The organism is Pseudomonas sp. URIL14HWK12:I5 (genome assembly GCF_900176445.1).
Classification (GTDB): Bacteria; Pseudomonadota; Gammaproteobacteria; order Pseudomonadales; family Pseudomonadaceae; genus Aquipseudomonas; species Aquipseudomonas monteilii.
In genome coordinates, this window is the sequence record NZ_FWXQ01000013.1 from 1 (window position 1) to 57,671 (window position 57,671).

At 63.8% G+C, this 57,671-nt stretch carries 48 protein-coding genes and 1 pseudogene (1 of these 49 running past the window's edge); 34 read left to right on the top strand and 15 right to left on the bottom strand.

Annotation, left to right across the window (positions count from 1 at the left end; genetic code table 11):
- Window positions 1-240 precede the first annotated feature (240 nt).
- On the bottom strand, window positions 241-1,734 hold the full coding sequence (locus tag B9A31_RS24870) for a CoA-acylating methylmalonate-semialdehyde dehydrogenase (protein ID WP_084297490.1): 1,494 nt from the start codon (window positions 1,732-1,734) through the stop codon (window positions 241-243).
- A 73-nt stretch (window positions 1,735-1,807) separates the two neighbouring features.
- The gene (locus B9A31_RS24875) at window positions 1,808-3,154 is read right to left on the bottom strand and encodes an omega-aminotransferase AptA (protein WP_016715427.1); all 1,347 of its coding nucleotides are present in this window, start codon (window positions 3,152-3,154) and stop codon (window positions 1,808-1,810) included.
- 118 nt (window positions 3,155-3,272) lie between these two features.
- On the opposite strand from B9A31_RS24875, the gene B9A31_RS24880 reads away from it, so the two are divergent.
- The 5 genes from B9A31_RS24880 (at window position 3,273) to B9A31_RS24900 (ending at window position 7,621) form a co-directional block, all read left to right on the top strand.
- A complete protein-coding gene (locus tag B9A31_RS24880) occupies window positions 3,273-4,190 on the top strand; it encodes a LysR family transcriptional regulator (RefSeq protein WP_027609861.1) in 918 nt (305 codons plus the stop codon).
- A 90-nt stretch (window positions 4,191-4,280) separates the two neighbouring features.
- On the top strand, window positions 4,281-4,943 hold the full coding sequence (locus B9A31_RS24885; RefSeq protein ID WP_019099774.1) for a TetR/AcrR family transcriptional regulator: 663 nt from the start codon (window positions 4,281-4,283) through the stop codon (window positions 4,941-4,943).
- 8 nt (window positions 4,944-4,951) lie between these two features.
- Window positions 4,952-5,536: an IMPACT family protein gene (locus B9A31_RS24890; RefSeq protein WP_019099773.1), complete on the top strand. Its 585-nt coding sequence runs from the start codon at window positions 4,952-4,954 to the stop codon at window positions 5,534-5,536.
- Window positions 5,537-5,900: 364 nt separating this feature from the next.
- Window positions 5,901-6,587 (top strand): SDR family oxidoreductase, encoded by a 687-nt coding sequence (locus tag B9A31_RS24895; protein WP_019099772.1) that lies wholly within the window; start codon window positions 5,901-5,903, stop codon window positions 6,585-6,587.
- 86 nt (window positions 6,588-6,673) lie between these two features.
- Entirely contained in the window at window positions 6,674-7,621 is a 948-nt protein-coding gene (locus B9A31_RS24900; protein ID WP_016715423.1) for an adenosine deaminase, read from the top strand.
- A 19-nt stretch (window positions 7,622-7,640) separates the two neighbouring features.
- Here B9A31_RS24900 and B9A31_RS24905 read toward each other — a convergent pair whose 3' ends face one another.
- Window positions 7,641-8,354, bottom strand: coding sequence for an ArsR/SmtB family transcription factor (locus tag B9A31_RS24905; RefSeq protein ID WP_016715422.1), 714 nt, complete (start codon window positions 8,352-8,354; stop codon window positions 7,641-7,643).
- A gap of 458 nt (window positions 8,355-8,812) precedes the next feature.
- On the opposite strand from B9A31_RS24905, the gene B9A31_RS27605 reads away from it, so the two are divergent.
- Entirely contained in the window at window positions 8,813-9,010 is a 198-nt protein-coding gene (locus tag B9A31_RS27605; protein ID WP_080587396.1) for a hypothetical protein, read from the top strand.
- Here B9A31_RS27605 and B9A31_RS24915 read toward each other — a convergent pair.
- Both B9A31_RS24915 and B9A31_RS24920 read right to left on the bottom strand, forming a co-directional pair.
- A complete protein-coding gene (locus tag B9A31_RS24915) occupies window positions 8,961-10,142 on the bottom strand; it encodes a multidrug effflux MFS transporter (RefSeq protein ID WP_016715421.1) in 1,182 nt (393 codons plus the stop codon). The two genes, B9A31_RS27605 and B9A31_RS24915, sit on opposite strands and share 50 nt — an antisense overlap.
- Window positions 10,143-10,263: 121 nt before the next feature.
- Window positions 10,264-10,461: a heavy-metal-associated domain-containing protein gene (locus B9A31_RS24920; RefSeq protein ID WP_019099770.1), complete on the bottom strand. Its 198-nt coding sequence runs from the start codon at window positions 10,459-10,461 to the stop codon at window positions 10,264-10,266.
- 131 nt (window positions 10,462-10,592) lie between these two features.
- On the opposite strand from B9A31_RS24920, the gene B9A31_RS24925 reads away from it, so the two are divergent.
- From B9A31_RS24925 to B9A31_RS27885, 5 genes and pseudogenes are all read left to right on the top strand, one after another.
- On the top strand, window positions 10,593-10,979 hold the full coding sequence (locus B9A31_RS24925; protein ID WP_084297491.1) for a hypothetical protein: 387 nt from the start codon (window positions 10,593-10,595) through the stop codon (window positions 10,977-10,979).
- A gap of 52 nt (window positions 10,980-11,031) precedes the next feature.
- On the top strand, window positions 11,032-13,431 hold the full coding sequence (locus tag B9A31_RS24930; RefSeq protein WP_019099769.1) for a heavy metal translocating P-type ATPase: 2,400 nt from the start codon (window positions 11,032-11,034) through the stop codon (window positions 13,429-13,431).
- On the top strand, window positions 13,428-13,838 hold the full coding sequence (cueR, locus tag B9A31_RS24935; protein WP_019099768.1) for a Cu(I)-responsive transcriptional regulator: 411 nt from the start codon (window positions 13,428-13,430) through the stop codon (window positions 13,836-13,838). Before B9A31_RS24930 ends, cueR begins: the two co-directional genes overlap by 4 nt.
- 365 nt (window positions 13,839-14,203) lie before the next feature.
- Window positions 14,204-15,091: pseudogene (locus tag B9A31_RS27880) on the top strand (cache domain-containing protein); the annotation flags it as partial.
- Between the two features lie 129 nt (window positions 15,092-15,220).
- The gene (locus tag B9A31_RS27885; RefSeq protein ID WP_371257973.1) at window positions 15,221-15,949 is read left to right on the top strand and encodes a methyl-accepting chemotaxis protein; all 729 of its coding nucleotides are present in this window, start codon (window positions 15,221-15,223) and stop codon (window positions 15,947-15,949) included.
- 65 nt (window positions 15,950-16,014) lie between these two features.
- On the opposite strand, the gene B9A31_RS24945 is transcribed toward B9A31_RS27885, so the two are convergent.
- Window positions 16,015-16,794 carry an AraC family transcriptional regulator gene (locus B9A31_RS24945; RefSeq protein WP_019099766.1) on the bottom strand — a complete coding sequence of 260 codons (780 nt, stop codon included), beginning with the start codon at window positions 16,792-16,794 and terminating at the stop codon, window positions 16,015-16,017.
- Window positions 16,795-16,848: 54 nt separating this feature from the next.
- On the bottom strand, window positions 16,849-18,129 hold the full coding sequence (locus B9A31_RS24950; protein WP_084297492.1) for an acetyl-CoA C-acetyltransferase: 1,281 nt from the start codon (window positions 18,127-18,129) through the stop codon (window positions 16,849-16,851).
- Between the two features lie 118 nt (window positions 18,130-18,247).
- On the opposite strand from B9A31_RS24950, the gene B9A31_RS24955 reads away from it, so the two are divergent.
- From B9A31_RS24955 to B9A31_RS24990, 8 genes are all read left to right on the top strand, one after another.
- On the top strand, window positions 18,248-19,600 hold the full coding sequence (locus B9A31_RS24955; protein WP_027615803.1) for a 3-oxoacyl-ACP reductase: 1,353 nt from the start codon (window positions 18,248-18,250) through the stop codon (window positions 19,598-19,600).
- A 2-nt stretch (window positions 19,601-19,602) separates the two neighbouring features.
- On the top strand, window positions 19,603-20,454 hold the full coding sequence (locus B9A31_RS24960; protein WP_025754645.1) for a MaoC family dehydratase: 852 nt from the start codon (window positions 19,603-19,605) through the stop codon (window positions 20,452-20,454).
- Window positions 20,455-20,509: 55 nt separating this feature from the next.
- Complete coding sequence (locus tag B9A31_RS24965) at window positions 20,510-20,815, top strand: MazG-like family protein (protein WP_009685784.1); 306 nt, start codon at window positions 20,510-20,512, stop codon at window positions 20,813-20,815.
- Entirely contained in the window at window positions 20,812-21,561 is a 750-nt protein-coding gene (locus B9A31_RS24970) for a methyltransferase domain-containing protein (protein ID WP_016715412.1), read from the top strand. Before B9A31_RS24965 ends, B9A31_RS24970 begins: the two co-directional genes overlap by 4 nt.
- 21 nt (window positions 21,562-21,582) lie before the next feature.
- On the top strand, window positions 21,583-22,218 hold the full coding sequence (locus tag B9A31_RS24975) for a DUF4136 domain-containing protein (protein WP_027609858.1): 636 nt from the start codon (window positions 21,583-21,585) through the stop codon (window positions 22,216-22,218).
- Window positions 22,219-22,237: 19 nt separating this feature from the next.
- The gene (locus B9A31_RS24980) at window positions 22,238-22,807 is read left to right on the top strand and encodes a DUF4136 domain-containing protein (protein ID WP_016715410.1); all 570 of its coding nucleotides are present in this window, start codon (window positions 22,238-22,240) and stop codon (window positions 22,805-22,807) included.
- A gap of 204 nt (window positions 22,808-23,011) precedes the next feature.
- On the top strand, window positions 23,012-23,482 hold the full coding sequence (locus B9A31_RS24985; RefSeq protein ID WP_016715409.1) for an A24 family peptidase: 471 nt from the start codon (window positions 23,012-23,014) through the stop codon (window positions 23,480-23,482).
- Between the two features lie 119 nt (window positions 23,483-23,601).
- A complete protein-coding gene (locus B9A31_RS24990; protein WP_019098619.1) occupies window positions 23,602-24,375 on the top strand; it encodes a response regulator transcription factor in 774 nt (257 codons plus the stop codon).
- A gap of 68 nt (window positions 24,376-24,443) precedes the next feature.
- On the opposite strand, the gene B9A31_RS24995 is transcribed toward B9A31_RS24990, so the two are convergent.
- Together B9A31_RS24995 and pbpC are read right to left on the bottom strand one after the other, a co-directional pair.
- Entirely contained in the window at window positions 24,444-26,099 is a 1,656-nt protein-coding gene (locus tag B9A31_RS24995; RefSeq protein WP_019098618.1) for a ShlB/FhaC/HecB family hemolysin secretion/activation protein, read from the bottom strand.
- A 92-nt stretch (window positions 26,100-26,191) separates the two neighbouring features.
- Complete coding sequence (gene pbpC, locus B9A31_RS25000) at window positions 26,192-28,546, bottom strand: peptidoglycan glycosyltransferase PbpC (protein WP_084297493.1); 2,355 nt, start codon at window positions 28,544-28,546, stop codon at window positions 26,192-26,194.
- Window positions 28,547-28,623: 77 nt separating this feature from the next.
- On the opposite strand from pbpC, the gene B9A31_RS25005 reads away from it, so the two are divergent.
- Window positions 28,624-28,917 carry a hypothetical protein gene (locus B9A31_RS25005; protein WP_016715405.1) on the top strand — a complete coding sequence of 98 codons (294 nt, stop codon included), beginning with the start codon at window positions 28,624-28,626 and terminating at the stop codon, window positions 28,915-28,917.
- 46 nt (window positions 28,918-28,963) lie between these two features.
- On the opposite strand, the gene B9A31_RS25010 is transcribed toward B9A31_RS25005, so the two are convergent.
- Window positions 28,964-33,865 (bottom strand): alpha-2-macroglobulin family protein, encoded by a 4,902-nt coding sequence (locus B9A31_RS25010; RefSeq protein WP_084297494.1) that lies wholly within the window; start codon window positions 33,863-33,865, stop codon window positions 28,964-28,966.
- Between the two features lie 181 nt (window positions 33,866-34,046).
- Between B9A31_RS25010 and B9A31_RS25015 the strand changes: the two genes are divergently transcribed.
- The gene (locus tag B9A31_RS25015; protein WP_084297495.1) at window positions 34,047-35,384 is read left to right on the top strand and encodes an MATE family efflux transporter; all 1,338 of its coding nucleotides are present in this window, start codon (window positions 34,047-34,049) and stop codon (window positions 35,382-35,384) included.
- An 87-nt stretch (window positions 35,385-35,471) separates the two neighbouring features.
- Here B9A31_RS25015 and speA read toward each other — a convergent pair whose 3' ends face one another.
- The 4 genes from speA to B9A31_RS25035 form a co-directional block, all read right to left on the bottom strand.
- Window positions 35,472-37,385, bottom strand: a complete 1,914-nt coding sequence (speA, locus tag B9A31_RS25020; RefSeq protein ID WP_019097111.1) for an arginine decarboxylase — start codon at window positions 37,383-37,385, stop codon at window positions 35,472-35,474.
- A 151-nt stretch (window positions 37,386-37,536) separates the two neighbouring features.
- Window positions 37,537-37,908: a translation initiation factor Sui1 gene (locus B9A31_RS25025; protein ID WP_025754639.1), complete on the bottom strand. Its 372-nt coding sequence runs from the start codon at window positions 37,906-37,908 to the stop codon at window positions 37,537-37,539.
- A gap of 295 nt (window positions 37,909-38,203) precedes the next feature.
- The gene (locus B9A31_RS25030) at window positions 38,204-38,740 is read right to left on the bottom strand and encodes an NUDIX hydrolase (protein ID WP_019097109.1); all 537 of its coding nucleotides are present in this window, start codon (window positions 38,738-38,740) and stop codon (window positions 38,204-38,206) included.
- A gap of 2 nt (window positions 38,741-38,742) precedes the next feature.
- Window positions 38,743-39,810 (bottom strand): DUF2333 family protein, encoded by a 1,068-nt coding sequence (locus tag B9A31_RS25035; protein WP_019097108.1) that lies wholly within the window; start codon window positions 39,808-39,810, stop codon window positions 38,743-38,745.
- A 248-nt stretch (window positions 39,811-40,058) separates the two neighbouring features.
- Between B9A31_RS25035 and B9A31_RS25040 the strand changes: the two genes are divergently transcribed.
- The 6 genes from B9A31_RS25040 to accC all read left to right on the top strand — a co-directional run bounded on the left by B9A31_RS25040 (window position 40,059) and on the right by accC (window position 48,017).
- Window positions 40,059-41,417 carry a diguanylate cyclase gene (locus B9A31_RS25040; RefSeq protein ID WP_025754637.1) on the top strand — a complete coding sequence of 453 codons (1,359 nt, stop codon included), beginning with the start codon at window positions 40,059-40,061 and terminating at the stop codon, window positions 41,415-41,417.
- 1,312 nt (window positions 41,418-42,729) lie between these two features.
- Complete coding sequence (locus B9A31_RS27890; protein WP_371053098.1) at window positions 42,730-43,509, top strand: methyl-accepting chemotaxis protein; 780 nt, start codon at window positions 42,730-42,732, stop codon at window positions 43,507-43,509.
- Window positions 43,510-43,672: 163 nt separating this feature from the next.
- A complete protein-coding gene (locus tag B9A31_RS25050) occupies window positions 43,673-45,445 on the top strand; it encodes a protein-disulfide reductase DsbD (protein ID WP_084297496.1) in 1,773 nt (590 codons plus the stop codon).
- 179 nt (window positions 45,446-45,624) lie between these two features.
- A complete protein-coding gene (gene aroQ, locus B9A31_RS25055; protein WP_003255330.1) occupies window positions 45,625-46,080 on the top strand; it encodes a type II 3-dehydroquinate dehydratase in 456 nt (151 codons plus the stop codon).
- 99 nt (window positions 46,081-46,179) lie between these two features.
- On the top strand, window positions 46,180-46,644 hold the full coding sequence (gene accB, locus B9A31_RS25060; protein WP_016715395.1) for an acetyl-CoA carboxylase biotin carboxyl carrier protein: 465 nt from the start codon (window positions 46,180-46,182) through the stop codon (window positions 46,642-46,644).
- Between the two features lie 17 nt (window positions 46,645-46,661).
- Complete coding sequence (gene accC, locus B9A31_RS25065; protein WP_016715394.1) at window positions 46,662-48,017, top strand: acetyl-CoA carboxylase biotin carboxylase subunit; 1,356 nt, start codon at window positions 46,662-46,664, stop codon at window positions 48,015-48,017.
- A 72-nt stretch (window positions 48,018-48,089) separates the two neighbouring features.
- Here the strand turns inward: accC and B9A31_RS25070 are convergent, their stop codons facing one another.
- Window positions 48,090-49,943 carry a sigma-54-dependent Fis family transcriptional regulator gene (locus B9A31_RS25070; RefSeq protein ID WP_019098112.1) on the bottom strand — a complete coding sequence of 618 codons (1,854 nt, stop codon included), beginning with the start codon at window positions 49,941-49,943 and terminating at the stop codon, window positions 48,090-48,092.
- 283 nt (window positions 49,944-50,226) lie between these two features.
- Between B9A31_RS25070 and B9A31_RS25075 the strand changes: the two genes are divergently transcribed.
- From B9A31_RS25075 to B9A31_RS25105, 7 genes are all read left to right on the top strand, one after another.
- On the top strand, window positions 50,227-51,282 hold the full coding sequence (locus B9A31_RS25075; protein WP_084297497.1) for an ATP-NAD kinase family protein: 1,056 nt from the start codon (window positions 50,227-50,229) through the stop codon (window positions 51,280-51,282).
- Window positions 51,283-51,304: 22 nt separating this feature from the next.
- Complete coding sequence (locus tag B9A31_RS25080; RefSeq protein ID WP_019097910.1) at window positions 51,305-52,282, top strand: thiamine pyrophosphate-dependent dehydrogenase E1 component subunit alpha; 978 nt, start codon at window positions 51,305-51,307, stop codon at window positions 52,280-52,282.
- Window positions 52,283-52,315: 33 nt separating this feature from the next.
- Window positions 52,316-53,338: an alpha-ketoacid dehydrogenase subunit beta gene (locus tag B9A31_RS25085; RefSeq protein WP_013970705.1), complete on the top strand. Its 1,023-nt coding sequence runs from the start codon at window positions 52,316-52,318 to the stop codon at window positions 53,336-53,338.
- The gene (locus B9A31_RS25090; RefSeq protein WP_019097909.1) at window positions 53,335-54,441 is read left to right on the top strand and encodes an acetoin dehydrogenase dihydrolipoyllysine-residue acetyltransferase subunit; all 1,107 of its coding nucleotides are present in this window, start codon (window positions 53,335-53,337) and stop codon (window positions 54,439-54,441) included. The genes B9A31_RS25085 and B9A31_RS25090 overlap by 4 nt, the downstream gene beginning before the upstream one ends.
- Window positions 54,442-54,494: 53 nt before the next feature.
- Window positions 54,495-55,559, top strand: coding sequence for a 2,3-butanediol dehydrogenase (locus tag B9A31_RS25095; protein WP_256576303.1), 1,065 nt, complete (start codon window positions 54,495-54,497; stop codon window positions 55,557-55,559).
- A 229-nt stretch (window positions 55,560-55,788) separates the two neighbouring features.
- On the top strand, window positions 55,789-57,522 hold the full coding sequence (locus B9A31_RS25100) for a C13 family peptidase (RefSeq protein WP_016715386.1): 1,734 nt from the start codon (window positions 55,789-55,791) through the stop codon (window positions 57,520-57,522).
- Between the two features lie 27 nt (window positions 57,523-57,549).
- Window positions 57,550-57,671 carry the 5' portion of an oxidoreductase gene (locus B9A31_RS25105; protein WP_016715385.1) on the top strand. 523 nt of this gene lie beyond the right edge of the window, so 122 of the gene's 645 nt are visible here — the first part of the coding sequence; the start codon lies at window positions 57,550-57,552; its stop codon lies off the right edge, out of view.

Below are 57,671 nucleotides of genomic sequence, written 5' to 3' on the forward strand. Positions count from 1 at the left end.
TTAAAACCGCTGTCAACCACCATTTCAACCGCTTGCGATCATTCGATCGTAGCCCTTTCAACGCCACCTTAACTATTTAACTCATTGAATATCAAGGAGTTTTTCGTTCCGATGTCGCTGGAAGTGGGGCGCATTATAAGGGGATTCGAAACCGCGTCAACCCTTAATTTCAAGAAACCTTAATATTGCGGAAAAACAAAGCGGGGAGGCCTGCCGGCCTCCCCGCTTCAATTACCTGCCTTAAAGGCTAGGGAATGCGAATTGCGATGCCTCATGGCTGGCACGCTGCGGCCAACGCTGGGTAATTGCCTTGCGACGGGTATAGAAGCGAACACCGTCCGGGCCATAGGCATGCAGGTCACCGAACAGCGAACGCTTCCAGCCACCAAAGCTGTGGTAAGCCACCGGCACCGGCAGCGGTACGTTTACCCCCACCATGCCCACTTCAATCTCGTCGCAGAACAGGCGCGCCGCTTCACCGTCACGGGTAAAGATGCAGGTACCGTTGCCATACTCGTGATCGTTGATCAGCTGCATGGCCTGCTCCAGGCTGTTCACGCGCACCACGCACAGCACCGGGCCGAAGATCTCTTCTTTATAGATGCGCATCTCTGGGGTCACCTTGTCGAACAGGGTGCCGCCCACGAAGTAACCATCTTCATTACCGGTCACACGGAAGCCGCGCCCGTCCACCACCAGCTTGGCGCCGGCAGCAACACCGTCATCGATGTAACCCACCACCTTGTCACGTGCAGCCGCAGTCACCAGAGGGCCCATGTCCAGACCGCACGAGGTGCCTGCACCAATCTTCAGCGCTTTGATCTGTGGTTCCAGCTTGGCAATCAGCGCATCAGCCACTTGGTCGCCCACGCACACAGCCACCGAAATGGCCATGCAACGCTCGCCGCACGAACCGTAAGCCGCGCCCATCAGTGCGCTGACGGCGTTATCCAGGTCGGCATCCGGCATCAGCACCGCGTGGTTCTTGGCACCACCCAGGGCCTGTACACGCTTGCCGCGCTTGGTACCTTCTGCATAGATGTATTCGGCGATCGGGGTCGAACCCACAAAGCTCAGTGCTTTCACTTCTGGCGCTTCGATCAGCGCATCCACTGCTTCCTTGTCACCGTGCACCACGTTCAGGATGCCCTTTGGCAGGCCGGCTTCCAGCAGCAGTTGGGCAATGAACAGCGTGGAGCTCGGGTCACGCTCGGAAGGTTTGAGGATGAAGGCGTTACCGCAGGCGATGGCCAGCGGGTACATCCACAGCGGCACCATGGCCGGGAAGTTGAACGGGGTAATGCCCGCAACCACGCCCAGTGGCTGGAAGTCGGACCAGGCGTCGATGTTCGGGCCGACGTTGCGGCTGTACTCGCCTTTCAGCACTTCTGGCGCCGCGCAGGCGAACTCGACGTTCTCGATGCCGCGCTTCAGCTCACCGGCTGCGTCTTCCAGGGTCTTGCCGTGCTCTTCGCTGATCATCTGCGAGATTTTGGCTTCGTTCTGCTCCAGCAGTTGCTTGAAGCGGAACATCACCTGGGCGCGTTTGGCCGGCGGGGTGTTGCGCCAGGTCGGGAAGGCTGCCTTGGCGGAGTCGATCGCTTCCTGCACGGTCGCGCGGCTGGCCAGCTCGACCTTGCGTACAGCCTGGCCGGTGGACGGGTTGAAGACATCGGCGGTGCGCTCACCCTTGGTAACCAGCTCGCCGTGGATCAGGTGCTGAACAATGCTCATGCAAAACTCCAGATAAAGAAGGTAGAAGCAGGCGCGTGATGCGTTCACGCGCCGGGCATCAAAATCGGATAGATCAGTCGATCAGGTTCAGGGTTTCGCCGACTGCGTCGAACAGGCGGTCCAGTTCCTGCGGCGTGGTGTTGAAGGTTGGGCCGAACTGCAGGGTGTCGCCACCGAAGCGCACGTAGAAGCCCGCCTTCCACAGTTTCATCGCCGCTTCGTACGGGCGGACGATGGCATCACCGTCGCGAGCGGCGATCTGGATGGCACCGGCCAGGCCGTAGTTACGGATATCGACGATGTTCTTGGTGCCCTTCACGCCGTGCAGCAGCTTCTCGAAGTGCGGCGACAGCTCGGCGGCGGACTGCACCAGGCTTTCCTTCTGCAGCAGGTCCAGCGCAGCGATACCGGCGGCACAGGCTACCGGGTGGGCCGAATAGGTGTAGCCGTGCGGGAATTCCACGGCGTACTCCGGGGTCGGCTGGTTCATGAACGTCTGGTAGATCTCGCTGCTGGCAATCACCGCACCCATCGGGATGGCGCCGTTGGTGACCTGCTTGGCGATGCACATCAGGTCCGGGGTCACGCCGAAGGCTTCAGCGCCGGTCATCGCCCCCATGCGGCCGAAGCCGGTGATCACTTCGTCGAAGATCAGCAGGATGTTGTGCTGGGTGCAGATTTCACGCAGGCGCTTCAGGTAACCCTTCGGCGGCGGCAGTACGCCGGCCGAACCGGCCAGCGGCTCGACGATCACCGCGGCGATGTTGGAAGCATCGTGCAGCTCGATCAGCTTGAGCATTTCGTCAGCCAGGGCAATACCGCCCTCTTCCGGCATGCCCTTGGAGAAGGCGTTCACTGGCAGCACGGTGTGAGGCAGGTGGTCGACATCCAGCAGCTGACCGAACAGCTTGCGGTTGCCGTTGACGCCACCCAGGCTGGTACCGGCAATGTTCACGCCGTGGTAGCCACGGGCACGGCCGATGATCTTGGTCTTGGTGGCCTGGCCTTTCAGGCGCCAGTAGGCACGCACCATTTTCAGCGCGGTGTCGGCGCACTCGGAACCGGAGTTGGTATAGAAGACGTGATTCAGGTCTCCCGGGGTCAGCGCGGTGATCTTCTCGGCCAGCTGGAACGACAGCGGGTGGCCGAACTGGAAGGCCGGTGAGTAATCGAGGGTGCCGATCTGGCGGGCCACTGCCTCGGTGATTTCCTTGCGGGTGTGCCCGGCACCGCAAGTCCACAGGCCAGACAAGGCATCGAAAATCTTGCGCCCTTGGTCATCGACCAGGTAGTTGCCTTCGGCCGCCACGATCAGCCGTGGGTCGCGCTGGAAGTTACGGTTGGCGGTGTAGGGCATCCAGTGGGCATCCAGCTTGAGCTGGCTGGCGATACCGGCGGGAGCGGTTTCGGGCATGTTCATCGGCGGTTCCTCGGAAGACGATTAGGCAACGATGGATGTTGTTGCAGCTAAGTTGGCACGCGGATAAAGTCTGAAAAAGCCTACATTTCTAATCTTCAGACAGGCCAAGACTAAACTAATGAGCCGACGCCCCGATCCACTCGCCCAGGTCAGCGACTTCGACATCCGCTTGCTGAAGATCTACCGCAGCGTAGTCGAGTGCGGCGGCTTCTCGGCCGCCGAGAACGTGCTGGGCATTGGCCGCTCGGCCATCAGCCAGCAGATGAACGACCTGGAGCAACGCCTTGGCCTGCGCCTGTGCCAACGTGGCCGCGCCGGTTTTTCGCTGACCGAGGAAGGCCGTGAGGTCTACCATTCGGCCCTGCAACTGCTCAGCGCACTGGAGAGCTTTCGCACCGAGGTCAATGGCCTGCACCAGCATTTGCGTGGCGAGCTGAACATTGGCCTGACCGACAACCTGGTCACCCTGCCGCACATGCGCATCACCCACGCCCTGGCCGAACTCAAGGACCGAGGCCCCGATGTGCGCATCCAGATCCGCATGATTGCCCCCAGCCAGGTTGAACACGGTGTGCTCGACGGCAGCCTGCATGTGGGCGTAGTCCCCCAGACCAGCCCGCTGTCGGGCCTTGAGTACCAGCCGTTGTACAGCGAACGTTCGCTGCTTTACTGCGCCGTTGGCCACCCGCTGTTCTATGCCGATGACCAGCAGATCGACGACGCACGCCTGAACAGCCAGGAAGCCATTACCCCGACGTTCCGTCTGCCGGCCGACATCCAGGCGCACTACCAGGCGCTGAACTGCACGGCCAGTGCTTCGGACCGCGAAGGGATGGCGTTCCTTATCCTCACCGGGCGCTACATCGGCTACCTGCCCGATCATTACGCCACCTTCTGGGTGCAGCAGGGCCGCTTGCGTGCCCTCAAGCCTCAACAGCGCTTCTATGACCTGAGCCTGAGCTGGGTAACGCGTAAGGGCCGGCGGCCGAACCTGGTGCTGGAAAGCTTTCTCGACAGCCTGGCTGCGACACGTTGATGCCAGTCTCTGCCGCAAACGCTTGTCACTTCGGCACAGGCAGGTAATCTTGTCCGACAGCCGCAGCCCCTGACCCGTACGGAATCGTCCATGACCCTAGAAGTCCCTGCGCATCGCCTCTCTGCCTCGGGCAAGCCCGCGGGCCGCATCCGCCAGAAGAACGAACAGGCCATTATCCAGGCCGCCGAAGACGAGTTCGCCCGCCATGGTTTCAAGGGCACCAGCATGAACACCATCGCCCTCAAGGCGGGCTTGCCCAAGGCCAACCTGCATTACTACTTCACCAACAAGCTGGGCCTGTACATTGCCGTGCTCAGCAACATCATCGAGTTGTGGGACAGCACCTTCAACGCCTTGAGCGTCGATGACGACCCCGGCGAGGCCTTGAGCCAGTACATCCGTACCAAGATGGAGTTTTCCAGGCGCAACCCGCAAGCTTCGCGGATTTTCGCCATGGAAGTGATCAGCGGCGGCACCTGCCTGACCGAGTATTTCAGTGCCGACTACCGTGAGTGGTTCCGCGGCCGAGCCGCCGTGTTCCAGGCCTGGATCGCAGCCGGCAAGATGGACCCGGTCGACCCGGTGCACTTGATCTTCCTGCTGTGGGGCAGCACCCAGCATTATGCCGACTTCGCCACCCAGATCTGCCAGGTGACCGGCCGCAGCCGCCTGACAAAGCAGGACATGGAAGACGCGAGCAACAACCTTATCCACATCATTCTGAAGGGCTGCGGCATCAAGCCGGCTGCCTGAACGTCATTATGCCTTCTACCCTGCTCGACCTCTGCGAGTACCGCGAGGAAATCCGCAAAAGCCGCTTCATCACCCTGGCCGGGCCGATCAGCAGTGCTGCGGACGCGATGAGTTTCATCGAACGCCACAGCGACCTGGCCGCCACCCACAACTGCTGGGCCTGGAAGCTTGGTGCCCAGTACCGCAGCAGCGATGACGGTGAACCCGGCGGCACTGCCGGGCGGCCGATTTTGGCAGCCATCGAAGCACAAGACTGCGACCAGGTCGTGGTACTGGTGATCCGCTGGTATGGCGGCATACAACTGGGTACCGGCGGCCTGGCCAGGGCCTATGGCGGCGGCGCCAACAAATGCCTGCAACAGGCGCCCAAACGGCTGCTGGTGCAGCGCAGCGAATTCACTTGCAGCTGCAGTTTCAGCGAACTGGCGCTGGTGAAACTGCGTCTGGCAGAGGTTGATGGCCTCGTCCTGGATGAGCAATTCACCGCCAACGGCGTGGACCTGCTAATTGCGCTGGGTGACGCCCACCTGCCCCCCCTGCAGCAGCAACTGGCCGACTTGAGCCGCGGTCGCATCTTGCTCGAAGCCCGCTGAACATTGCCCACAGCAACTGTGGGCCGGCCTGTGGATAAGCTTGGGGCATTCGCTTGCAGCCCAATACATTCAGGGCCTGCATAGCTTTGATCATATTTTGATCACTGCTTGATGACAGCCGCAAATGGCTGAAAGCGTGAAAGTTATCCCCAGTACAGGGCTCGACGAGCCTACCCACCTCCAGAGCTTGCACACAATAACTGTGGACCAGCCTGTGGATAACCCGTGCGCCAACAGGCGAAGCGCCCGGCTACAAGCACTCTGGCAACCTTGATCAATTTTTAGCCGTTTATCCGGTGAGCGCACACGCCTTCCGTAACGTATGCTCAATTCCTTTTTCCTACACCGATAAAGGAATGTTCCTATGGCTAATTCAAGAACTGCCCTCATCATCGGCGCCTCGCGCGGGCTTGGCCTGGGCCTGGTGCAACGCCTGCACGAAGATGGCTGGAACATCACTGCTACTGTCCGCAACCCACAGCAGCCCGGCGCCCTGGCGGACGTGCCCGGCGTGCACATCGAGCAGCTGGAGATGAACGACACCGCCCAGCTCGACGGCCTGAAGCAACGCCTGCAGGGCCAGGTGTTCGACCTGGTATTCGTCAACGCCGGTGTCATGGGCCCCCTGCCACAAGACCTGGAGACCGTACAAAACAAAGACGTCGGCGACCTGTTCATGACCAACGCCGTCGCACCGATCCGCGTGGCCCGGCGCCTCGTCGGCCAGGTACGCGAGGGCAGCGGCGTACTGGCCTTCATGAGCTCGATCCTGGGGAGCGTGACCATCCCCGACGGCGGTGAAATTTGCCTGTACAAGGCCAGCAAGGCGGCGTTGAACTCGATGATCAACAGCTTTGTCGTCGAGCAGCAGCGCCCCGACCTGTGCGTGCTGGCCATGCACCCAGGCTGGGTAAAAACCGACATGGGTGGCGAAAACGCCGAGATCGACGTACTCACCAGCACCCGCGGCATGCTCGACCAGATCAAGGCGCAAAGCGGCAAGGGTGGCCTGCGTTTCATCAACTACAAGGGCGAACCCTTGGTCTGGTGATTCACCGGGTCGCAGCCTGGCCGGGCGCAATGCCCGGCCAGCCCCTGTAGAATGGCGGCAACCGTACCTGATTGAGACCCCCCTATATGTATGACTGGTTGAACGCCCTGCCCAAGGCCGAGCTGCACTTGCACCTGGAAGGCTCGCTGGAGCCCGAGCTGCTGTTCGCCCTGGCCGAGCGCAACAAGATCGCCTTGCCCTGGGCCGATGTAGAGACCTTGCGGGGCGCCTACGCCTTCAACAACCTGCAGGAGTTCCTCGACCTGTATTACCAGGGCGCCGATGTGCTGCGTACCGAGCAGGACTTCTACGACCTGACCTGGGCCTACCTGCAACGCTGCAAGGCGCAGAACGTGATACACACCGAACCGTTCTTCGACCCGCAAACCCACACCGACCGTGGCATCCCCTTTGAAGTGGTGCTAAACGGTATCAACCAGGCACTGAAGGACGGCCGTCAGCAACTGGGCATCAGCAGTGGCCTGATCCTCAGCTTCCTGCGCCACCTGAGCGAAGATGAAGCGCAAAAAACCCTCGACCAGGCCCTGCCGTTCCGCGATGCATTCATCGCCGTTGGCCTGGACAGCTCGGAAATGGGCCACCCGCCGAGCAAGTTCCAGCGTGTGTTCGACCGCGCCCGCAGCGAAGGCTTCGTTGCCGTCGCCCATGCCGGCGAAGAAGGCCCGCCCGAGTACATCTGGGAAGCGCTGGACCTGCTGCAAATCAAGCGTATCGACCATGGCGTGCGCGCCATCGAGGACGAGCGCCTGATGCAGCGCATCATCGATGAGCAGATCCCGCTCACGGTGTGCCCGCTGTCCAACACCAAACTGTGCGTGTTCGACCACATGAGCCAGCACAACATCCTCGACATGCTCGAGCGTGGCGTGAAAGTGACGGTCAACTCGGACGACCCGGCCTACTTCGGCGGCTACGTCACGGAAAACTTCCACGCCCTGCACACCCACCTGGGCATGACCGAAGACCAGGCCCGTCGCCTGGCACAGAACAGCCTGGATGCCCGGCTGGTCTGATTGAACGACGACGTTGCGTTCAACCGACCTGCAATGTCTCCACGCGGGCGATGCGATTGATCTGCTGGATACCCAGCGCAGAGATATGCAACGCCCGCGTGTCTTCGGCCTCACGCATCCAGCCAGATTGCAGGAATAGCCTGAACAAAGCCTGGCCCAGCACGCCGCCCAGATGCGGGGCCTGGTCATTCCACTCGGTGCAGCGGCAAATCACGCAACCGCGTTGCTCGTGGGGTGCCAGGGCATCGATGTACACCCCGACCGAGGCCAACTGCGCCCTCCCCTCGTCACTGACCATCAACTGCCTTCCGCTGCCTTCCAGCCAGCCGGCCACCACCAGGCGGTGATACAGCTCACTGGCTAACTCCCCGCCCAGGTGATCGCCACAACGGCGTGCCCGGCGCATCGACATGGGCAGCGGTGATACCGGTGCCTTGGCCTGCTCTCCCCTGGTGCTTTCCAGCTGTACGCTGGCCAAGGCCTCGACCGCCGCCCCGACCTGTGGGGTTGCCAGGCGGAAGTAGCGTTTTCGCCCCCTGGCTTCATGCCGGAGCAAACCGGCCGATGACAGCAACGAAAGGTGCGCGCAAGCCGACGAGGACGTCAGGCCGGTCATTATCGCAAGTTCATTGGCTAGCCGTGGCGTACCGTCGATCAATGCCCACAACATGGCACTGCGTTTGGGGTCGGCCATCAAGCTGGCGATCTGGCTGATGCTGCTGGCTGCGTTCATGTCCCTGTAACTCCCTGCAAGTTCACTGAGTGGATGCGATGGCCAACCCTGGCAGGGAAGCACCTCTCGCTGGCACTGGCCTGGCTCGCCAGTATAAGCCGCAGAAAATCGCAGTCAGACGGCCTTGCGCAGACACATCGGCGACGAAAAACCACTGGGTATGCCTACCCATGGCAACCAGTGAACCGGCGCCAGAAAGCGACCCGCAAGCCGGTCAGCCAAAGCGCCGATACCCACAGACAGAGGCCCCGAAATATCTAGATAGAAAAAGACTTGCAGCAATTTCAGATACGGCCCACAGCGACCTTCCACAAATAGCGCGCGAGCTAGCGAAGGTTTCGCAGGTTTGCAGGCATTGCGCCCTTCGACCGTCAGTCAGAACACTGACGCAACGCATGGCAGGCAGGAGGGCCAGCGCTACACTTGAGCGGCTCTTCCCATTCTGGAGGTATGCCGCGATGAAAATTATCGTCAGTGCATCGAGCCGAAACCCCGCCTGTCCTTGGCAGGTCCAGCTCGATCAACACGTGGTCAGTTTCCGCAGCGAGGCCGAGGCGCGAGCCTTCGTCGCCACGCTGGAAACCCGCCTTCATGCACCTCACCCGCTCATGCGGGAGCCTTGGCCTGCAAGCGCCGGGTCAGCAGCGCGACACTGACCGCCAATGCCCCGCACAAGCTGATCACCAGCGCCATAGGTACCGCGCTGCCATCGTGCAGTAGCCCGACCAGCGCAGCGGCACCCGCAGCAACGCTGAACTGCACGCACCCCATCAATGCCGAAGCACTGCCGGCACGCGCGCCCTGCCCGCTCATGGCACACGCCGATGCATTGGGGATGATGCAGCCCAGGCTGGCAATGCAGATGAACAACGGCACCAGCAGCGGCCACAGCTGCGCGGGTCGCAAAGCCGCCACGCCCAACAGCACCAGGCCCGCGACCAGGTACAGCCACACGGCGCGCGCCAGCAGGAAAGCAGGCCCGCGCTTGGCCAGCAATCGGGCATTCACCTGCGCCACGAGTATGAAGCCGGCAGCATTGGTGCCGAATAGCCAGCCGTAATGTTCGGCCGGTACGCCATAGAGCTTGATGAACACGAATGGCGAACCGGCGATGTAGGCAAACATGCCGGCAATGGCGATACCACCCGTCAAGGCATGGCCAAGGAACACCCGGTCAGCGAGCAGGCGCAAATACTGGCGCAATGCGCCAGACAGCGGCTGTCGCGGAATATGCGCAGGCAGGCTTTCCGGCAGGCCCAGGCTGACCGCCAGCAGGCAACCGGCGCTGAACAGGCTCAACGCCAGGAAGATCGACTGCCAGCCCGCCAGGTTCACCAACACCCCGCCCAGCATCGGTGCCAGGATTGGCGCCAGGCCCATGACCAGCATCAGTTGCGAGAACACCTTGGCCGAGGCCACCGGGTCGCACTTGTCGCTGACGATGGCCCGCGACAGCACCATGCCTGCGCAACCGCCCAGCGCCTGGACAAAGCGCGCTACCACCAGGGTGTCGAGGTTGGGGGCATAGGCACAGGCCAGTGACGCCAGGGTGAACAGGGTCACGCCGAACATCAGCGGTTTGCGACGGCCAAAGCGGTCGGCAACCGGCCCGTAAGCCAGCTGGCCGATGGACAGGCCAAGGAAGTAAGCGGCCAAGGTGGCCTGGACGTGTTTTTCGTCGGTGGCGAACGCCTGCGCCATGGCCGGGAAGGCGGGCAGGTAAAAGTCGATCGCCAAGGGCCCGAACGCACTGAGTGCGCCCAGGATGAGCACCATTCGCAGGTTCATCAGGAATCCATAGCAGGCTAAGCAAGTGGATGATTCTACCTGCTGTGGACCCTATGAATGTGAAAACATTTGCAACAAACCCACGGGCTTCGCGGGCACGCCCGCTTCCACAGGTTGGTAATCAGGCGAGTTCAGCCTGATACCCTTCATCCCTGATCGCAGTAAGAATCTGTTCCGGCGCCAGCTCACTCTGCACCCGCACCTGTCTGGCCGCCAGGTCGATCTCGATTTTGGCCGCTGCATCCTGCTCCTGCACTGCCCGGGTCACCGCTTTCACACAATGGCCACAGGTCATGCCTTGTACATTGAACACTTGCATGGGGGTCTCTCCTTCAGGTTTTCAACGAGTCTCAAGCTTGCCATCGGGGCAAGGTCAACAGCCGGGGTGGAAATCTACGCCCGTGTCGGCCAAGCTGCGCCTTTGACGATCAGGCAAGCAGGAGATTATTCATGTTCAGGGCAGCATTGGGCGTCGTCGGGCTATTGAGCGCGCTGGCTGCGGTGCCACCGGCCACCGCCGAGGGCAACTCGGACTACAGCGTACTGATCATCTCCCGGGAACGCCTGGAAGTGGCCACCGGTTGCGAAATTGGCGTTTACCTCAACGACCAGCTCTCCGGGCGCGTGTTCCAGGAACAATCCACCTCGTTCAACCTTCCACCCGGTCCGGTAGACGTACGCCTGCGCCTGCTGCCAGGGCAGGTGCAAGGCTGCGCGCCGGGCATCGAGGACCAGCGCAGTACACGCTTGAACTTGCAGGCGGGCCAGATCAACAAATACCGCATCGCCATGGGGCAATATGGCCTGGAGTTGAAGCGAGCCGGCCTGGGCTATTGACCTTACCTGCATGGCAAGGTTGATGCTGGAGGCCTGTCCAAGGAGGAGAGCCATGCCCGCATCCACCACTTACGACCTGCCGATCTCCGGCATGACCTGCGCCAGCTGTGCCGGCAGGGTCGAGCGCGCCCTGCGCAAGGTCACCGGCGCTGAACAGGTCAGCGTCAACCTCGCCACCGAACAGGCTCGGGTCCAGGCCCCGGCCAACAGCCTGCCCGCCCTGGTCGACGCCGTGCGCGAAGCCGGCTACGGCGTGCCCACCCGCACTGTCGAACTGCAGATTGGCGGCATGACCTGCGCCAGTTGCGCCGGCCGCGTTGAGCGTGCCCTTGGCAAGCTGCCTGGGGTCGAGCACGTCAGCGTCAACCTGGCCAGCGAACGCGCGCACCTCGAAGTGCTCGCAGCCCTCGATGACAACCTGCTGATCGACGCCGTGCACAAGGCCGGCTACAGCGCCAGCCTGCCGCAATCGGCCAAGGACGACCAAAGCGCTGCCCAGCGCCGCCTGCGCAATGAGCGTCTGGCGGTCGGCGCAGCCTTGCTGTTGGCCCTGCCGCTGGTACTGCCAATGCTGGTGCAGCCCTTCGGCCTGCACTGGATGCTGCCAGCATGGGCACAGTTCCTGCTGGCCACGCCGGTGCAATTCATTCTCGGCGCACGCTTCTACGTAGCCGCCTGGAAGGCCGTACGCGCCGGTGCCGGCAACATGGACCTGCTGGTGGCCCTGGGCACCAGCGCCGGCTATGGCCTGAGCCTTTACCAGTGGGCACATGCCCCCGCCGGCATGGCCCCGCACTTGTACTTCGAAGCCTCGGCCGTGGTCATTGCCCTGGTATTGCTGGGCAAGTACCTGGAAAGCCGTGCCAAGCGCCAGACCGCCAGCGCCATCCGCGCCCTTGAGGCACTGCGTCCGGAACGTGCCGTGCGTGTCGTCGAGGGCCAGGAAGAAGACGTGCCCATTGCCCAGCTGCGCCTGGGCGACCTGGTACTGGTCAAGCCCGGCGAGCGCTTCCCGGTCGATGGTGTAGTCGAGGACGGCAGCAGCCATGCCGACGAAGCCCTGATCAGCGGCGAAAGCCTGCCAGTACCCAAGCAGCCGGGCGACAGCGTCACGGGCGGTGCCATCAATGGCGAAGGCCGGTTGCTGGTGCGCACCCAGGCGCTGGGGACCGAAACCGTGCTGGCACGTATCATCCGCCTGGTCGAAGACGCCCAGGCCGCCAAGGCGCCGATCCAGAAGCTGGTCGATCGGGTCAGCCAGGTGTTCGTCCCCGCCGTGCTGGTGCTGGCCCTGATCACCCTGGTCGGCTGGTGGCTGGCCGGCGCACCGCTGGAAACCGCGCTGATCAACGCCGTCGCCGTGCTGGTCATCGCCTGCCCCTGCGCCCTCGGCCTGGCCACCCCTGCGGCAATCATGGCCGGCACCGGGGTCGCTGCCCGCCACGGTATCCTGATCAAGGACGCCGAAGCCTTGGAGCGTGCCCATGCGGTCAACCGCGTGGTCTTCGACAAAACCGGCACCCTCACCTCCGGCAGCCCTCGGGTGGTCCACAGCCAGGCGCAGGCTGGCAGCAGTGCCGACCTCCACCGCCTGGCCGGCGCCCTGCAACGTGGCAGCGAACACCCACTGGCCAAAGCAGTGCTGGATGCCTGTGCCGAACAGGGGCTGGACGTGCCGGTGGTTACCGACAGTCAGTCGCTGACCGGGCGCGGTATCGCAGGAAGTGTGGAAGGCCGTGAGCTGGCCCTGGGTAACCGCCGCCTGCTGGACGAAAGCGGGCTGCAGCCCGGCGACCTGGCTGCGAAGGCCCAGGCCTGGGAAGCCGAGGGGCGCACCTTGTCGTGGCTGATCGAACGTGGCGCGCAACCCCGCGTGCTGGGCCTGTTCGCCTTTGGTGACAGCCTCAAGCCCGGCGCCGCGCAGGCCATCGACACCCTGCATGCCCAACACATCAGCAGCCACCTGCTGACCGGCGACAACCGCGGCAGCGCCAAAGTGGTTGCAGACGCCCTGGGCATCGACGATGTGCATGCCGAAGTATTGCCAGCCGACAAGGCTGCGACCGTGGCCGCGCTCAAGCAGGACGGGGTGGTCGCCATGGTGGGCGATGGCATCAACGATGCCCCGGCACTGGCCGCCGCCGACATCGGCATTGCCATGGGTGGCGGTACCGACGTGGCCATGCAGGCCGCGGGCATCACCCTGATGCGCGGTGACCCTCGCCTGGTGCCTGCGGCCCTGGAGATCAGCCGCAAGACCTATGCGAAGATTCGCCAGAACCTGTTCTGGGCATTCATCTACAACCTGATCGGCATCCCGCTGGCCGCGCTGGGTTATCTCAACCCGGTACTGGCCGGCGCCGCCATGGCCCTGTCCAGCGTGAGCGTGGTCAGCAACGCGCTGTGGCTCAAGGCGTGGAAACCCACCAGCACCACCCAGGAGGCGCCATGAATATCGGCCAAGCCGCCCGCCGCAGCGGGCTTAGCACCAAGATGATCCGTTATTACGAATCCATCGGCCTGCTCAAACCGGCCACACGCAGCGACAGCGGCTACCGCCTGTACCAGGCGGAAGACTTGCACAGCCTGGCCTTCATCAAGCGCTCCCGCGACCTGGGGTTTTCCCTGGAAGAGGTCGGCAAGCTGCTGACCTTGTGGCAGGACCGCCAACGTGCCAGCGCCGATGTGAAAGCGCTGGCCATGCAGCACATCGACGAGCTGAACCGGCGCATCGAGGAGCTGGTGAGCCTGCGCGACACCCTTGGCGAGCTGGTTTCGCACTGCCAAGGGGACGACCGCCCGGACTGCCCGATCCTCAAAGACCTGGCCAACGGCGCCGCCGGCAACTGCTGCCACTGAACGGTCACACGCGTTTGGTATGCCAAAAGCGTCCAAACGCGACCGAATAGTCACCAACTACGACTTTATCCAATAAATACGGGCGTTATCGCTACATAAAACCCGGATGCTGCCGATGCACTGGCTACCTGCCTCGTGTGTCGACAATAAAAATTCCGGGAGCGTCGATGAGCATCAAACAGAAACTGACCTGGGCATTCGCGGTCATCGCCGGCTTGCCCATCGTCCTCGTGGCCACCTTGGTGGTCCTCAACCTGCGTGGCGAAGCCCGCGACGGATTCCTCGACAGCAGCAGCCGGGAAATCCGTCAGGTCAGCAACGCGATGAACATCTTCTTCCAGGGCATCAACCAGAACGTCGAGTACATGGCTTCGCAGCCAATGGTCGCCGCCACGGGCAGCGAGCTGAACAAGTACATGAGTGCCTCGCCGTCCTACGAACTGGGCGAGCAGGCCAGCAAGCTCCTTGACTTCATGACCCGCCTGGCCAACTCACACCCTGCGTATGCCTACTTGTCCTACGGGGTGAACGACGGTGGCTACACAGGCTGGCCGGCAGGGCAGAAGTTCGTCAATTACGACCCACGCACTCGCCCCTGGTACCAACTGGCCATGGCCAACCCGGGGAAAACCGTTCGTACCGGCGCCTACTACTGGGCTGCAGACGATGCGGTATTGGTCAGCACCGTGCGCGCCGTGGCCAACCAGCTGGGCAACCCCGGTGGCGTGGTCAACATCGACGTGTCGCTCAAGGGCCTGACCGAGATCATCAAGCAGATCAAGCTGGGCGAAAGCGGCTACCTGATGCTGGTGGAAAGCAACGGTAACGTAATGGTCGACCCACGCGACGCCGGGCACAACTTCAAGCAACTGGCGAGCGTTGGCGGTGGTTATGCCGAGTTGGCCAAGGCGGGCAAAGGCCTGGTCGAAGTCGAGCTCAATGGCGTGCACTACATGGCCAACGTCTACCCCGACGAGCAACTAGGCTGGACCTTCATCGGCCTGATCGAACACAGCGAAGTGATGCAGACCACCACCCGGCTAACCTGGCTGATCGGGGTCATCGCCGTGGTGCTGGCGGCATTGTTCGCCGTGGTGGGTGCAGCGTTCGCCAAGCTGATCGTGCGCCCGATCAACAGCGTTACCAACGGCCTGGAAGACATTGCCCAAGGTGAAGGTGACCTGACCCGTAACCTGGAAATCCGCGGCCGCGACGAAACCGCGCAACTGGCCAGCTGGTTCAACCAGTTCCTGAGTGCCATCCGCAGCCTGATCCAGCACATTGGCGCTGCCGCCGGCAAAATCCTCAGCACCTCCAGCAGCTCGACCCGCGTCTCCAGCGACATGGCCGAGGCCGCAGGCCGCCAGCGCGAAGCCGTGGACATGGTTTCCACTGCGTTCCACGAAATGGTCGCCACCGCCAACGAAGTGGCGCGCTCCTGCAGCCAGGCAGCGCAGTCGGCCGACAGCGGTCAGCAGCAGGCCCGCGAAGGCCAGCAGCAGATCGATGCGGCGGTACACAGCGTTGACCGCCTGAGCCAGGAAATCGAGCAGTCGGCGCAGTCGATCCAGCAGCTGGAGCGGGACAGCAATGCCATCCAGTCGATCCTCGGCACCATCCGCTCGATCGCCGAGCAGACCAACCTGCTGGCCCTCAACGCTGCCATCGAAGCCGCCCGCGCGGGTGAGCAAGGCCGTGGCTTTGCCGTGGTGGCCGATGAAGTACGGGCCCTGGCCAAACGCACTGCCGACTCCACTGCCGAAATCGATGGCCTGCTGGGCAACCTGGCCAACCGCACTGCCGAAGTGGCCGCGCAGATGCATGCCAGCCTGGAGGTATCGCAGCAATCGGTGAGCCGCATTGGCCTGGCACGCGACAGCTTCGGGCAAATCCGGGAATCGGTGGATGTGATCCGCGACATGAATACGCAGATCGCCACAGCCGCCGAGGAACAGCATCAGGTGGCCGAGGACATCAACCGTCACATCAGCCAGATTCACGGTGATGCCCAGCTGGTGGCCGAACTGGCCCAGGCGGCGCGGGTGGACTCGGAGAGCCTGGCAGGGCTGTCCAATGAGCTGGATGCGCTGGTGCGCAGGTTCCGCACCTGATGCGTTACCTGTACCGGCCTCTTCGCGACTAACGCCGCGAAGAGGCCGGTACAGGCAACCGAGGACTAAAGCTTCAACTCCCCAGGCGTCGCCCCGAACAACTGCTTGAACGCCGCAATGTAAGCCGAAGTCGAGTCATACCCACATCCCAGCGCCGCCTCGGTCACATTCTCCCCCGCCTCCAGCAACGCCAGCGACGACAACAGCCGCATGCGCTGCCGCCAGTTTCGAAAGCTCAACCCTGTCTCCCGCTGGAACAGCCGCATCAGCGTCTTCTCCGAGCAACCCAGCTCCCGCGCCCATTGCTGCAATGTCTGCGGCTGGTCCGGTGCAGCAATCAAACCGTTGCACAGCGCCAGCAACCCAGGGTGCCGTGGCAACGGCAGCGAAAACCCGACCTCGGGCAACGTGCGCAACTGGTCGAGCAGCACCGCCACCAAGCGTGCTTCGGCGCTGTCATCTTCGGGGTAATCCGCCGGGAACAGGCAAAACTGCTTGATCAGCTCGCGTGCCAGCGGGGTTACTTCCAGCACCCGGCATTGCTCTGGCGCCCACGGGCAGGCATCACGCCGTACATACAGGCTGCGCATTTCGGCCTGCATCGAGGTCACCACTTCGTGCTCGGCATCAGCAGGAATCCACACCCCCCACTGGGGCGGCGCGAAGTAACTGCCGTCGCGGGTGTACACACCAAGTACGCCGCTGATGGCGTAGGAAAACTGCACCCAGTCGTGCTGGTGGCGGGTGGTCCAGGAGCCGGCGCCGAGGCTTTCGGCACGGGCGTAAAGAGGCCTGGGCAGGTGGTCCAGCGCCGGGATGGCGCGGGGATGTCCGATGATCGGCATGGCGGCTTCTTGTAGTTCTGATGGGACAAGCCTAACAGCTGACGCAGGCGCACGTCAGGTGCGCTCGACAATCACCGTCACCCCCTGCCCACCTGCCGCACAAATCGATATCAACCCCCGCCCCTTCCCCGCCGTGGCCAACAGCTTGGCCAGGTTGGCCAATATGCGCCCTCCGGTGGCCGCAAACGGGTGCCCCGCCGCCAGCGAGCTGCCTTTTACATTGAGCTTGCTGCGGTCAATCGCCCCAAGCGACGCCTCCAGCCCCAACCGTTCACGGCAATAATCGGCATCTTCCCAGGCCTTGAGCGTACACAGCACCTGGGCAGCGAAGGCTTCGTGAATTTCGTAGTAGTCAAAGTCTTGCAAGGTCAGGCCATTGCGCGCCAGCAAGCGTGGCACGGCATACACCGGCGCCATCAAGAGCCCTTCGCGACCGGTCACAAAGTCCACCGCAGCGGTTTCGCCATCGACCAGGTAAGCCAGCACCTCCAGCCCCTGCTGCGCGGCCCATTCCTCGCTGCCCAGCAACACCATAGAGGCGCCGTCCGTCAGCGGTGTGGCGTTACCGGCCGTCAGCGTGCCCTGCCCGCTGCGGTCAAAGGCGGGTTGCAGCTTGGCCAACTGCTCAAGGGTCAGGTCGGGGCGCAGGTTATTGTCGCGGGTCAACGTAAGAAACGGCGTCAGCAAATCATCCTGCCAACCCTCGGCATACGCGGCAGCCAGTTTCTGGTGGCTGAGCAGCGCCAACGCGTCCTGTTCGGCACGGCCAATGCGCCAGGCCTGGGCCATACGCTCGCAATGCTCGCCCATTGACAGCCCGGTGCGTGGTTCGCCATTGCGTGGTAGTTCGGGTTTGAGGTGGTGAGGCCTGAGCTTGAGAAAGGGCTTGAGCCTCTCGCTCAGGCTTTTGCCACGGTTGGCTTGCAGGAGGATGTGGCGCAGGCCTTCGTTGACGGCAATCGGTGCGTCGGAGGTGGTATCCACGCCGCCGGCAATACCACTGTCGATCTGCCCCAGGGCGATCTTGTTGGCCACCAGCAACGCCGCTTCGAGCCCGGTACCGCAGGCTTGCTGGAGGTCATAGGCCGGGGTCTGCGGTGAAAGGCGCGAACCCAGCACACATTCGCGGGTGAGGTTCATGTCGCGCGAGTGCTTGAGCACCGCGCCAGCCACTACCTCCCCCAGCCGCAGCCCATGCAGGCGATAGCGTTCGATCAATCCTTCAAGGGCAACAGTGAGCATCGCCTGGTTGCTGGCCGTGGCGTAAGCGCCGTTGGAGCGGGCGAAGGGAATTCGGTTGCCGCCCAGGATCGCGACCCGGCGAAGTGAACGCATGCGCTTTTTCCTCCTGAAACAATTTGATCCGTACAGCCTAGGTGTTTTTACCGTGGGCGAACGACCTTGCCACAAAGTTGGTCCACACTTTCAAGCTTGCCTTTGCGGAGACCCACCCATGAGCGATCGCTACCTCGGCTTTGCCAACTCCAACCTCGGCCGCCGCCTCGTGGATGCCCTTGGCCTGCCACGCCCGGCCCCGCTGGAGCGCTGGCAGGCCGGCCGCCTACGCCCGGTGGAAGGGGCGCTGGTGCTGGGCGGCGGGCCAATGGCGAAACAGATCGAAGCCATCGCCCCATGCCTGACTGACGAGGTTTACAGCTTCAATGCCGACGACCTGCAGGCTGAAGCCTGGGTGGCCGGCCTGGGGCCGAAAATCAAGGCCGTGGTATTCGATGCCCGTCATCTGTCCGACAGCGATGCCTTGAAGCAGTTGCGCGAATTTTTCCAGCCCCTGCTGCGTAGCCTGGCGCCTTGCGCGCATATCGTGGTGCTGGGGCGCGCACCGGAAAGCCTCGACAACCTGTTGGCCAGCGTTGCCCAACGGGCACTGGAAGGCTTCAGCCGTTCGCTGGCCAAGGAACTGCGCAACGGCGCGACTGCCCAGCTGCTGTATGTCGCTTCCGGTGCCGATGACCAGCTGGAAGGCGCCCTGCGCTTTTTCCTCTCGCCCAAGAGTGCCTTCATTTCTGGCCAGGTGCTGCGCCTGGAAGCCTGTATCAGCCAGGTGGAGGACTGGACCCGCCCACTGGCCGGCCGTCGTGCCCTGGTCACTGGCGCAGCGCGCGGCATCGGCGCCGCTATCGCCGAAACCCTGGCACGGGACGGCGCCGACGTGCTGCTGCTGGATGTGCCGCAGGCCAGCCAGGACCTCGACGCCCTGGCTGCACGCCTGGGTGGCAAGGCGCTGCCGCTGGACATCTGCGCCAGCGACGCGGCAACGCAACTGCTGGCGGCCTTGCCCGACGGCATCGACATCGTGGTGCACAACGCGGGTATCACGCGTGACAAGACCCTGGTCAACATGACCCCGGATTACTGGGACGCGGTGCTGGCTGTCAACCTCAAGGCCCCACAGGTACTGACCCAGGCGCTGTATGACAGTGGCGCACTGGGGGAAAACGCACGTATCACCCTGCTGGCCTCGGTCAGCGGCATTGCCGGCAACCGTGGGCAGGCCAACTACGCCGCCAGCAAGGCCGGGCTGATCGGTCTGGCCCAGGCCTGGGCGCCCCGGCTCGCCGAACATGGCGGCAGCATCAATGCCGTGGCGCCCGGCTTTATCGAAACCCACATGACCGCAGCCATGCCCATGGGCCTGCGCGAGGCCGGCCGGCGCCTGAGCTCGTTGGGCCAGGGCGGGCGCCCGCAGGACGTCGCCGAAGCCATTGCCTGGCTCAGCCAACCGGGCTCCGGGGCAGTCAACGGCCAGGTGCTGCGGGTGTGCGGCCAGGCATTGATGGGAGCCTGAGCATGAGCCGACACTGGCATGACCTGCACAGCCCGGCTTCGCGCGCCAGCCTGTACCTGCGCGCAGCCAGCAAACGCACCATCAGCGGCGACCACCTGCCGGACGATGGCCTACGCTGCTTCATCCCGGTTCAGCCGGGCAACCTGAGCACCTACCGCAAGCTCTGCCACTTTCCCGACGATGGCCGCCTGCCGGCGACATATCCACATGCAATGGCATTCAACCTGCAGTTGCAGTTGATGACCGCTCCAGACTTCCCCTTCCCACTGCTCGGCCTGGTGCATCTGTACAACCGCATCGAAGTGCTGCGCTCGCTTGGCGGTATCGAGGGGCTGCGCTTTGCGGTGTATGCGCACAACCTGCAACCGCATGCAAAGGGCGGCACCTTCGATTTGATCACCGAGGCCGAAGACGGCATAGGCCTACTCTGGCGCGAGACCAGCCGCATGCTGGTACGTGGGTTGAAGCTGGAAGGCGAGGCAAGTGAACGACCCGAAGCTGAGCCAGATGCATTACCCGAGGCCAGCCGCTGGTACGCCGACAGTGACATCGGCCGGCGGTATGCCAAGGTCTGCGGGGACTACAACCCTATCCACCTCAGTGCTGTCAGTGCCCGGTTGTTCGGCTTTCCTACAGCCATTGCCCATGGCATGTGGAGCATGGCCATGGCCCTGGCGGCATTGCGTGGGCACCTGCCGCACAGTGGGTATGCCTTTGAAGTGGACTTCCGCAAACCGGTACGGTTGCCGTCGGAGGTGGTGCTCAGTGCCAGTGAGGCGGGCACTGCAGGTCAACTACGGCTGGATGGGCATGGGGGGGTATTGCATATGGTCGGGCGGTGGGATCGGCTGTAGGCCACTTGCTTTGCATCGGGCCTGGGCAGAAGCTATGCAGCATTAGGAGACCCCGATGAATCTGCAAGAACTCACCCAACGCCTGCACCAGATCCGCGACAACAACGACTGGCGCGGCTTCCACAGCCCGAAGAACCTGGCGATGGCCGCCAGCGTCGAAATGGCCGAGCTGGTAGAAATTTTCCAGTGGCTGAGCGAAGACGAATCGCGCCAGCTGCCTGCCGACAAACTGGCCCACGCCGGCCAGGAGGTCGGTGATGTGGTGCTCTATCTGTTGCTGCTGTGCAGCGAGCTGGGCCTGGACATGGACCAGGTGGTGCGGGCCAAGCTGGCCGACAGCGAAAGGCGCTTCGCCCGATGAATGACCGTCACTTCGATGAGCTGGCCACTCGCTTTGCCGAGAAGATCTACGGCGGTGCCAAGGGCGCAATCCGCCTGGCCGTGCTGCAGGCTGACCTGGCCGAGGCACTGCCCGATCGTCCGCTGCGCATTCTCGATATCGGTGCCGGGCTGGGCCACATGGCCTTGTGGCTGGCCCAGCGTGGTCATCATCTGACCTTGGCCGAGCCCGCCGCCCCCATGCTCGATGGCGCCCGCGCGCGCTTTGCCGAGGCTGGCCAGACTGCCACGTTCATCCAGGCCCCCTGGCAAGACCTGCTTGGCCAGCTCACCGAACCTTACGACCTGGTGCTGTGCCATGCCGTACTCGAATGGCTGGCAGAGCCTGAGAGCATCCTGCCCGTGCTGCACCAGCTCACAGCCCCTTCCGGGTGGCTGTCACTGGCCTTCTACAACCGCGACGCCCTGGTCTACCGCAACCTGCTCAAAGGCCATTTCCGCAAGTTGCGCAGCAACCGGCTGGAAGGTGAAAAGCAGAGCCTGACCCCACAGAAACCGCTTGATCCACGCGCGCTCAAGGCGCAACTTGATCCTATGTGGCAAGTTGAAAGCGAAAGCGGTGTGCGGGTGTTCCACGACTACATGCCCAAGGAGTTCCAGGGCAAGGCCGAGCTGCTCGACCTGCTGGAAATGGAACTGGCCCACCGCCGCCACCCCGCCTTCGCCGGGCTTGGCCGCTACCTGCACTGGGTGTGCCGCCCCCGCTAACCCACCCTGCCGGAGGAGTTCATGCCGTACCGTCTGTTGTGCCTGGCCCTGCTGCCATTCGCCCTGGCTGGATGCCAGGGCAGCAACCCGTATGTGGCCAGCAGCCGCCCGCTGCCTCCGGCCCCCGCCCAGGCGGCCACCACCTTCGACGCCAGTGCCTACCCGGCACCCGCCCGCGATTATGGGCACTACCGCAGTTGGAGCTGGCGCAACGGCGAACTGCCCAGTGGCTCGGCCAATGCCGATCCTGCGCAACTGGCCGATGCTGTCAGCGGGGCACTCGACCAGCATGGCCTGCGCCCCGCCCGAGGTGCCACCGGCGACCTGCTGGTGAGCGCAGACATGCGCCTGGAAAAACGCTTGCGCCAGGTGCGTGACTACGACACCTACGACCCGTACTACGGCCCCTACCCCTACGGTGGCGTGGGCTATGGTGGCTATCGCCATGGCTACGGGGGTTATGCCAGCGTGCCCATCGTACGCACCTACGAAGTGGACGTGATGGTAGTGCGCATCGACCTGTACGACGCTCGCAGCGGTCAGCCGGTATGGAGTGCCAGCGCCGAAAGCGGCAGCGACAAGGACTCGCCGCGTGAACGCGAAAGCGCCCTGCGAGACTCTGTGCACAAGGCGCTCAGCGGCTATCCTCCCAGTTAATCGCTAACGGAGAACCATCATGTTGCGCCGTCTCGTTTTACTGTCATTCGTGTTACTGCTTGCAGCCTGCTCCAGCAACAACGTCCAGCAGGATTTCGATGCCAGCCGTGACTTTGCCGCTTACCGCAGCTGGGCGTGGCAGGAACCGGGCCTGCAGTACCGCCCGGACGACCCCCGCATCAAGAGCGACCTTACCGAGCAGCGCATCCGCCAGGCGGTAGCCGACCAGCTCGACCAACGTGGGCTGCGCCCGGTCCAGGGTGGCGCACGGCCTGACCTGACGGTCCGCACCTACCTGATCGTCGAGCAGCGCCAGCAGCAGATCACCACCAACTATGGCGGTGGCTGGGGTGGCTATTGGGGCGGTTACTGGGGTGGCCCGATGTACAACGAAACCCGCAGTGTCGACTACAAGGTCGCGACCATTCAGGTGGACATGTTCGATGGGCGTGACGGCAAGCTGGTGTGGCGCGGCAGTGCCGAGCAAATCATGAACAACTACCCGCCAAGCCCGGAAGAACGCAACAGCGCCATCCGCAATACTGTGAACAAGGTATTGGCCAACTACCCGCCGGGTAGCAAGAAATAAGCCTCAGCCCTTAATAGTGGGAGCACCTTTTCGCGCCCCAAGGTCGCTCCCCCACTTAAACGGTGTCAAGAACGACAAAATCCATTTCGACCACGCCTTTTTCCCGTTCCCGCCCACTCCCTCGCAGGTTCCCGTCTATCTTCACTTAAGGAAACCTGACTGACCGGGTAGAAGTGTTCAACTTTTGGGAAAGGCGACCTGCCAATGCAAAGCATTGTTCTCCTGCTGTGGCTTGCCTTGTGCTCCGAACAGGATGTGCGTCAACGCCAGATCTCCAACCTGCTGACCTTGGGCGTGGCAACGGGCGCTCTGGTCTGGCTGTTCGCCACCGGTCGCAGCTGGATAGGCGCCGAGGCCGCCGATGCCGGCTGGGCGCTGGCCATCGTCATGCTGCTGACCTTGCCGGGGTACATGCTCGGCCGCTTCGGTGCCGACGACGTCAAGCTGATGGGCGCACTGGCCCTCGCCACCAGCCCGCAATACGTGCTCGGCACCTTCATCGGCGCCGGCGTCAGTGTGCTGGTGTGGCTGCTCACCCGCCGGCGCCTGTGGACCCTGCTCAACCCCAAAGTGAAGAAGCGGTTGCAAACCCTGACTGAAGAAATGGGCGACAAACAGGCCTTCGTACCCTATGTGTTAGCAGGTTTTCTTCTAACGGCGGTATGGATCCAATAAAGCAACCTATGGTCCGATACCTTGTACATGCCTTGTACAAAATCGCAACGTAGGGCTATTTTTAAGCTGCCAGAGCGTCTGGCCCGGGAGCAGGGCCGCATACGAACAGGGAGTTGATCGTGTCCAGACCTTTCAGTGATGTGAAGATTTTGGTGGTCGATGACCAGCCAGTCATCGTCGAACAGCTATGTGAGTTTCTTGAAACCCGGGGTTACCACTGCCTGCCGGCCCATTCCACCGACGAAGCCCTCGAGCGCTACCTGGCCGACGAGGCCATTGGCCTGATCATCTGCGACCTGCACATGCCCGACCGTGATGGTATCGAACTGGTTCGCGCGCTCAAGCAAATCACCGGGCAGCGCATGTTCGAAGCCATCATGCTGACCGGGCGCGCGGAAAAACAGGATGTGATCCGTGCCCTGCGTGAAGGCTTTGCCGATTACTACCAGAAGCCCACGGACCTCGATGAACTGCTCGAGGGCGTGCGCCGCCAGGAAGAGGCCCTACTGGAGCGCCAGCGCAACTTCCGCGCCTTGGGCGGGTTGAACCAGCGGTTGCAGAATCTGGCCGACTCGGTGGACGAATTGTACCAGGACCTGGAAAAGGCCCGCGGCCAAGGCACCCACCGACGCGCCAGCGATGTGGAAGACAGTGAGAGCGAGCTACCGGCAGCGTTCGAGAAGCTATCGCCGCGCCAACTTGAAGTGGCACGGCTGGTGAGCAAGGGCAAGACCAACTACCAGATTGCCTGTGAGCTGGGCATTACCGAAAACACGGTGAAGTTGTATGTGTCGCAGGTACTGCGCCTGACCCACATGCACAACCGCACCCAGTTGGCACTGGCACTGACGCCCAGTTCGTCACCGGTTCACCAGCGGTTTACTACCCACTAAGTGACTGCTTCAAAATTGCCGGGGCTGCTTTGCAGCCCATCGCGACACAAGGCGCGCAAAGCGCCCCCCTACAGTTGAAGGCCAATACTCAAGGTCAAGCGGGGGGCACGGTCCAGACTGTCCAACGCCACATCCGCCAGCGGTTTTGCCACCTCCAACGCAACATTGAAAAGCCGCCCATCCCCCAACCGTACACCCAGTGCCGCCGAAGCCAGGTGGGCATCCTCCACCGATCCCCGGTTATGCCAGGTCTGCGCCGCATCCACTGCCAAATAGGGCTGAACCAGCGCCAACCTGCTACCCCGCATGCTGTAGCTCACCTCGTAAGCCACACCCCACCCCTTGTCTCCGTCGGCCTGATCACGGGGATAGCCACGCCCGAAGCTCTGCCCACCAAACCCCACCCGTTCGCTATCAGGTAGCCGGTCATCACTCCAGTACAACGCGCCAGACACTACACCCTGCCAACTCGCTGACAGCGGGTCACTTTGCAGGGCCGACAACCTGAACCGCAAAAAGTCCATGTCGTAGTCGGCATCGCTGCGGGCGCCCAGGTAATCCAGGCCTTGGTAGACCCCGGCACTGACCATGCGCAGGCGACTACCTTCCACTTTGCGCCAGTCGCCCTCGAATGACAGCGCGCGCACAGAAGTGTCGTAGTCCCGTGACGAAGACTGCCGCTCTTCGACATGTTCGCTGACCGCATACACGTGTCCCTGCACGGCCAGCCATTCATTCGGCCTGACAATCACGGGTTGGCGCAGGCCTATCGCATAGCGTTGGCTGTCACGCTCACGGGTGATGTCGCGGCCATCGTCCAGGCGGATTCGCGTGTCCGGCTCACTGCGGTAGCGCGAAGCCGACAACAACAGTTGGCTGCCGGCCTCGTCCAGGTGCTGGCTGTAATCCAGCCGTTGGTAATGCACCTGGTCATCGCCCGGGGGCAGTAGCAGGCTGGCCTGGAACTGTTCGGCAAAGCGGGTCTGGGCATTGCTGGTGGCCGTCAGCAGCGCCTGTGCATCATCGCGACTGGAGTCTGCCAAAGTAACAGCGGCGCTGAACGGTTTGTGCCGCGCATGCACGGTCAAAAGGGCCGCACCGTCACCGGTTCGTGCCATCGCCAGCTCAGCCTCTATCGACACGCCGGGCAAGCGCCCTGCCAGCCCCAGGTAGCGTTCGAGCGTTTCGCGGGTCAGCGGGCGCTCAGCCTCAAGGCGTGCCAATAGCTGCCGGAGATAGTCGCTGGCCGGGCCGATATCACCGTCGATGTGGTAATCGCGGATGTAACCCTCGACCAGCACCACATTCACCCGACCCTCGGCCACATCCTGCGGTGGCAGGTAGGCATAGGAAAGCAGGTAGCCCTCCTGCCGATAGCGCTGGGTTAGCTGCCGGGTGTACTGCTGCAACTCGCCCAACGTGGTCTGGCGCCCGACCAGCGGCTGGTAGTGCTCGCGCAGATCACTCAAGGGGAACACCGTGCCCCCCTCGAAACGCACTTTATGCACAACGACGGGCGTGTCCGCAGGTGCCCAGTCAAGTCTTTCGCCAACCGGCCCGGCCAACCTCAGGTTCGGGCTGATGGGGCGGTAGGCCTCTATCGGCAGGTTGGCAGCAGGCAGGCGCCGTTCGTATTCATGGCTGTCGAGAAAACCCGGCAACGGCTCTGCGTGGGCAGCAAGCGCCCAAGGCAACAACAGCAGGGGCACGGCCAGAGGACGCATAGGGCGCTCCATGTTCCCTTGGTTTGCGGGGCGCCAGCCGGTCACACCCGTTATCTGCAAGCGTAGGTGCTGGCCCGAATGCCGTCGAACGCCTACTCGCTGACCTGGAACGCCACCCGCGCCGTCTCGCCGCTTTCATCCAGCGCGCTGAGCTCGGCCTGTCCGACCTGCGGCAAGCGAACCAGCAGGCTGTCCTGCCCCTGGGTTTCGCCCAAGGGCTGGCCATTGAGGAACCACCAGCGCCGCCCGCCCCCGCCCAAGGCCGATACATAGAGTTGCAACGGCTCGCTGCTGGTGGCCGGGCGGCGCAGGTTGTCGCCGGGGCGCACGCCGACGATCGACAGCGGCGGTGCGCTGGCCGGCACCTGCGGCGGGCAGGCCGGGTCGATGGCCGGCAGGCGCGCCGCGCGCCGCTCGACACGGGGTAGCCAGGGCTCCAGCGGGGCCGGCCACAACGCAATGTCACGGGCCTTGGCGCTTGGGCAGCTACCATCCACGCGCAGCCCCTGCTCGTTGACCCACACGCGCTCACGCAGGCCCAGGCCCAGCGGCTGATCGGCAGCTTGCAGGGTTGGCGGCGTGGTGCCATCCAGGGTCCAGGCAAAACGCTGACGCCGGCAGTTGGGGTCCTGCTTGCTCATCGGCTGGCCCAGAGGCCAACAGATCGCCGCCACCCCGATATTCGCCGGCACCCGCTCCACCGGCACGCTGATGCCGCGCTGGCTGTCGCGGTTGCTCAGCAGGTCATGCACCTGCAGCATCAGTGGCGCCGCCGAGGCCAGGCCAAACTGGCCGGGTACCGGCGTGCCATCGGGGCGGCCGATCCACACGCCGATCAGGTAGCGCGGGCCCACACCAATCGACCAGGCATCGCGAAAGCCATAACTGGTTCCTGTTTTCCAGGCCAGTTGCGGGCGCTGCACCAGCTCGGCGTGCGGGTCGCGGTCGGGGCGCGCCTGGCCACTGAGAATGCGCCGGATGATCCACGCCGCCCCCGGTGACAGCAAGCGCCGCTCTACCAGCGGCTCCTGAGGTTGCAAGCGCACCCTCGCGCTGTTGCCACCGCGCGCGAAGGCTGCATAACCACCCACCAAGTCTTCCAGACGGCTACCGGCGCCACCGAGGATCAACGACAGGTTGGGCTCGGCCAGCGGCGGTAGTATCAGCGGCATACCCGCCATGCGCAGTTGCGCGGCAAAGCGTTTCGGGCCGTAGGCCTCCAGCAATTGCACCGCCGGCAAGTTGAGTGACAGGGCCAGCGCCGAACTGGCCGACACCGGCCCGCTGAAGCCCATGGAGAAGTTACCGGGCCGGTAGTCGCCATAGCGGCGTGGCACGTCCTGCAGTAGCGATTCGGAATGGATCAGGCCATCATCCAGCGCCATGCCGTACAGGAACGGCTTGAGCGTAGAACCGGGTGAACGTAGCGAACGCACCATGTCGACATGCCCGAAGCGGCGCTCATCGGCCAGATCAATCGAGCCCAGGTAGGCACGCACCGCCATGGTCTGCGCCTCGACTACCAGGATGGCTGCCGAGGTACGCTCCGGCAGGCGCGCACGCCAGCCCAACAGCAGGTCTTCCAGGCGCCGCTGCAGTGCCGCATCGAGGGTGGTGCGGATCAGCGGTGGGCTGTCGGCGCTGTTCAGCCGTCTGGCGAGCAAGGGCGCCAAGGCGGGCTCCTGACGTGGCGCCAGCACCAGCGGCTCCTCGGCTGCCTCGCGGATTTGCTGCGCAGGCCATACCTGGTATTCGGCCAGGCGCTGCAGCACCTTGTCGCGGGCACGCTGGGCACGCGCAGGATGGCGGTCCGGCCTTAGCCGGCTGGGCGCCTGTGGCAGTACCGCCAGCAGCGCTGCTTCGGCCGGGGTCAGGTGCAAGGGTGATTTGCCCAGGTACGCCCAGCTGGCTGCGGCAACCCCCTGCAAGGTGCCGCCAAAGGGTGCGCGGTCAAGGTAGATCTGCAGGATTTCGCGCTTGGACAGATGCCACTCCAGCTGCGCCGTACGCCACAGTTGGCGCAGTTTACCGGCCAGGGTACGTTCATGCGGGTCGAGCAGCCGTGCCACCTGCATCGACAGCGTGCTGCCGCCCGACACCACGCGTCCGCCGCGCAGGTTCAGCCAGGCGGCTCGGGCCAAGGCCAGCGGGTTGACCCCGGGATGGCGGTAGAACCAGCGGTCCTCGTAAGTCAGCAAGGCCTGCAGGTACAACGGCGAAACTTCGTCAGGGCTGACCGGGTAGCGCCAGACACCCTCGGCATCGGCAAAGCGCCACAACGGCGCGCCGTCTTCGGCCACCACCACCCGGGCCAGGTCGTCGCCCGGCATGGGCAGCGGCCAGATCCGGTCAGCCAGCCACACCAGGCCACACAGCACTAGCAAGCCGATTACCGTGGCACGCAACCACTTGCCCGCACGCGTGCATGGCCGCGCTAAGCTTGGCATCGGGAACCGACCTGGCCAGGTGATGGCCAAAGGCTTGGGAACGGCAACCTCGCCGAATCGTTCATCAGGAAACAACTATGCATGTAGAAGGTTTTTTCGAGTGGCTGGGCCAGGCACTGGGGTCGTTGATCCGCTTCATCGTCGACGCATTGAGCGGGCTGTTCAACCTGCTGGCCAATGCTGGCGGCAATTTCATCGACGGCCTGGCGCGCACACTGGGCATGGACACCTCGCTGCTCAGCATCCTGGCCCTGATCGTCGGCCTGATGCTGCTGTACTCGGCCATCCGCGCGTTCATGCGCGCCTCGATCATCCTCGGGATCATCTGGCTGGTGCTGGGGCTGTGGGTGATGAGCTGGGTGATTCACTGATGGTAGAGCTGCCCTGCGCGACCCAGTGGATGCGCAGGGCAGATTCTTACCGGGCTTTTACGGTCATCTCCCCTTGCCCATCCCCCACGGCCTGCAGGTTCGGCCGGTACATCGACTCAACCTGCGGCGGCGGCACACGGTAGGTGCCCGGGGTCACCGCCCGCGCCAGGTACAACAGGTGGGTGGTGCCGTAGCCGTCGAGCTTGAGCGCGGCAACATAACGGTCATCACGGTACTCCTGGTGCACCACGCTGGCGTTCTGCATCGACTCGCGCCATTCCTTCACCGCGGTGCTGGCGTTGTCCAGGCTGGCGGCACTCTGCGCCAGGTTCTGGTTTTCCAGCTCCAGGCCTGCGGGCAGCAAGTCCACCACCAAGGCATCCGGCACGCGGTCTTCAGCCTTGAGCGCAAGGTGCACCAGCACCAGGTCGCCGCTGCGCAGGTTATGCAGGTCCAATGGCTGGCCATTCATGCCCAGGTACTCACGGCGAATCTGCATACCATTGCCGCCGGCCGCAGGCGCCTGACGGGGGTAACCAGACAAAGTGAGTTGCTGGTACAGCGTCTCGCTGCCTTCGTTCTGCACGCTCAGCGGCGAAGCCAGCAACGGGCCTTCCAGCTTCATGCCGGCTTCGGCATTGTTGAACTCGCGCACCTCGCCAGCGCTGTCCAGGCGTGCCTGCCACTTGCCTTCCGGCTTGCCCAACAGGCCACGGCCGGCAAGGAACAGTGCATTGCGCTCCTGGGTCGACAACCAGCGGTTGGCCCCCAGTTCGTCCGACAAGGCGAACAGCCGCTGGTCGACCTGACTGCTGGCAAGGTTGCTCTCCTGCAACAAGGCCAGGATCAACGCCTGATCACGCAGTGCGCTGCCGTAGTCCGCCATCCAGCCTTTGCCACGGCTGATGCCCAGGCCCGCCTGCAAAGCCTGCTCGGCTCGCGGCTTGTCGCCCATCTTGTCCAGTGCCACTGCCAGTTGTACCAGCGGCAAGCCGGAACGCGCATCGGCACGGCGCTCGAACAGGCCACGCAAGGCACCCAACGGCGCCTGCTGACTGCGCGACAGCACCAGCGCTGCATAGGCCTGCACGGCGAAGCGGGTGTGGTCGGCGTTTTCGCTGTAGTCCACTTCGATCAGGTTGCGCTCTTGCAGGTAGCGCAGCAGGCGCTCGCTGGCCTTCTTCAGCGCCTCGGCCGGCACGCCGTAACCCTGGTCACGGGCACGCAGCAGGAAGTCGGTGACATAGGCAGTCAGCCAGTACTCTTCTTCGCTGTCCGAACTCCACAGGCCAAAGCTGCCGTTGTAGCGCTGCATGCCCAACAGGTGCTCGATGCCCATCTCGATCTTGCGCTTGCGCACGTCCGCCGGCTCGCCCTTGATGCCCAGGCGCTTGAGGCTGTCGGCATCGGCGTACAACGACGGGTAAAGGCCACTGGTGGTCTGCTCAAGGCAACCGTAGGGGTAGGCTTCCAGGGCGCGAATCTGCTCGGCCAGGTTCAGCGGTGGCCGGCTCGACAAGGCCAGGCTGGCTTCCAGGCCGGCAGGCTCGAAGGCCGCCAGGTCTGCTTCAGGCAAGGTCCAGGGCTGGTCTTTCAAGGCCACGCGGTAGTGTTTGAGCATCGCCGGGTAGGCCGGGCGCACGCCCAACGTCCACTCCCGTTCGAACGCGGTGGTCGGCTCGTTTGGTAGTTGCAGGCCTGTGACCCGCACATGCACCTTGCCTTGCCCCAGGCCGCCCTGGGCCTGCACCGGGATCATCAGTGTCGAACGCTGGCCTTCAGTCAGGGCTACGTTCTGTACGGCACTGGCCACGAGGCTAAGCTGCCCCTCGGTGGTGATTTCAACATTCAGTTGTTGAGCGCGGCCCGACAGGTTGGCCAAATCCAGCGCCAGACTGGTGCGGTCGCCTCCGGCCAGGAAGCGCGGGGCCGAAAGCTCGGCAATCAGTGGCGCGGCCACCACGGTCTTGCCTTCGGCCATGCCGAAGTGTTCTTCGGTCCAGGCCTGGGCCATCAGCCGCAGCTCGCCGTTGAAGTCCGGGATGTCGACCGTAGCTTCGCCCTCACCCTTGTCATCCAAAGTCACCGGCAGGCTCTGCTGGGCGACGATAGTCACCGTGGTATTAGGGCGCTTGCCCCCTTTGGCCATGGCCGCGTCACCACCGAACGCCAGGCTGGCCAGGCGGCCCTGCCCGGCTTCGATCAGCTGGCCGTAGATGTCCAGTTGGTCGGCGCCATAGGCCTTGCGCCCGAACAGGCTGGCGAACGGGTCGGGGGTTTTGAAGTCGGTGATGTTGAGGATGCCCACATCAACCGCCGACAGCAGCACATGCACTTGCTTGGGCACGCTGCCATCCGCATTGGCGGCCTTCACCTTCACGGTCAGCGGCTGTTTCGGGCGCATCTTGTCTGGTGCCTGCAGGCTCACCGCCAACTTGCGCTCAGCGCGGTCCAGCGGCAGGTGCAGCACACCCACCGAACGCTTGGGCGTGGCGTTGGCCTTGCGCTCACCCGGGCGGATCACCAGCGCGCTGATGTACAGGTCGTGGCGGGCCCAGGCTTTGTCCAGTTGCACATCGAAGGTCTTGCCCTCGGCGGGCACGTCGATTTCCTGCCACCACAGCGGGCCATCGCTGGACTCGATCATCAGGTAGCCGCTACCTGCGGCAGGCGGGGTGACGGTGACCTTGGCCGTGGCACCGTCGGCGTAGGAAGGTTTGTCCAACGCCAGCTTGACCTGGTCGGGGCGCACGGCACCGCCTTCAGCGTTGTCCTGGGCGCGGTAGCCGGCCCAGAAGCGTTCGCTGGAAACCAAGCCAGTTAGCGGGTCTTCCACCTCGACGCGGTAAGGGCCCCATTCAACCTGGAAGCTCAGCTTGGCAGTGGAGCCGGCCTTGACGCTGACCGTCTCTTCGCTCTGAGTGAGGAATTTTTCGTTGTAGGCGTAGCTCCAGCCGTCGCTCTGCGAGTAGTTCCAGTAGTAGTCGCGGCGCTCACGAATCAACCGCACCTTGAGGTCATCGGCCGCCAGCTTGTTGCCATCGCGATCGGCCACCAGGAACTCGAATTCCACTGGCCCGTCACTGTCGGTTTCCTCGCCATCGAACAGGCCACGCAGGCCCGGCAAGCGCTCGGCTGGCCAGATCGGCTGCTCCAGGCGCCGGGTGATCGGACGGCCACCCGACTCCTGCAAGCTGGCTTGCACGGTCAGTTGCAGCGGCGAGCGGGCTTCGGCCCAGCGGCTTTCGATATCGACAACCGCCTTGCCAGCCTGGTCGAGGGTGACTTCGTCCAGCTCCAGATCCTGGTTCAGCTCGGTTTCGGTGACCGAGCCGAACTGGTAGCCCGGCAGAGCGGGCACCGCCTCGCGCAGGGGGCGCACATAGGCCTGGCCACTCAGGCGATTACCGGCAGCAGGGGCGCCATAGAGGTAACGGCCATTGACCTGGATGCGCGCATCCTCATCCGGCGACAGTGGCGTGCTGCTGCCCTTCAGCTCCAGCGCCAGGCGCTCAGGCAGGAAGTCTTCGACGAGGAACTCATACACCTGCTTGCGCCCGCCGCCCAGGTCGAGCAGCAACTGCCAGCGCCCGGTCGGGGCTTCGGTGGCCAGTTGCAGCTGGTATTGGTACAAGCCATTGCTGTCGGCTTCCCAGACGAACTTGCGGCTGACCTGCTCATCCGGGCGGCGCACTTCCACGCTGACGGGTTGGGCTTTGACGGGTTTGCCGTCCTGGTCGCGCAGCAGGCCGTTGAGCAGCACGGTTTCGCCTGGGCGATACAGGTCACGCGGGCCGAAGATGAAAAACTGCAGCGGGTTGGCCTGGGGGCCGGTGATGTCGAATTCGGCCAGGTCCAGCGCGGCGGTGTTCAGGCGCAGCAGGGTGGTGTGCACACCTTGGGTGGCGATCAGGGTATCGGCCTTCGGGGTGATCGGCAGTTGGGCGTGGCCTTTGCCATCGGTGCTGGCCTGGGCCAGCAACTTGCCCTTCTCGTCATGGATTTCGAGGTTGACGCCGCTCAACGCCTTGCCGCCTTCCAGCGCCTGCGCGAACACGTCCAGGCGGTCGCGGTAACGGTGTGCCGACACGCCGATGTCACTGAGGGTGAACAGGGTCGCCGGCTGCGAGTAGTCGTAGGTGCCCGAGGCGCGCATCACTGCCAGGTACACGCCCGGATCCTGCAGTGGCTTGATGCCGGCGATGGGCAGTAGCACGGTTTCGCGGGTGTTACGGGCAGGGTTGAGGTCGAAGCGGCCGCTGTAGACCAGCTCGGCCATGTCCAGGGTTTCCTTGGACTGGTAGTAGTACAGGCTGCTGTTGCGCCCCCAGCTGGCCAGGAAGGTCGAGAGCATTTCCGGCTTCACCCGGAAGAACTCGACATCGACCTTGTCGACGTTGAGGGCAATCACCGGCAGCCCTTCGGCCAGGCGTGTGGGCAGCAGCGATCCACGGCTGGCAAAGCCGATGGTCGGCTGCATGTCGCGGGTTTCCAGCCGGGTGACCGACTCGCTGTCCAGTTGCTTGCCGTTGACCGCGAGCAGGCCCTTGTCCACGGTCAGCACCAGCTTGCGCTGTGGTTCCAGGTGCCGCAGGCGCAGTTCCATCTGATTGTCAGAAAGTTCCCAGGCGCCGTCGAGCTTGCCTTTGACGGTGTCGACCAGGTGTACCTTGGTGGCGAAGTCCTGCTTGGCATCCAGCGGTGCGGAGAAGCTGATCGACAGTGTGGCCGCACCATCGAGCTGCACTTCGGATACGTCCAGCACCGTGAGTTCGCGGCCCTCGTAGCGCTTGGCGAGCACAGCGGGGTCTTCGCGTTTGGGGGCAGCGGCTTCGGCGGGCGTTGTAGCGACAGGCTTCTGCGCCGGCGCAGGTTTGTCTGGCGTGGAAGAGTCACAGGCACTGAGCAAGGCCAGCGCGCAGGCCAGCAACAATCCTTTGTTGAACATGGAGTAGGAACTCTTCGGCAGCGTGTACGTGAGGGCAACAACTATAGCGCAAGGTCGGGTGCAACACCCGGCGTTGCGCGCGAGGTGAGACCATGGTCGCGCTAAATGGTTGCCTGGTCGTTACACTGTGACACTCGTTGAAGTAGGGCCGCTTCGCGCCCCCGACTTACCAAGGACTGCAATGTCGCAACTGACCACCGACTGGCGCCACCGCCTCACTCACCGAAAGGTCTGGGCATTGGCCGCGCCGATGATCCTGTCCAACATCTCCGTGCCGCTGGTAGCCCTGGTCGACAGCACGGTCATCGGCCACCTCCCCCACGCCCACCAGCTGGGCGCCGTGGCCGTGGGCGCCACGCTGTTCACCTTCATGGTCGGCCTGATGGGCTTCCTGCGCATGGGCTCCACCGGTTTCGCCGCACAGGCCGCTGGTCGAGGTGACGGTGCAGCGCTGCGCCAGGTACTGGTGCAAGGGTTGCTGCTGGCGGTCGGCTTCGCCCTGCTGATTGGCCTGCTGGCCCTGCCGTTCAGCCAGCTGGCACTGCAGGCGATGCAACCCAGCGCCGCCCTTCAGCAATCCACTGAAGACTTCTTTCATACCCGCCTGCTTGGCCTGCCCGCAGCACTGGCCAGCTACGCGCTGGTCGGCTGGTTCCTGGGCACCCAGAACGCCCGGGCACCGCTGGCCATCCTGCTGACCACCAACCTGCTGAACATCATCCTGAACCTGTGGTTCGTCCTGGGGCTGGACTGGGGGGTGCTGGGTTCGGCGCGGGCCTCGGTGATTGCAGAATGGAGTGCTGCCCTGCTCGGCCTGTCCCTAACCCGCCCGGCGCTGCGGGCTTACCCAGGGCAGATCGTGTGGGCAGCGCTCAAACGCTGGCAGGCCTGGCGACCGCTGCTGTCGGTCAACCGCGACATCTTCCTGCGCAGCCTGGCGCTGCAACTGGTGTTCCTGCTGATTACCGTACAAGGCGCACGCCTGGGCGAGGCCACCGTGGCGGCCAACGCCCTGCTGCTTAACGGCCTGCTGTTGACCGCCTACGCGCTCGACGGCCTGGCGCATGCCGTCGAAGCCCTGTGCGGCCACGCCATCGGCGCCCGCGACCGGGATACCCTGCGCCGCTCGCTGGTGGTGGCCTGTGGCTGGTCGCTGATTACCAGCCTTGGGTTTGCCGGGTTGTTCTTGCTGGGTGGGCACCTGTTTATTGACTTACAGACCGATATCGAGAGCGTGCGGGCGGCGGCTTACCCGTACCTGCCGTACCTGGCATTGCTGCCGTTGATTGCGGTGTGGAGTTATTTGCTGGACGGTTTGTTCATCGGTGCGACCCGGGCGCGGGAGATGCGCAATGCGATGTTGGTGTCGGTGCTGATTGCACTGCCGGTGGCGGTGGGCATGAGCGGGTTTGGCAACCACGGGTTGTGGTTGGCGTTTCTCGGGTTCATGGCGTTGCGGGCGGTGACGTTGGGGTGGGTGGGGTGGCGGTTAGAGCAGAAAGGTAAGTGGTTTGAGTGATGCGGGAAGGGTATGTCGTGGGAGTTGCGGCGCCTTTGAGATCGAGCGCCGCCCGGGCGGCGCTCGATTGACTAGGCGCTACAACACTCAAGACGACAGGTACGAAGACCGGGTCAACCCAAGACGCAACGCATCCAGGAACTGGGTCCGCTCCCGCGCAGTGATCTTGGCACTGGCCACCTTGTCGCGGTAGTGGGTCATCAACTCCTCCGGCGACAAGTGCACATAGCGCAGCATGTCTTCGATGGTGTCGTGGGTTTCAATACCGGCGTGATACACGCTGCCATCGGCATTCTGGTAGATGTTCACCGAGTCGGTATCACCGAACAGGTTGTGCATGTCCCCCAGGATTTCCTGGTAGGCACCCACCAGGAACACGCCCAGCAAGTAGTCCTCGCCCTCTTTCACCGCATGCACCGGCATGCTGGTCTCGATGCTCTGCTCGTCGACGTACTGGTTGATCTTGCCGTCGGAGTCGCAGGTCAGGTCCTGCAGCACCGCGCGGCGCATCGGCTCTTCGTCCAGGCGGTGCAGCGGGATGATCGGCAGCACCTGGCCGATGGCCCAGGTGTCCGGCAGGCTCTGGAACACCGAGAAGTTGCAGATGTACTTGTCGGCGAGCTTGTCGTTCAGCTCGTCCAGTACCTGGCGGTGCGAGCGCTGGCGGGCCTTGAGCGAGTTGTGCAGGCGGCGGCACACGGCAAAGTAGCACTGCTCGGCCAGGGCTTTCTCGCTCAGGGTGATCTTGCCATCAGCATACTGCGCCGCCACGTCACCCATGTAGTGGGTGGCGCGCCAGTAAGTCTCGGTCACCATCTCGATGTCGGTCGGGCCCAGCAGGTCGACCAGCCACTGCACGGTCTCGGGCAGGGCTTCCTTGTTCTCGATGGTCGGCACGTCGTCGTTGTGTTTCTCGACGTCGGTGACCTGAATCACCAACATGGCGTGGTGCGCGGTCAACGAACGGCCACTCTCGGAGAAGATGTGCGGGTGCGGCAGGCCCTGCGCGTCGCAGAACTCCTTGAGCATGCCCACTACCACGCCGGCATAGTCGTCCATGTCGTAGTTGATGGAACTGGCATTGCGCGAGTGGGTACCGTCGTAGTCCACGCCCAGGCCACCGCCAACGTCGATGTGGTCCACCGGCAGGCCCAGCGCACGCAGCTCGCCGTAGTAACGGATGGCTTCCTTGAAGCCGTGCTGGTAGTCAGCCAGGTTGGCGATCTGCGAGCCCATGTGGAAGTGCAGCAGGCGGATGCCCTGGTCCAGGCCAGCATCGCGGAAGCGCTGTACCACGGAGAGCAACTGCGCGGCAGACAAACCGAACTTGGACTTTTCACCACCGGTGTCGGCCCACTTGCTCGAAGCCAGCGACGACAGGCGCACGCGCAGGCCGACCTGGGGTTTCACCTTGAGCTCGGCGGCTTCTTCGATTACCAGAGCCACTTCCGACTCTTTCTCGATGACGATGAACACGTTGTGGCCCAGCTTCTGGCCCATCAGGGCCAGGCGGATGAACTCGCGGTCCTTGTAGCCGTTGCAGACGATGGTGCCGCCCTTTGGCGCCAGTGCCAGCACGGCCAGCAGCTCGGGCTTGGAGCCGGCTTCCAGGCCAATCGAAACGTTCTGCGTGGCGATGATGTTTTCCACCACCGCTTCTTGCTGGTTGACCTTGATCGGGTACAGCGCGGTGTACTTGCTCTGGTATTCCAGGCGCGCGATGTTGGCGTCGAACGCGCCGGTCAGCTGGCGAACGCGGTCCTGCAGAATGTCGGGGAAGCGTACCAACAGGGGCAGCGACAGGCCGCTCTGGCGCAGTTCGTCGACCTGCTCGAACAGGTCGATCGGCGCGCTCTTGGGGCCGTTGGGGCGCACTTCGACGCGCCCGGCTTCATTGATGGCGAAATAACCAGCGCCCCAATGGCGGATGCCATAAACACTGCGGCTGTCGGCCACGGTCCATTGGCTACCATCGTCTTTGCGTGTGCGTCGTACGGACATTCAAGTCCCCTATAGATAAGTCGAAGACACTGCCCCGCAGGCAGCGGAGCGAGTGTAAAAGCTGAAAATGACGATTCATCCGTGCTCAGGCATAGACCTTGACCACGGGAACGAGTTTAGAAAGCGCTGGGCAAAAAATCGCGCGATGGCCTCAGCCGCCGGACTTTTTCGCCTTGAAACCCTGTTTGGTCAGCTCGCCGATCAACAGCTCGACATGGTCGCCCTGGATCTCGATCACCCCATCCTTCAGGGCACCACCGGTACCACAGCGACGCTTGAGCGTGGTCGCCAGCTCCTTGAGCTGGTCGAGCGGCAGCGGCACGCCGGTGACGGTGGTCACGGTCTTGCCGCCACGGCCTTTGCTCTCACGGCGCACACGGGCAATGCCATCGCCTTCGGGGATGATTTGTTGCTTGCAAATGCAGGCGTCCACCGGCTGGCCACAGTCGGGGCAGTGTCGACCGGCATCGGTGGAGTACACGAGACCGCCAAGGGCGGAAAAGGAAGAAGCTTTCTTGGCCACTTTTGTTCCTCTGTGCTGAGGACAAAAACTGGTCGTGCCTTGGGGTAGAGGCCGACCGCGAAGCCCCACTCTGGCAGGGGCGGCGCTACTGCCGCAAGATCCTGCGACAGCCCGAAAAGGGCGCGCAGTGTAACGATAAAAAAGGCGATTGCTAAGTACTGGATTGCGGCATTTTACGAATGTTTTGCGACTATTCGCGGGCACGCCCGCTCCTAGAGGTTCGGCACCGCTCTGAACACTGCACAATCCTGTGGGAGCGGGCGTGCCCGCGAAAGGGCCGGCACAACCAAATCAGCTATCCCAGGCTGGCCTTATAGCGCTGCAACGCCGCCAAAGAGTCCGGGCAATATAGCTTGGTCAGGCTTTCCTCTTCAGCCAGCTCAAGGCTGACAAAGCGCGCCTCGATCACTTCCTCCGGCTGCAAGCGCAACGGCGCATCCGACACCGCCGAATACACCGCACACCACAACCGGTTGTCGGGCTGGTCAAAATAGAACCGCTCGTGAAACCGCAGCTCCACCCCTTCAATTCCCAACTCCTCGGCCAGCTCACGCGCCGCCGATTCGGCATAACCCTCACCGGCTGTCACCATGCCGCCCGCCGCCACATCCCAGTACCCCGGGTACAGCGCTTTGCTCAAGGTCCGCCGGTGCACGCACAACTCACCGGCGCTATTGAACAGCAGAATAAACGTGCAACGCCCGATCAAACCCCGCTCGCGCAGTTCGGCGCGGGGCAACGCTCCAAGCACCTGGTCGGCTTCGTCCACCCAGGTGACCTGTTCGCGGTCGGAAGCCGCCCGGTGGGCGGCCTCGTTTGGGCTGATGGCCATTATCAACCCTGCGACAGCAGCTGACGCAGGTCGATGACCGCAGCGTTAGCCCGGGAAATGTAGTTGGCCATGACCAGCGAGTGGTTGGCCCACATGCCGAAACCACTGCCATTGAGCACCATCGGGCTCCACAGCGGCTCTTGCGAGGCTTCCAGCTCACGAATGATCTGACGCACGCTGACCGTGGCGTTCTTCTTCGCCAGCACGTCGGCAAAGTCCACCTCGATGGCGCGCAGCAGGTGCGACAGCGCCCAGGCCTGGCCACGGGCTTCGTAGAACACGTTGTCGATCTGCAGCCATGGGGTTTCCACCAGCTCTTCGTCCACCTGCGGCGCCTGGCCGGCAACCACCGACTCGGTCTTCAGCGTGGTGTTCAGCTTCACCCGGCCAACGCTGGCCGAAAGGCGCTGCGACAGCGACCCCAGACGGGTAGCCACGTCACCCAGCCAGTTGTTCAGGTTGTCGGCACGGGTGTAGAAGATCGCGCCCTTGTCGCCGGCAGCCAGACGGGTCTGGTAGCGGGTCAGCGACTTGATGCCCTCTTCGAACTCCGACTCGCTCGATGGCAAGATCCAGCTCTTGTTGTCGAAGTTGAAGCGCGGCTCGGCCTTGGCCAGGTCGGCGTCCTCGGTGGACTGCGACTGCGAACGGGCAAAGTCCTTGCGCAGGGCGCGGGACAGGTCGCGGACCTGGACCAGCACGCCGTATTCCCAGCTCGGCATGTTGTCCATCCACAGCCCGGGCGGGAAGCGGTCGTTGGAAATGTAGCCGCCCGGCTTGTTCAGCAAGGTGCCGGCCACGGTCTTGAGGGTTTCGAGGGTGGTATAACCCACCACCATCTGCTGGCCGGTGCGCTCGGCAGCGGCTTGGGCATTCTGCTGCACCGGGAACAGCGCAGGCTCCTGGCTCCAGTACCAGCCCAGGCCGATACACACCAGCAGGTACAACCCGATCAGGGTCCCCAGGGCACGGCTCCAAAGGCCGCCAAGGTAGCTACGGGCAGCAGCGCCGCGGCCATCGACACGCTCGCGGGGCTCGGCTTTGGCCTCGCGGTTTTTCCAGTCCAGCATGGCTTTGTCCTTAATCAGTCACGACGGTTCAGGGGCTTGGACCACAGGCCTGCGCCAGGGTGCCACGGCAAGCCCGTGTGGCAGCACTATAAAGCAGACACCACCGTACGCATAAGCGACCAATCGGTCAGCAACTGAATATTCGTTCTGGCCGCTTTGTTGATGCAGGGCACTCACGTATTCGGAAAGAGCTGCTAGCATAGAGCCATCATTGCCCCTGCACATCCCAACCTATAAGTAGCCAGGACATGAGCAAAGCAGTCGAGCCGAGCCCGCAGTGCCCCGCCCAACAGGCGACGCGTAGCGGCCTGCGCAAGGATGACCCGCTCGACCAGGTGCTGCTGCCGCCCCTGCGAAAACCGGTGTACATCCTGCTGCAGGACCACGAGCGTGCCCAGCGCCTGGCCCAGCAGTTGGAATTCTTCGGCCTGGTGGTGCAAGCGCTGCCCAGCGCTGCGGCGCTCTGCGCTTCGATCAGCGAGTACCCACCCTCGGCCATCATCATGGACGTCGACTTCACCGGGGCTGGCCAAGGCTTGCTGCTGGCCGCCCAGGTGCAGCAGGCGCTGGCGCAACCTGTTCCGCTGCTGTTCTTCAGCCACCACGAAGCCGATACCCCGACCCGCCTGGCCGCCGTGCGCGCGGGTGGCCAGGACTTTCTCACCGGCAGCCTGGAGGCTTCCAGCCTGCTGGAAAAAGTCGAACTGCTGACCCACATCACCCAGCAAGACCCGCTGCGCGTGCTGATCATCGACGACTCACGCACCCAGGCCCTGTACACCGAGCGCGTGCTGGCCGGTGCCGGTATGGTAACCCGCAGCCTGACCGATCCGATCCTTACCATGGCGGAGCTTGCCGACTTCCAGCCCGACCTGATCATTCTCGACCTGTACATGCCAGCCTGTACCGGCCCGGAGCTGGCCAAGGTGATTCGCCACAGCGACCGCTACGTGAGCGTGCCGATTATCTACCTGTCAGCCGAAGACGACCTGGACAAACAGCTGGACGCCATGAGCGAAGGCGGGGATGACTTCCTGACCAAACCGTTTCGCTCACGCCACCTGATCACCACCGTGCGCAACCGCGCCGCCCGTGCCCGGCACCTGAAGGCGCGAATGGTGCGCGACAGCCTGACCGGGCTGTACAACCACACCCACATCCTGCAACTGCTTGAAGACTGCAGCTTCCGCGCCCGCCGTGAGCAGCAACCGTTGAGCTTTGCCATGCTCGACATCGACCATTTCAAGAAGATCAACGACCGCCATGGCCACCCCATGGGCGACCGGGTGATCAAGAGCCTGGCCCTGTTTCTCAAGCAGCGTTTGCGCAAGACTGACTTCATCGGCCGCTACGGCGGCGAGGAGTTCGCCATTGTCATGCCCAACACCGCGCTGGACGCAGCACACAGGGTGCTGGACGAAATCCGCCGGCGCTTTGCCGAAATTCTCTACCCGGCACAACCCCGGGATTTGCAGTGCACGTTCAGTGCAGGTGTGGTGCAGCTGGATGACGGGCTCGATGCGCTGACCATGGCCAGTGCGGCGGACGAGGCGTTGTACCGGGCCAAGCATGCCGGGCGCAACTGTGTAGTGCGTGTAGAACCCTGACCAGTTTCACCAGTACAGGCACTGTGCCACTTTTTTTCTGAGGCCAGCCCCTTGTCGTCATCACCCGGTCACAAAATCGCAATAACTTCAGGCGCCTACCTCTACTCCCCTGCGCAGGAAGTTCGCGGCTATGCGCCTGAAGTGGCTGACCAATTTCAACACCCTGTTGCTGGTGACCGTGTGCCTCGCCTTGGGCGCCACCTTGTGGTGGTCGCAGCGCGCCCTCGAGCGCCCCTACCAGATGATGGAGCGTTACCTGGGCCTGTCCCAGCAGTTTCAGAACCTGGCGGCACGCAACATCCAGGCTTACCTGGCCAGCGGCGACGCCCTGCGCCATGCCGCCGCCATGGAGGCCAACCAGCAGCTGCAGGCCGCCCTGGCCGAATGGCCCGTTGAGCTGGCCGACACATTACGCCCAAGCCTGGACAGCCTGCAGGCCTTCACCGCCAATGAGTTGCTGGCCGCTGGCAAGCTGGCCGGTGACCCACAAGCCCTGCTGCTGCAGGCCGAGCGGGAGCTGGGAGCCAACGTCGAACAACTGGCCGGCTACGCTCGCGACAGCGGCAACGCCGATGCCAACCGCTACCTGTTGCCATTGCTCGATGCCACTGTGCACCTGAGCCGCCTTTCGCTGGCCCGGGACAAACTGGTCAATAGCGGCCGCCCGGAGCTTGCCGACGAGGTGGAGCGCGAGTTGCAACTGATCCGCGCCCAGGCTCAAGCCATCGATGCCTTGCCCTTGCTTGGCGTAACCCGCGCCGCCGAGTCCGGTGCCGACGACTTCGCCGCGATGATGGGCCTTGAGACCCAGGCCAATGCCCAGCAGGAAGACATCGCGGTTGGCCTAAAGCGTGAACTGCAAAGCCTGCTGAGCCGCTACCCGGCTGAATTGCAGCGTACCCGCGAACAGATCGAACGCCGCGGCGCCCTGGCCGCCAGCACTAATCAACGCCTTGAGGCCGTGCAGCTAGCCATTGCAGCATTGGAACCCGAAGTGCGTGGCCAGCATGCGAAAATTGCCGCCGAGGTGCGCATCATCCAGGGTTTGATGATTGGCTTGATCCTGCTGATCGCCTTGTTGATCGACACCCTGCAGCGCCGCCTGACGCGTACCCTCACCGGCCTGGCACCCGCCTTGTCACGGTGGGCCGAAGGCGACTTCGCCCAAGGTATCGCCCTGGGCAAGACCAACCGCGAACTGCGCGACATCCAGGAATCGCTCAACCGCCTGCGCCAGTACCTGGTGGAACTGGTAGGCACCATCCGCCACAACGCCGAGCAAGTGGCGGGCAGCAGCCACGCGCTGGCCGGCATGAGCGCCGCCCTGCACGACGGCGCCGAACGCCAGGCGGGCGATACCGGGCAGATCCGCGACGCACTGGGCGAACTGGAAGCGACCATCCAGCAAGTGGCAGGTGATGCCAGCGCCGCCGCCGACGCCAGCCGCGATGCCGGGCGTGCGGTGGAGCAAGGCCAGGCGGTGATCGGCCAGAGCCTGTCAGGTTTGCGTGAACTGGTTGATGAAGTGCAAGGCAACGCCCGCATGATCGAGCAACTGGCGGAAGAGTCGGCCACCATCGGCGGGGTGCTGACGGTGATCCGCTCGATTGCCGAGCAAACCAACCTGCTGGCGCTGAACGCCGCCATCGAAGCGGCGCGTGCGGGTGAGATGGGCCGTGGCTTTGCCGTGGTAGCCGATGAAGTGCGCTCGCTGGCGCAACGCACCACGGGGGCTACCGGCGAGATTCAGGCACTGATCGACCGCCTGCAGCAAGCCGCGAGAAGTTCGGTAGCAGGGATGCGTGCGCAGCTTGAGCATGCCGAGGCCACAGCCAACCAGGCCCAAGCGGCAGATGGCGCGCTGGACGAGATTGTCTGCGCCATTCGCACCATCTCGGATACCGCCGTGCGGATTGCCGATGTCACGGCGCAGCAGAGCGGCGCGGTGAGTGAGATTCGTGACCACAGCGAACGGATTCATGAGTTGGGTGAGGACAACCTGCAGCGCATTGGCGAGGGGCGTGAGCAAGGGGAGCAGTTGCTGAGCCTGGGCGGCGAGCTGAACCGGGCGGTGCGGGCGTTCAGAGTCTGAGCTGGCGGGTGCTCGCCCTGACATGTGCAGTGCCTGGGAGATCGAGCGCCGCCCGCGCGGCGCTCGATCTCCCAGGCGTTAAAAATGTCATGGCAAGCCCAGCTGGCCCCATCCTCCACCAACTCCGCTATCATGCCGGCACGTTCCACCTCGCGAGTCCGCCATGCGCCGCCTGTTTTTCCTGCTGTTCCTGCTGCTGGCCAGCCCTGCCTTCGCCACGGGCCTGCTCGACAACCGCCCCAGCGCCACCCTCGGGGCCGCTTCGCTGTCCAATAATGCCGACTTCCTGCCGGTGCACGAGGCCTTCAAGCTCAGCCTGATCCAGGCCGACGCACACACCCTCAAGCTGCGCTTCGTCGCCACCGAGGGCTACTACCTTTACCGCCACCGCTTCCAGTTCCGCACCGAGCCGGCCGACATTGCCCTGGGCACGCCAAACATCCCCAAAGGCGAGGCCAAGCACGATGAGTTTTTCGGCGACGTCGAGGTTTATCACGGCGTGGTCGACATCGAACTGCCGCGCACCGACCCGCGTGCCTTCACCCTGCTGGTGGGCTACCAGGGCTGCGCCGACAAGGGCCTGTGCTACCCACCGGAAACCGAACGCCTGAGCATCGATGGCGAAAGCGGCGCAAATACGCCGGGCGCTGCCGAACACGCCTGGAACTGGAAATCACTGCTGCTGTTCTTCCTTGCCGGGGTTGGCCTGACCTTCACCCCGTGCGTGCTGCCAATGCTGCCGATCCTGTCTGGCGTGGTGCTGCGTGGCCAGGTCGGCGGCCTGCGCGGGCTCGCTCTATCGCTGGCCTACGTGCTGCCGATGGCGGCCAGCTTCGCCGTACTCGGCGCGCTGATGGGCCTGTTCGGTGCCGGCCTTAACCTGCAGGCCCGTCTGCAATCGGCCTGGGTGCTGGTGCCGTTCGCGCTGTTCTTCGTGGTGTTCGCCCTGGCCATGTTCGGCCTGTTCGAAATCAAGCTGCCGCAGGCCCTGAGCAACCGCCTGAACAACGTCGCCAACCACACCAAGGGTGGCTCGCTGCTCGGCGCGGCCGTGCTCGGCGTGCTTTCCAGCCTGCTGGTTTCGCCGTGCGTATCCGCCCCCTTGGCCGGTGCCCTGCTGTACATCAGCGCCAGCGGCGATGCCGTGGGCGGCGCGCTCAAGCTGTTTGCCCTGGGCCTCGGCATGGGCGCGCCATTGCTGTTGGTAGCCACCGGTGGCGCAGCCTGGCTGCCCAAAAGCGGCCCTTGGATGAATACCGTGAAAAACGCCATCGGTGTCCTGCTGCTGGGGCTGGCCATCGGCTTGCTCAGCCGCGTGCTGCCGGGCCCGCTTACCTTGCTGCTGGTCGGTTTCCTCGCCGCTGGCGTGGCGCTGTTCCTCGGCGCCCTGGAGTTCGTTGTAAAAAGCGCACGCCAGCGCCTGGCCCAACTGCTGGGCCTGGGCTTGCTGGTCTACGCCCTGGCTTGCTGGTATGGCGCGCTGAGTGGCCAAGGCGACCCGCTGCGCCCGCTGCCGGTTGCAACACTGGCGGTCAGCGGCGACAGCCCGGCGGCAAAGGCGGATGCCTGGCAAACCATCACCACTCCCGCCGCACTGGACGCGGCGCTGGCCCAGGCCAAGGCGGCAGGCCAGCCCGTGCTGCTGGACTGGTACGCCGACTGGTGCATCAGCTGCAAAGTGATCGAGCATGAAGTGCTGAACGCGCCACAGGTGCAAACGCAGCTGACCGGCTTCAAGTTGGTGCGTTTCGACATCACCGAGAGCAATGCCGAGCAACGCACGCTGCTCGACCGCTATCAGCTGTTCGGCCCCCCCGCCTTGCTCTTCTTTGCCGCGAACGGCAGCGAAATGACCGCCGATCGGGTGATTGGCGAGATAAACGCCGGTGAATTTGCGCAAATTCTGACACGCGTGCGCGGGAAAGTCGGTCTATAACTTCCCCCGTGCCGGGAAAAATCCTGAAATAGGTGACCAGATTTAAGTATTTGGTCACATACTTCGCGCGAATCTCGGACATCGTGCTGGCTACTGCCGGGAACTGGACACCTGCCGTCGCTTTGCGGCACACTCGCCGCGCTGTGTCGAATTGCCCTACAAATCCAAGGAATCCGCAGATGGCAACGCTACTGGTGCTCCACGGCCCCAACCTCAACCTGCTCGGTACCCGCGAGCCAGGCCACTACGGCGCCGTGACCCTGGCCCAGATCAACCAGGACCTGGAGCAACGTGCCCGCGCCGCAGGCCACCATTTGCAATACCTGCAGAGCAATGCCGAGTACGAACTGATCGATCGTATTCACGCCGCACGCAACGAGGGTGTGGACTTCATCCTGATCAATCCGGCTGCTTTCACCCACACAAGCGTCGCATTACGTGACGCATTGCTTGCGGTGAGCATCCCATTCATCGAAGTGCACCTGTCCAACGTGCACAAACGCGAACCGTTCCGTCACCACTCCTACTTTTCCGATGTTGCCGTAGGGGTGATCTGCGGCCTGGGCGCCAGCGGTTATCGCCTGGCCCTGGAGTCCGCGCTGGAACAACTGGCTGCCAACGCACAGCCCAAATGATGAAAACCCTGGCCTCAGAGGGCCAGGGTTCTAGAGAAACGTTCAGTTACGTTTTTTTGTATTTCGCCCCCTGACCGAACCTTTGGGAGTTGATGATTAATGGATATCCGTAAAGTCAAGAAACTGATCGAGCTGCTGGAAGAGTCTGGCATCGACGAACTGGAGATCAAGGAAGGCGAAGAGTCGGTCCGTATCAGCCGTCACAGCAAAACCCCGGCTGCCCAACAGTACTTCGCACCGGCTCCGGTAGCCGCTGCTGCACCTGTTGCCGCCCCGGTTGCCGCTGCCGCTCCAGCCGCCGAAGCCGCTGCCGCCGCCCCGGCCCTGAAAGGCACCGTGATCCGCTCGCCAATGGTAGGTACCTTCTACCGCAAGCCTTCGCCGACCTCGCCGAACTTCGCTGAAGTGGGCCAGACCGTGAAGAAAGGCGACACCCTGTGCATCGTCGAAGCCATGAAGATGATGAACCACATCGAAGCCGATGTTGGCGGTGTCATCGACGCCATCCTGGTAGAAGACGGCCAGCCGGTTGAGTTCGACCAGCCGCTGTTCACCGTCGTTTGAGTCGCGGAGAGCCAACGATGTCTGGGAAGCTCGAAAAAGTCCTGATCGCCAACCGTGGGGAAATTGCCCTGCGGATCCTGCGTGCCTGCAAAGAGCTGGGCATCAAAACCGTCGCTGTGCACTCCACCGCCGACCGTGAACTGATGCACCTGGGCCTGGCAGACGAGTCGGTCTGCATCGGCCCTGCATCGTCCAAGGATTCCTACCTGCATATCCCGGCAATCATCGCTGCCGCCGAAGTCACCGGCGCCACCGCGATTCACCCGGGCTACGGCTTCCTGGCAGAAAACGCCGACTTCGCCGAGCAGGTTGAAAAATCCGGTTTCGCCTTCATCGGCCCGAAAGCCGACACCATTCGCCTGATGGGCGACAAGGTTTCGGCCAAGGACGCGATGATCAAGTCGGGCGTACCGACCGTACCGGGCTCCGATGGCCCGCTGCCGGAAGACGAAGAAGTCGCCCTGGCGATTGCCCGTGACGTCGGTTACCCGGTGATCATCAAGGCCGCCGGTGGTGGTGGTGGTCGCGGCATGCGCGTGGTGCACAAGGAAGAGGACCTGATTGCCTCGGCCAAGCTCACCCGTACCGAAGCCGGTGCAGCCTTCGGCAACCCGATGGTGTACCTGGAGAAGTTCCTGACCAACCCACGCCACGTGGAAGTGCAGGTACTGTCCGACGGCCAGGGCAACGCCATTCACCTGGGCGACCGTGACTGCTCGCTGCAGCGCCGTCACCAGAAGGTGCTGGAAGAAGCACCAGCCCCGGGCATCGACGAGAAAGCCCGCCAGGAAGTGTTCAAGCGTTGCGTCGATGCGTGCATCGAGATCGGCTACCGTGGTGCGGGTACGTTCGAGTTCCTGTACGAAAACGGCCGCTTCTACTTCATCGAGATGAACACCCGTGTGCAGGTTGAGCACCCGGTGTCCGAGATGGTGACCGGTATCGACATCGTCAAGGAGATGCTGAGCATCGCCGCTGGCAACAAGCTGTCGTACCGCCAGGAAGACGTGGTGATTCGTGGCCACTCGCTGGAATGCCGTATCAACGCCGAAGACCCGAAGAAGTTCATCCCGAGCCCAGGCAAGGTGAAGCACTTCCACGCACCAGGCGGCAACGGCGTACGCGTCGATTCGCACCTGTACAGCGGTTATTCGGTTCCGCCGAACTACGACTCGCTGATCGGCAAGCTGATCACCTACGGCAAGGACCGCGACGAAGCCATGGCACGCATGCGCAATGCACTGGACGAGATCGTCGTCGACGGCATCAAGACCAACATCCCACTGCACCGCGACCTGGTGCGTGATGAAGGTTTCTGCAAAGGCGGCGTCAACATTCATTACCTCGAACACAAGCTGGCCAACGAGCATTGATCGAGTAGTGTGATGCACCAAAAACCCCGGCCTTGTGCCGGGGTTTTTTATTGCCTGCCAGGGCCTGAGGGCCTATCCCTTCATGCGCGGCATTTCGATGCGGTGCTCATGCACCCGCCGATACAGCGTCGCCCGCGATATCCCCAGCGCCCGCGCCGCATCGGCCGGTTTCCAGCGATGGCGGATCAGTGCATCCAGCAACAACTGCCGGGCCGGGCAAGACACGCTGCTTTCAGGCGAAGCAACCGCTTCACCGCGCACCTCTTGCGGCAAGTCCTGCAATTGCACCTGCCCGCCTTCACTCACCGCGCAGGCATAGCGCAACACCTGCCGCAGCTGGCGCAAGTTTCCCGGCCAACGGTAAACCAGCAATGCTTGCAGCGCATCATCGGCCAACACCACCTCGACAGCACACGCATCGGCCTCCTCGGCCAGCAGCTGATGAATCAACCCCAACCGATCCTCACGTTCCCGCAGCGGCGGCAACTCGAAGCGGGCATTGGCCAGGCGGAAGTACAGGTCTTCACGAAAACGCCCGTCCTCAACCATCGCGGCCAGGTCGCGATGAGTGGCGCAGATCACCTGGATGTCCACACGCTCACGCCGCGCGGCGCCCAACGGCGCCACTTCACCCTCGGCCAGCACCCGCAGCAGGCGCGTTTGCAGGTTCAGCGGCATGTCGCCGATTTCATCGAGGAACAGCGTGCCGCCATCGGCCTGCTGCAACAGCCCTTGCATGCCTTTGCTGGAGGCCCCGGTAAAGGCTCCAGCCACGTAGCCAAACAGCTCGCTCTCGATCAGGCTTTCCGGAATGGCCGCACAGTTCAGCGTGACGAACGGGCCATCCCGGCGCTGGCTTTGCTGGTGCAGTTGGCGGGCGAACACTTCTTTGCCAGCCCCGGTCTCACCTTGCACCAGTACCGCCAGATTGCAGTCCTTGACCCGCGTGGCCAGGCGCAGGTGCTGTTCGATGCGTGCGTCCTGGGCCTGGCGCAACGGCTGCGCGCGCTGGCGTTGCCGTGGGGCGCTGACCCGACCATACAGCCCCCCCAGACCCGGCAGGCGCTGGGCCGACGACGCGCTCACCCGGCGTAGCTGGTCAATGTCGAACAGCTCACCAATATGCTCGGGCAAGCGCCCCAGGCGCTCCACCAGCCGTTGCCGCGCCAGGCTGTTGATCGCCTGCAGGCGGCCATCGGCATCCCAGGCCAGCAGGTAGTCCGGCTGGCTTTCCACATAACCCGGCGTGCCGTGGGCGCGCATCACCCAGTGGCCTTGGGCACTGTGCATGAAAAAGGCGTTTTCGATCTCGCGGGCGGTCTGCTCCACCAGTTGGCGGATCAGATGCTGGCTACGGCGGTCATCTGGCGACTGCAAGGCTGACACATCCACCACGCCCAACAACTCGCCAAGCGGGTCGAACACCGGTGCCGCCGTGCAGGTCAGGCCGATGAACGCAGCGCGAAAGTGGTCTCGCTTGTGCACGGTGACCGGGGCCTTGGCGGTCAACACCGCCGCCACGCCGCAGGTACCCTCCTCGCCTTCCGACCAGCAGGTGCCCAGGTACAACCCGGCCTTGCGGCAGTCGTTGCGGATGGCCGACTCGACCCGGTAATCGATGGTGCGCCCCTGGGCATCGGTCAGCAGTACGCAGTAGTCGGCACCGCGTACCCGCTCGTGCAGGCGTGCCACAGCATCGCTGGCGATGCGCAGGAACAGTTCGGCGCGTTCGCGGCACTCGTTGAGCAGGCTTTGAGAAAGGATACGCGGCCCCTGCTGGGACCCGGGGTCGAGGCGGTACAGCTCCATGGAACGGCGCCAGGAGTCGAGGATCAGCGGTGGCACAGGCGCCTGTGGCAGGCGGTCGGCATTCTTCAACACCCTGCTGACGCAGTCGACATGGGCTCGGGAGTTCGCGGCAAGCATTCAGGCCCTCCGGTTCTCGTTGCTGTTTTTATCGTTGTCTGGCCATTAAGCGCCTCTGGGCATGCCCCGACAAGCACTGTGTGATTACCGGCTGGCTTGAGACGCCGCGTCTCAGCGTCTCGGCAATGCCGGCCTGGCGCTGGCACCCGGCGTCTCGCCAGCACCGTGGCAAAGGCATGCCAGAACGCAATCAAAGCCCTCTAGCCCGGCCATTTCAGCCAAATCAAAGAAAGCTGGCACCGCGCTTGCTCCTGCCTTGGCAAACAAAAATACGAGGTGCGCCATGCCGCAACCCGCCCCGATTGTCGGGATTATTGCCAACCCTGCCTCTGGCCGCGACCTGCGCCGCCTGACCGCCAACGCCGGGCTCTATTCCAGCACCGACAAGGCCTCGGCCATCCAGCGCCTGCTGGCGTCCTTCGGTGCCACCGGCATCGGCCAGGTGCTGTTGCCCAGCGACATGACCGGCATCGCCGCGGCCGTGCTCAAGGCCAGCCAGGGCCCGGGCGCCCGTGACCAGCACTGGCCGGCCCTCGAAATACTCGACCTGCCGCTGACCCAGACCGTTGCCGACACCCGCCTGGCCACCCGGTGCATGGTCGAGCGCGGCGTGGCGATGATCGCCGTGCTCGGTGGCGATGGCACCCACAAGGCAGTCGCTGCCGAGGCCGGTGACGTACCGCTGCTGACGTTGTCCACCGGCACCAACAATGCGTTCCCCGAACTGCGCGAAGCCACCAGCGCTGGCCTTGCCGGTGGCCTGTTCGCCAGCGGCCTGGTGCCCGCCAGCATCGGCCTGCGCCGTAACAAGCGCCTGCTGGTAAGAGTGCCCGAGCAACAGTTGGCCGAATGGGCCTTGGTCGAAGTGGCCGTGTCGCCACAGCGCTTCATCGGCGCCCGTGCGCTCAGCCGCAGCGAGGACCTGTGCGAAGTCTTCGCCTGCTTTGCCGAACCCCATGCCATCGGCCTGTCGGCCCTCTGCGGCCTCTGGTGCCCAGTGTCACGCCAAGACCTGCACGGTGCCTGGGTACGCCTGAACCCCGGCGCCGAACAAGCATTGTTCGCGCCGCTGGCGCCCGGCCTGCTGCAAGCCTGCGGCATCACCGCCAGCGGCCCGCTGACACCTGGCGTTGCCCATCGCCTGAGCCTGACCAGCGGCACCCTGGCCCTGGACGGCGAACGCGAAATCGAATTCGCCGAGCACGACACGCCCACCATCACCCTCGACCACCAAGGCCCGCTAAGCGTGGATGTCGAGGCCGTACTGGCGCACGCCGCCCGCCACCACCTGCTGGCCGTCCCGCGCGGCCACCGGCTGCACCCTGCATCCCCGCGTTGAGACAACCCTGGAGAACAACAAGATGTCCAATCAACTGAGTACCGAACAACTGCTGCATGCCTATGAAGTGATGCGCACCATCCGTGCGTTCGAAGAACGCCTGCATGTGGAATTCGCCACGGGCGAGATCCCCGGTTTCGTCCACCTGTACGCTGGCGAAGAGGCCTCGGCCGCCGGGGTCATGGCCCACTTGCGCGACAGCGACTGCATCGCGTCAACCCACCGGGGTCATGGCCACTGCATCGCCAAGGGCGTGGACGTGTACGGCATGATGGCCGAGATCTACGGCAAGAAGACCGGCGTATGTGGCGGCAAGGGCGGCTCGATGCACATTGCCGACCTGGAGAAAGGCATGCTCGGCGCCAACGGCATCGTCGGCGCTGGCGCCCCGCTGGTAGCCGGGGCAGCGCTGGCGGCCAAGATCAAAGGCAAGGACGATGTGTCAGTGGCCTTCTTCGGCGATGGCGCCTCCAACGAAGGTGCGGTGTTCGAGGCCATGAACATGGCGTCAATCATGAACCTGCCCTGCATCTTCGTGGCCGAGAACAACGGCTACGCCGAAGCCACCGCCTCCAATTGGTCCGTTGCCTGCGACCATATTGCCGACCGCGCCGCCGGGTTCGGCATGCCGGGTGTCACCATCGACGGCTTCGACTTCTTTGCGGTGTACGAGGCCGCCGGCGCAGCCATCGAGCGCGCTCGCTCCGGGCAAGGCCCGTCGCTGATCGAGGTCAAGCTCAGCCGCTACTACGGCCACTTCGAAGGCGATGCACAAACCTACCGCGCCCCGGATGAAGTGAAGAACCTGCGCGAATCCCGCGATTGCCTGATGCAGTTCCGCAACAAGACCACCCGTGCCGGCCTGCTCACTGCCGAGCAACTGGACGCCATCGACGCCCGCATCGAAGACCTGATCGAGGACGCCGTGCGCCGCGCCAAGTCCGATCCCAAGCCACAGCCCGCCGACCTGCTCACCGACGTCTACGTCGCCTACCCCTGAGCTGCGGATTACAAGAACAACAGGAGAACCACCATGGCAAGAAAGATCAGCTACCAGCAGGCCATCAACGAAGCCCTGGCGCAGGAAATGCGCCGCGACAACACCGTGTTCATCATTGGCGAAGACGTGGCCGGCGGTGCCGGCGCCCCCGGCGAGGATGACGCCTGGGGTGGCGTGCTGGGCGTGACCAAAGGCCTGTACCACCAGTTTCCCGGCCGCGTGCTGGACGCGCCGCTGTCGGAAATCGGCTACGTCGGGGCCGCCGTCGGGGCCGCCACCCAGGGCCTGCGCCCGGTGTGCGAGCTGATGTTCGTCGACTTCGCCGGCTGCTGCCTGGACCAGATCCTCAACCAGGCCGCCAAGTTCCGCTACATGTTTGGCGGCAAGGCAGTCACGCCGCTGGTGATGCGCACCATGTATGGCGCCGGCCTGCGTGCGGCGGCCCAGCACTCGCAGATGCTCACCTCGCTGTGGACGCACATCCCCGGCCTGAAAGTGGTGTGCCCGTCCTCGCCTTACGATGCCAAAGGCCTGTTGATCCAGGCGATCCGCGACAACGACCCGGTGATCTTCTGCGAGCACAAGCTGCTGTACAGCATGCAGGGCGAGGTGCCGGAAGAGGTGTACACCGTACCGTTCGGCGAGGCCAACTTCCTGCGCGATGGTGACGATGTGACCCTGGTCACTTACGGGCGCATGGTGCATGTGGCGCTGGAGGCTGCCAACAACCTGGCCCGCCAGGGCATCGACTGCGAAGTGCTGGACCTGCGCACCACCAGCCCGCTGGACGAAGACAGCATTCTCGAAAGCGTGGAAAAAACCGGCCGCCTGGTGGTGATCGACGAAGCCAACCCGCGTTGCTCCATGGCCACCGACATCAGCGCGCTGGTGGCGCAGAAGGCATTCGGCGCGCTCAAGGGCCCGATCGAAATGGTCACCGCACCGCACACTCCGGTGCCGTTCTCCGACGCCCTGGAAGACCTGTACATCCCTGACGCGGCGAAGATCGAGGCTGCCGTGCGCAAGGTGATCGAAGCTGCAAGGAGTGCCGCATGAGCCAGATCCATACCCTGACCATGCCCAAGTGGGGCCTTTCGATGACCGAGGGCCGGGTGGACGCCTGGCTCAAGCAGGAAGGCGACGAAATCAACAAAGGCGACGAGGTGCTGGACGTCGAGACCGACAAGATCAGCAGCAGCGTCGAAGCCCCGTTCAGTGGTGTATTGCGCCGCCAGGTGGCCAAACCGGATGAAACCCTGCCGGTTGGCGCGCTGCTGGCGGTGGTGGTGGAAGGCGAAGCCGAGGAATCCGAGATCGATGCGGTGGTACAGCGCTTCCAGGCCGAGTTCGTCGCCGAAGGGGGCGCCGACCAGGCACAAGGGCCGGCCCCGCAGAAGGCTGAAGTGGGCGGCCGCCTGTTGCGCTGGTTCGAACTGGGCGAAGGCGGTACGCCGCTGGTACTGGTACACGGCTTTGGCGGCGACCTCAACAACTGGCTGTTCAACCACCCGGCGCTGGCGGCCGAGCGCCGGGTGATCGCCCTCGACCTGCCGGGGCACGGCGAGTCGGCCAAGGCCCTGCAACGGGGCGACCTGGATGAACTGAGCGAAACCGTGCTGGCCCTGCTCGACCACCTGGACATCGCCAAGGCCCACCTGGCCGGACACTCCATGGGGGGCGCGGTCAGCCTGAACGTGGCGCGCCTGGCGCCGCAGCGGGTGGCCAGCCTGAGCCTGATCGCCAGTGCCGGTCTGGGTGAGGCAATCAATGGGCAGTACCTGCAAGGCTTTGTTGCCGCCGCGAACCGCAACGCCCTCAAACCGCAGATGGTGCAGCTGTTCGCCGACCCGGCACTGGTCACCCGGCAGATGCTGGAAGACATGCTCAAGTTCAAGCGCCTGGAAGGTGTCGATGAGGCCTTGCGCCAGCTGGCATTAGCCATTGCCGACGGTGACAGGCAGCGCCACGACCTGCGCAGTGTGCTGGGGCAGCATCCGGCACTGGTGGTGTGGGGTGGCAAGGACGCGATTATCCCGGCCAGCCACGCAGAGGGCCTGGAGGCCGAAGTGCTGGTGCTGCCAGAGGCTGGGCATATGGTGCAGATGGAGGCGGCCGAACAGGTCAACCAGCAAATGCTCGCATTCCTGCGCAAGCACTAAGCCCTTTCCCGTGAGCCTGGAGAACAACAATGAATGACCTGAGCCACACCCACATGCGCGCCGCCGTCTGGCATGGCCGTAATGATATTCGCGTCGAACAGGTCCCCCTGCCAGCCGACCCGGCACCCGGCTGGGTGCAGATCAAGGTGGACTGGTGCGGCATCTGCGGCTCCGACCTGCACGAATACGTCGCCGGCCCGGTGTTCATCCCGGTGGAGGCACCACACCCGCTGACCGGCATCCAGGGCCAGTGCATCCTCGGCCACGAATTTTGCGGCCAGATCGCCAAGCTTGGCGAAGGCGTGGAGGGCTTTGCGGTAGGTGACCCGGTGGCGGCGGACGCCTGCCAGCATTGTGGTACTTGCTATTACTGCACCCACGGCCTGTACAACATCTGCGAGCGCCTGGCGTTCACCGGCCTGATGAACAATGGCGCCTTTGCCGAGTTGGTCAACGTACCCGCCAACCTGCTGTACCGCTTGCCGCAAGGTTTCCCGCCAGAGGCCGGGGCACTGATCGAACCGCTGGCGGTGGGTATGCACGCGGTGAAAAAGGCCGGCAGCCTGCTTGGGCAGACCGTTGTGGTGGTGGGTGCCGGCACCATCGGTCTGTGCACCATCATGTGCGCCAAGGCTGCGGGCGCGGCGCAAGTGATTGCGCTGGAAATGTCCTCGGCGCGCAAGGCCAAGGCCAAAGAGGTAGGCGCCACCGTGGTGCTGGACCCCAGCCAGTGCGACGCGCTGGCGCAAATCCGCGCACTGACCTTTGGGTTGGGGGCCGATGTGAGCTTTGAGTGCATCGGCAACAAGCACACGGCCCAGCTGGCCATCGACACCATCCGCAAGGCGGGTAAGTGCGTGCTGGTAGGTATTTTTGAAGAGCCTAGCGAGTTCAACTTCTTCGAATTGGTATCCACCGAGAAGCAGGTACTGGGAGCGTTGGCGTACAACGGCGAGTTTGCCGATGTGATTGCCTTCATCGCTGACGGCAGGCTGGATATTCGCCCGCTGGTGACCGGCCGGATCGGGTTGGAGCAGATTGTCGAACTGGGCTTCGAGGAACTGGTGAACAACAAAGAGGAGAACGTGAAGATCATCGTTTCCCCGGGTGTGCGCTGATTAAACCCTCAAAGGCTGCGCAGATCCTGTAGGAGCGGCCTTGTGTCGCGAAAGGGGTGCGCAGCGCCCCCAGGATCTGTGCATCACAGGTAATATTGCCGGGGCCGCGTTGCGGCCCTTTCGCGACAAAAGGCCGCTCCTACACCAGGTGATGCGCCAGCATCTGCCCTCGCTGTCTCAGGATCCCATTCTGCGTCATACTCGGCAGACCTATTGCCCGGTCTTCGCCATGCGTCCACTGCTCCCCATCACCTTGGTCTTGCTGCTCGCCGCCTGTGGCGATGGCGAATCGCTGCTTCCGCCGGACGCACGCTTGCCTGACGGCGGGCGTTACCGGGGGCAGGTGGTCGATGGCCTGCTGCAGGGCGAGGGCCGTATCGACTACCCCAACGGCAGCTGGTACGCCGGCGGCTTCAAGGACGGCCAGTGGCACGGCCAGGGAGAATGGCACGGCCAGAACGGCGAGGTGTACCGTGGCCAGTTCGCCGGGGGGCTGTTCCAGGGACTGGGCGACCTGACCACGCCGGGCAGCCACTATGCCGGCACCTTCAAGCATGGCCGCCGCGATGGCGAAGGCACGCTCAAGCAAGCCGACCAGACCTACCGTGGCCAGTTCAAGGACGACCTCTACGACGGCGCGGGCGAACTGGAACTGGCCGACGGTAGCCGCTACCAGGGCCTGTTCGCCAAGGGCAAACCCAACGGCGCCGGCGTACGCAGCGATGCCAGCGGTAACCAGTTCAGTGGCCGCTTCGTCAACGGCGAGCTGCAAGGCAGCGGCACCTACGACAGCGTTGACGGTGAGCAGTACATCGGCGAGTTCAAGGACAACCGCCTGGAAGGTCGCGGCCGTTACGAAAACGCCGATGGCGATGTGTGGATTGGCGAATTCAAGGATGGCTCATTGATCGGCGAAGGCGAACTGCTGGGCAGCGATGGCAGCCATTACAAAGGCGAGTTCGCCGACTGGCGCCTGTCGGGCCAGGGCAGCCTGCAGCTGGCCGATGGCAGCAAGTACATCGGCGGCTTCCTGAACGATGCCTACCACGGGCATGGGCGATTGATCCTGGCCAGCGGCAAGGTCGAAAGCGGCGTCTGGGTCAATGGCGTGCGGGTACGCGACCAGAACGGCCAGTTGCTACCCGATCCGCTGGACCTGGCCCTGCTCAATCAGGGCCGCCTGCTGGACGAGGCGCTGGCCCGTGTCCCGCGCTCAGCCCCATCGATCCAGCTGTACAGCCTGGTGGTGGCCGGGGATGGCCAGCAGAGCGTGTTCCTGCGCGAAGCCGACTACGTCAGCAACATGCTCAAGGTGCGCTTTGGTGCCCGTGGCCAGATGACCTTGGTCAACCACCGCGACCACATGGCCACCCGCCCCATGGCCACTCGCGAAAACCTTACCCGTGCCGCCCGCACCCTGGCCGAGCGCAGCGGCCCTGAAGACCTGGTGTTCATCTACCTTACCAGCCATGGCAGCCAGGACCATCAACTGGTGCTCGACCAGCCGCGCCTGCAATTGGCTGACCTTTCCGCCGACGAACTGGCCACTGCCCTGGCGCCGCTCAAGAATCGAGACAAGGTAATCGTCATCTCGGCCTGCTATTCAGGGGGCTACATCGCCCCGCTCAAGGATGAGCGCACGCTGATCATGACGGCGGCCCGGGCCGACCGCGTGTCTTTCGGTTGCTCGGAAGAAGCCGACTTCACCTACTTTGGCGATGCCCTGTTCGCCGAAGCGCTGAACCAGACCGACGACCTCAAACAGGCATTTGAACTGGCACGTACCAGCGTTGCCGAAAGAGAACAAAGGGAAGGCTTCGAGGCCTCCGAGCCGCAGCTGTGGGCGCCGCCCGCCGTGCTTGAGCACTGGCAGCAGCTGCGCCGGCAACAGGCCGAAGAAGCGTTGCGTAACGCCACACAAGCCAGCGCGGAGCGACGAGCGGAAACGCCCGGCAACCACTAGAATTGTGTGTAACAAGGGAGAGACATCATGTATTTGACGCCTCAGCATGTCCTGCTTGCCGGTGCCACAGGTCTGACGGGTGAACACCTGCTCGACCGCCTGCTCAACGAGCCCACCATCACCCGCGTACTGGCGCCCACTCGCCGGCC

Bases quoted from the DNA above. Each gene is read 5' to 3' on its own strand.
- B9A31_RS24870 (WP_084297490.1), bottom strand. From the start codon at position 1,734: ATGAGCATTGTTCAGCACCTGATCCACGGCGAGCTGGTTACCAAGGGT.
- B9A31_RS24875 (WP_016715427.1), bottom strand. From the start codon at position 3,154: ATGAACATGCCCGAAACCGCTCCCGCCGGTATCGCCAGCCAGCTCAAG.
- B9A31_RS24880 (WP_027609861.1), top strand. From the start codon at position 3,273: ATGAGCCGACGCCCCGATCCACTCGCCCAGGTCAGCGACTTCGACATC.
- B9A31_RS24885 (WP_019099774.1), top strand. From the start codon at position 4,281: ATGACCCTAGAAGTCCCTGCGCATCGCCTCTCTGCCTCGGGCAAGCCC.
- B9A31_RS24890 (WP_019099773.1), top strand. From the start codon at position 4,952: ATGCCTTCTACCCTGCTCGACCTCTGCGAGTACCGCGAGGAAATCCGC.
- B9A31_RS24895 (WP_019099772.1), top strand. From the start codon at position 5,901: ATGGCTAATTCAAGAACTGCCCTCATCATCGGCGCCTCGCGCGGGCTT.
- B9A31_RS24900 (WP_016715423.1), top strand. From the start codon at position 6,674: ATGTATGACTGGTTGAACGCCCTGCCCAAGGCCGAGCTGCACTTGCAC.
- B9A31_RS24905 (WP_016715422.1), bottom strand. From the start codon at position 8,354: ATGAACGCAGCCAGCAGCATCAGCCAGATCGCCAGCTTGATGGCCGAC.
- B9A31_RS27605 (WP_080587396.1), top strand. From the start codon at position 8,813: ATGAAAATTATCGTCAGTGCATCGAGCCGAAACCCCGCCTGTCCTTGG.
- B9A31_RS24915 (WP_016715421.1), bottom strand. From the start codon at position 10,142: ATGAACCTGCGAATGGTGCTCATCCTGGGCGCACTCAGTGCGTTCGGG.
- B9A31_RS24920 (WP_019099770.1), bottom strand. From the start codon at position 10,461: ATGCAAGTGTTCAATGTACAAGGCATGACCTGTGGCCATTGTGTGAAA.
- B9A31_RS24925 (WP_084297491.1), top strand. From the start codon at position 10,593: ATGTTCAGGGCAGCATTGGGCGTCGTCGGGCTATTGAGCGCGCTGGCT.
- B9A31_RS24930 (WP_019099769.1), top strand. From the start codon at position 11,032: ATGCCCGCATCCACCACTTACGACCTGCCGATCTCCGGCATGACCTGC.
- cueR (WP_019099768.1), top strand. From the start codon at position 13,428: ATGAATATCGGCCAAGCCGCCCGCCGCAGCGGGCTTAGCACCAAGATG.
- B9A31_RS27885 (WP_371257973.1), top strand. From the start codon at position 15,221: ATGGTTTCCACTGCGTTCCACGAAATGGTCGCCACCGCCAACGAAGTG.
- B9A31_RS24945 (WP_019099766.1), bottom strand. From the start codon at position 16,794: ATGCCGATCATCGGACATCCCCGCGCCATCCCGGCGCTGGACCACCTG.
- B9A31_RS24950 (WP_084297492.1), bottom strand. From the start codon at position 18,129: ATGCGTTCACTTCGCCGGGTCGCGATCCTGGGCGGCAACCGAATTCCC.
- B9A31_RS24955 (WP_027615803.1), top strand. From the start codon at position 18,248: ATGAGCGATCGCTACCTCGGCTTTGCCAACTCCAACCTCGGCCGCCGC.
- B9A31_RS24960 (WP_025754645.1), top strand. From the start codon at position 19,603: ATGAGCCGACACTGGCATGACCTGCACAGCCCGGCTTCGCGCGCCAGC.
- B9A31_RS24965 (WP_009685784.1), top strand. From the start codon at position 20,510: ATGAATCTGCAAGAACTCACCCAACGCCTGCACCAGATCCGCGACAAC.
- B9A31_RS24970 (WP_016715412.1), top strand. From the start codon at position 20,812: ATGAATGACCGTCACTTCGATGAGCTGGCCACTCGCTTTGCCGAGAAG.
- B9A31_RS24975 (WP_027609858.1), top strand. From the start codon at position 21,583: ATGCCGTACCGTCTGTTGTGCCTGGCCCTGCTGCCATTCGCCCTGGCT.
- B9A31_RS24980 (WP_016715410.1), top strand. From the start codon at position 22,238: ATGTTGCGCCGTCTCGTTTTACTGTCATTCGTGTTACTGCTTGCAGCC.
- B9A31_RS24985 (WP_016715409.1), top strand. From the start codon at position 23,012: ATGCAAAGCATTGTTCTCCTGCTGTGGCTTGCCTTGTGCTCCGAACAG.
- B9A31_RS24995 (WP_019098618.1), bottom strand. From the start codon at position 26,099: ATGCGTCCTCTGGCCGTGCCCCTGCTGTTGTTGCCTTGGGCGCTTGCT.
- pbpC (WP_084297493.1), bottom strand. From the start codon at position 28,546: ATGCCAAGCTTAGCGCGGCCATGCACGCGTGCGGGCAAGTGGTTGCGT.
- B9A31_RS25005 (WP_016715405.1), top strand. From the start codon at position 28,624: ATGCATGTAGAAGGTTTTTTCGAGTGGCTGGGCCAGGCACTGGGGTCG.
- B9A31_RS25010 (WP_084297494.1), bottom strand. From the start codon at position 33,865: ATGTTCAACAAAGGATTGTTGCTGGCCTGCGCGCTGGCCTTGCTCAGT.
- B9A31_RS25015 (WP_084297495.1), top strand. From the start codon at position 34,047: ATGTCGCAACTGACCACCGACTGGCGCCACCGCCTCACTCACCGAAAG.
- speA (WP_019097111.1), bottom strand. From the start codon at position 37,385: ATGTCCGTACGACGCACACGCAAAGACGATGGTAGCCAATGGACCGTG.
- B9A31_RS25030 (WP_019097109.1), bottom strand. From the start codon at position 38,740: ATGGCCATCAGCCCAAACGAGGCCGCCCACCGGGCGGCTTCCGACCGC.
- B9A31_RS25035 (WP_019097108.1), bottom strand. From the start codon at position 39,810: ATGCTGGACTGGAAAAACCGCGAGGCCAAAGCCGAGCCCCGCGAGCGT.
- B9A31_RS25040 (WP_025754637.1), top strand. From the start codon at position 40,059: ATGAGCAAAGCAGTCGAGCCGAGCCCGCAGTGCCCCGCCCAACAGGCG.
- B9A31_RS27890 (WP_371053098.1), top strand. From the start codon at position 42,730: ATGAGCGCCGCCCTGCACGACGGCGCCGAACGCCAGGCGGGCGATACC.
- B9A31_RS25050 (WP_084297496.1), top strand. From the start codon at position 43,673: ATGCGCCGCCTGTTTTTCCTGCTGTTCCTGCTGCTGGCCAGCCCTGCC.
- aroQ (WP_003255330.1), top strand. From the start codon at position 45,625: ATGGCAACGCTACTGGTGCTCCACGGCCCCAACCTCAACCTGCTCGGT.
- accB (WP_016715395.1), top strand. From the start codon at position 46,180: ATGGATATCCGTAAAGTCAAGAAACTGATCGAGCTGCTGGAAGAGTCT.
- accC (WP_016715394.1), top strand. From the start codon at position 46,662: ATGTCTGGGAAGCTCGAAAAAGTCCTGATCGCCAACCGTGGGGAAATT.
- B9A31_RS25070 (WP_019098112.1), bottom strand. From the start codon at position 49,943: ATGCTTGCCGCGAACTCCCGAGCCCATGTCGACTGCGTCAGCAGGGTG.
- B9A31_RS25075 (WP_084297497.1), top strand. From the start codon at position 50,227: ATGCCGCAACCCGCCCCGATTGTCGGGATTATTGCCAACCCTGCCTCT.
- B9A31_RS25080 (WP_019097910.1), top strand. From the start codon at position 51,305: ATGTCCAATCAACTGAGTACCGAACAACTGCTGCATGCCTATGAAGTG.
- B9A31_RS25085 (WP_013970705.1), top strand. From the start codon at position 52,316: ATGGCAAGAAAGATCAGCTACCAGCAGGCCATCAACGAAGCCCTGGCG.
- B9A31_RS25090 (WP_019097909.1), top strand. From the start codon at position 53,335: ATGAGCCAGATCCATACCCTGACCATGCCCAAGTGGGGCCTTTCGATG.
- B9A31_RS25095 (WP_256576303.1), top strand. From the start codon at position 54,495: ATGCGCGCCGCCGTCTGGCATGGCCGTAATGATATTCGCGTCGAACAG.
- B9A31_RS25100 (WP_016715386.1), top strand. From the start codon at position 55,789: ATGCGTCCACTGCTCCCCATCACCTTGGTCTTGCTGCTCGCCGCCTGT.